The sequence below is a fragment of the Niallia sp. Sow4_A1 genome (assembly GCF_052116745.1).
In the GTDB taxonomy this organism is placed as follows: domain Bacteria; phylum Bacillota; class Bacilli; order Bacillales; family Cytobacillaceae; genus Niallia; species Niallia hominis.
The window spans coordinates 1-45734 of the sequence record NZ_JBQKKM010000040.1 but is presented as its reverse complement, the minus strand read 5'-3'; the positions used below and the strand labels follow the sequence as shown (position 1 = coordinate 45734).

Here is a 45734-nt window from a genome sequence, read left to right as displayed (position 1 = left end):
ACGCCGCCAGCGTTCGTCCTGAGCCAGGATCAAACTCTCCAATAAAGAGTTGATTAGCTCATTGCTAAACTCTAGCTTTTTATTACTTGTTGTCATTCTATAACATTCGTTGTAAAACGATTATTGTTGACGTTTGTTTGTTCAGTTTTCAAAGAGCAATCTCACAAGAGACAACTTTCAAATAATAACACATTTTCACTTATTTAGTCAATATGTTTTTTAAAAGTTTTTTCAATGTTCTCTTGCTGACTTGTATTATTATAGCAACGTTTATACATGTATGCAATAGTTTTTTAAAAAGTTTTTCAAAAAGATTACGTATTTCTTTCTAATAGATTCTTTTTCACTTTGTCCATTTGTTCTATCGTATCATTTACCTACATTAATAGACATCCCTTTCTTAAGGGAATATCTATTTTCTCTATAAATTGCAAGGTGACTAATTCTCTGTTTTCTAATCTTTTTATCAATACTCTAAAATCTCTTCTATGAATAGATGTCTATTTTTTTCTAAATCAAGAATCAAATCATTTTGTAATGTTTTAACAAGCGGTCTTGTCGGAGTACTACTTATAAATAAAATTTCTGCTTTTTCTCCATTGGATAATCTAATTTTGCTTCCTGTAGTAAATTGAGTAATAGCATTGCTTAGTGATTGTAATATAGTTAAATCAAATTTTCCAAAATGATCCTGATGCATTTGTTCCATTACACGAAAAGGAGATTGCTTCTTCCGATATAATCTCTCCGATGTCATTGCATGAAATGTATCAGCTACAGCTATAATCTTGGCAAAGGCATGTATCTTATTATCTGCATTCCCCATTGGATATCCGCTTCCATCAATTCTTTCATGATGCTGATAAATTGCAAGGCGCGTTTCATTTTTTAATAAAGTATGTTCAGGAATCATTTCTAAACTATATCTTGTATGTTTTTTCACTTCATTAAATTCTTCTTCTGTTAAAGGTTCTATCTTATTTAATAATCGTTGATTAATCTTAGCCATTCCAGCATCGCTTAAACAACCTGCTAGAGCAACTTGAATCATATCTCTATAGCTATAGTTCATTTTTTGCGCTATAAGTGCACTAATAACGGAAACTGCAATAGAGTGCTGATACAAATATTCCTTTTTGTTTGATAAGTGATAAAGAGAAAAAATTTCTTTTGAAACAGTTTCTAGTTCTTCTAATAATGGTAAAAGGATCGTTCTAACATTTGCTATATTCACTGGTAATCCAGATTGCCAAGAAATAAATTCCTTTTTATATAATTGAACCGTCTGCAAAAATAGAGACAAAAAATCATTTTTCTCTTCTTCTCTAGTTTGATTGTGAATAGATGGCGTAGATTCGATCATAATCGTACCATCTATTTGCGTATTTTCGATGGCAACTTCCTTTACTAAGAAAGCTTTTAATATCTTTATGTGTTCACCCGCTAATACCGTTCTCGCAGTAATTATTGGTCTATTTGTTCGTACATATATATCTTCTGCTAAAATACTTCCTGGATTTAACTCTTCCACATTTATAATCATTTGAAACCACCTTATAATAACGGACTTTTTTACTATTTTAATGTATTTTTTTTGAAATACAACCCCATTCAAATAAGACTATACACCTAAAATGATTTATAAATGATTTTTTTATAGCAATGCACGATGTTTTACGTAAATCCTAAAATATTTATTTACCTCTAAAGAACATAAAAAAATGCCTTAAGGTTTCCCCTAAGACATTCAAAGTATATTACTCGTTTGAATCCGCATCATTTTCTAAAGACTCTTGTTGCGTTTCTTCAGAAAGTTCATCCGCTTCCTCTATTTCATCTTCTTTTTCTACAATAGCAACAGTAGCAACAAATTCATTCTCATTTTCATTTAATTTAATCAATCGAACACCTTGTGTGCTTCTGCCCATAGTTGAGATATCACTTACAGCCATTCTGATTAAAACGCCACCTGTTGTGATAATCATTAAATCTTCTTCCCCGTTCACTACTTTCATTGAAACAAGGGTTCCATTCTTATCGGTGATATTACATGTTTTGATCCCTTTTCCGCCTCTACCTTGAACTCTATATTCATTGATTGGCGTTCTTTTTCCGTATCCATATTTAGTTACAACTAGAATTTCGGAATTTTCTTCAAGTACTTCCATTCCTACCACTTCATCATCAGATGATAAAGTAATACCTTTTACCCCTGTTGCCGTTCTACCCATGGAACGTACATCTGTTTCTGGGAATCGAATAAGCAAACCATTTTTCGTTCCAATAATCATTTCCTTTGATCCATCTGTTAAGCGTACAGAGATTAACTCATCGCCCTCTCTTAAATTAACAGCGATTAGACCATTATTTCTTATATTAGCAAACGAAGATAATGGAGAACGTTTAGAGATTCCTTCTTTTGTGGTAAAGAATAGGTACCAATCATCTACAAATTCGGAAACAGGAATAATCGCATTTACCCACTCGTCTTTTTCCACACCTAAAAGGTTAATAATTGGGATACCTTTGGCTGTACGGCTGAATTCTGGAATTTCATACCCTTTCAAACGGTATACTTTCCCTTTATTCGTAAAGAATAGGATAGTATCATGGGTCGATGTGGAGCTTAGCTGTTCAACAAAGTCATCCTCATTTGTTCCCATTCCCTGAATTCCGCGTCCACCACGTCTTTGCGCTCGGTAAGTAGAAGCTGGTAGTCTCTTAATATAACCATTGTGAGTTAACGTAATGATAATATTTTCTTCCGGAATTAGATCTTCATCTTCTATTGTTTCAATTCCGCCAGCAACAATTTCTGTACGACGAATATCGTTAAAGCGCTCTTTTACTTCTAAAAGCTCTTCGCGGATAATTTCTAAGATTTTTTCTTCATCTGCTAGAATTGCTTTTAATTCAGCAATTAACTTCACTAATTCTCGATATTCATCCTCGATTTTCTCTCTTTCCAAGCCAGTTAATCTTTGTAGACGCATATCTAGAATTGCTTGTGCTTGTTTTTCAGAAAGATTAAAATTCGTCATTAATCCTTCACGAGCAATATCTGTTGTACGAGAACTACGAATCAAGCTAATCACTTCATCTAAATGATCAAGCGCAATCCGCAAACCTTCTAAGATATGCGCTCTTGCTTCTGCTTTTCTTAATTCAAATTCTGTTCTTCTACGTATAATTACCTTTTGATGATCTAGATAATAAGCTAGACATTGTTTTAAGTTAAGTACCTTTGGTTGTCCATCTACTAGTGCAAGTAAATTGATACCAAAGCTTGTCTGCATAGCTGTATGCTTGTATAGGTTATTTAATAATACATTTGCATTTGCGTCTTTTCGAACTTCAATAACAATACGCATTCCAGTTCGGTCAGATTCGTCTCGTAAATCCGTGATGCCGTCAATTTTCTTATCACGTACTAGTTCTGCAATGCGTTCTACTAGTCTCGCTTTATTGACTTGATAAGGAATTTCTTTCACAATAATAACTTCCTTACCACTAGGCTTCACTTCAATTTCTACTCTAGCACGTAAAATAATAGAGCCTCTACCAGTTTCATACGCTTTTCTAATTCCACTTCTACCAACAATCATCCCATATGTAGGGAAGTCTGGTCCTGGTATGATTTCCATTAATTCAGGAATAGTGATATCTGGATTTTTACTAACTTCAAGAACACCGTCAATAATTTCTCCCAATTGATGTGGAGGAATATTGGTAGCCATTCCAACAGCTATCCCACTCGTACCATTTACAAGTAAATTGGGGAAACGAGAAGGTAATACTACTGGTTCTTTCTCTTCTCCATCAAAGTTTGGCTTATAATCAATTGTGTCTTTATTAATATCTCGCAATAACTCCATCGCTATTTTAGACATTCTAGCTTCTGTATAACGCATTGCCGCAGCTGAATCACCATCTACGGAACCAAAGTTTCCATGTCCATCAACGAGCATATAACGATAGTTGAAATCTTGTGCCATACGCACCATTGTTTCATAAACAGCACTATCACCATGTGGATGATACTTCCCGATTACTTCTCCAACAATACGTGCAGATTTCTTGAACGGTTTATCTGAGTGCATTCCAAGATCATGCATTGCATATAAAATACGTCGATGCACGGGCTTTAAGCCATCTCGTACATCTGGAAGTGCACGAGAAACAATAACACTCATCGCATAATCTAAAAAGGAATCACGCATTTCTTTACTTATATTTCTATCTTTAATTTGAGAATTTGGCATATCAGCCATGGAAAGGAACCTCCTTAAGAAAACATTAGATTTTCTGCCTCATCTTAACGAATAGACGTAAGAGAAAAAGTCAAGTCTAATCGAATTCCTCATAATTAATAGGAATAACTAACGTCTAAAGAAATACACAAGGTGCCAATTAAATCAGCACCAAATTTCTTTCCCTATCTTTTAAACATCTAGATTTTTAACATAAGTTGCATTTTCTTCGATAAAGTTTCTCCGTGGCTCTACTTTATCACCCATAAGCATTTCGAATGTTTCATCTGCTTCAATCACATCATCTAAGCTTACCTGTAAAAGTACCCTTTTCTCAGGATCCATTGTTGTATCCCATAATTGCTCTGCATTCATTTCCCCTAATCCTTTATAACGTTGAATATTCGGCTTAGGATTAGCTGGCAAGTTGCTTAAAACTTGTTGCAATTGCGGATCACTATAGGCATATTCAAGCTTTTTCCCTTGTTTAATACTATATAAAGGTGGCTGTGCAATATAGATGTAGCCAGCTTCAACTATTTTTCTCATATAACGATAGAAGAAGGTTAACAATAGTGTTCGAATATGTGCTCCATCGACATCGGCATCTGTCATAATGACAATTTTATGATATCTTGCTTTCGATATATCATAATCATCACCAATTCCAGTACCAATTGCAGTAATCATGGAACGAACTTCATTATTGGACAAAATCCGATCTAATCTCGCCTTTTCTACGTTAAGGATTTTCCCTCTTAAAGGAAGTATCGCTTGGAAATGACGATCTCTCCCTGATTTTGCGGAACCACCTGCAGAGTCACCCTCTACAATGAATAGTTCGCTAATTTTGGGATCTCTTGAGGAGCAATCTGCCAATTTACCAGGTAAACTCGAAACTTCCAGTGCACTTTTTCGACGTGTTAATTCTCTTGCCTTCTTTGCTGCTATTCTTGCTCGTAAAGCCATTTGACCTTTATCGACAATTTTGCGAGCTACTGTGGGATTTTCTAAAAGGAATTTCTCCAGATGTTCTGAAAATACAGTATCTGTAATGGCACGGACTTCTGAATTTCCTAATTTCGTTTTTGTTTGTCCTTCAAATTGTGGGTCTGGATGCTTAACGGAAACAATTGCAACGATTCCTTCCCTAACATCCTCTCCAGAAAGATTTACATCCGATTCCTTTAATAGGCTGTTTTTTCTTGCATAATCATTAATCACACGAGTAAGTGCTGTTTTGAAACCAGACTCATGCGTTCCACCTTCATGTGTATTAATATTGTTAGCAAATGAAAAAATATTTCCTGTATATCCATCATTATATTGGAAAGAGATTTCAATGTTTATACCGTCTTTTTCTCCTTCAATATAAATTGGTTCCTCGAAAAGCACCTCTTTATTTCGATTTAAATGCTCTACATAAGATTTTATACCACCCTCATAATGGTATTCTTTCCTTTTTTCCATTCCTTCACGCGCATCTTCAATGGTAATCCGAATATCGCGATTTAAGAAAGCAAGTTCTCTGATACGGTTGGCCAATATTTCAAAATCATACTCTAACGTTTCTTTAAAAATATCACCATCTGGCTTAAAACGAGTAGTTGTACCAGTACGGTCTGTTTCACCGATAATTTTTAAATCAGCAACAGGAACACCCTTTTGATATTTTTGGTAATAGACATTTCCATCACGATGAACAAAAACCTCTAATTCAGTTGAAAGAGCATTTACAACAGAAGCACCAACACCATGAAGTCCTCCAGAAACTTTATAGCCTCCACCGCCAAATTTTCCTCCGGCATGAAGAACAGTCATGATTACTTCTACAGCAGGTCTTCCCATTTTCTCCTGAATACCAACAGGAATTCCGCGCCCATTATCTTTAACAGTAATACTATTATCCTTTTCAATGATGACATTAATCTCATTACAAAAACCAGCTAATGCCTCATCGATACTGTTGTCGACAATTTCCCAAACTAAATGGTGCAGACCTCGACTACTTGTTGACCCAATATACATTCCTGGTCTTTTTCTAACAGCCTCTAGGCCCTCTAAAACCTGTATCTGACTTTCATCATAAGATTGTTGTTCAACTGGATTTTGTTCCGTTGACATATTGATCACCTAACTTTCCATTAACATCGAAAAATTTTAACATTATTTTTTTGCATCCATTAGTACTCTTGAACAGTTAACTGGACTGTTCGCTTTTTTAACGTATTAGAAGCAATCGGTGAAAAATAGATAGTATTCTTCGTAATTACAATAGATTTATAAGATGAACCTTTCCCATTAGTCATTGCTTTTTGTCTATCTAAAAATTCTTTTGAAATAGGAGATGACTCTACCGTTTGTTTATCTAGTATAGTAATAATTTCTGAAGTTCGCACAAGAATATTTTCTCCAATATGAACGTACACTTTTTCACCTCAAAGCTATTGAATCTTTTTAATCGTTCCTGATTCAACCTGAAAAGTTGCTGCTTCTTTTAAAGTATGATGGTCTATACCATCAACACTGGTTGTTGTAACAAAGGTCTGAACCTTTCCTTGAATGGTATTTAACAAATGAGATTGACGATAATCATCTAATTCAGAAAGCACATCATCTAAAAGTAGAATGGGATATTCTCGTATTTCTGAATAAATTAGTTCAATCTCTGCCATTTTAATGGATAACGCAGTTGTTCTTTGCTGTCCTTGTGAACCAAAAGTTTGCACATCTCTATTATTCACATAAAACAGCATATCATCACGATGAGGTCCAAATAAGGATATCCCTCGATCAATTTCTCTTTTTTTTAGACTTTGGAATTTTTCTTCGTATACACTCTTCATTTTCGACAAATCCTGATCTTCTGATACATCAACAGACGGTTTATAGCGAATTTCCAGTGTTTCTAGCCCCCGAGATATACCCTTATGAATCGGAACTGCCCACTTTTCCAGTAAGTGCAGGAATTCAAAACGCTTCGCTACCACTTTAACTGCCATATCTATAAATTGCTCTGTTAAAATCTCAAGCATTGTATGATCGGTTTGTTTATTTGTTTGTAGTTGTTTTAAGTAGGTATTTCGCTGGTGTAAAATTTTTTGATATTGTCCCATATCATGCAAATATATTGGTGATATTTGCCCTATTTCCATATCAATAAATCTTCTTCTAATTTGTGGGCTGCCTTTTACTAAGTTTAAATCTTCAGGTGCGAACATAACTACGTTCATATTGCCAATATATTGACTCAATTTCCGCTGCTCTATATGATTAAATTTTGCTTTTTTCCCTTTTTTGGCCACAACTAACTGCATGGGTACTTTCCCATGTGCTTTGACTAATCTACCTTCTATTTTAGCATACTCTTTGTCCCAATAAATAAGTTCTTTATCATTTGAGGTCCGATGAGATTTTGCCATTGCTAGAACATAGATAGATTCCATCACATTGGTTTTCCCTTGTGCATTTTCTCCTAGTATTACATTTACCTTATTCTCGAAAGAAATATCCAGTTCCTCATAATTCCGGTAATTTCTTAAAAGCAACTCATCAATATACATTTGGGTTCACCCTTTTTTATAAAACAGTGTACTTGCCAAATGAAGGAATATTAATTTCATCACCACTTCTTAACTTTCTGCCTCTGCGCTGATCCTGTTCCCCATTAACAAATACCTCATATTCCCCTAGGAACCATTTTGCCATTCCACCTGATTGTATTAACTCTGCTACTTTTAAAAATTGACCCAATGTAATGTAATCCGTATCAATCTTAATTTGATTATCCATTTTTTCACTCTCTCAACTTTAGTCGTATCTATCTATTCTACTAAATAATTAATTGATACACAAAGAAAAGTGTAATATTTCTATAAATAGATAGGTAATATTCTAAATAGTGGGGGGAAAACAGTTTAAATAACACTTATTCCCTCTAGTGCATATTCATACATCTGCTAAATATAAAGGAAATTGGGTGTTCATTAAAAAGAACACCCAATACTTTTAATAAGTTCTAACCGGTAATATAAGCTGTAAAGTGGAGTCATCATTTGTTGGATGAATAACAAACGGTCTCATCGCTCCAGTAAAACTAATTTTAACTTCAGATCCTTCAAGAACTTTTAATGCATCCATCATAAATTTCGCACTGAATGATATCTTTAACTCTTCCCCGCTAACAGATTCACTTACTAATTCTTCAATAACTTTCCCTATCTCAGGTGTAAAAGAAGAAATTTCTATTACATTTTCACCCATTGTCGAAAATTTAACGACATTATTTCGACCTTCACGCGCTAACAAAGAAGCACGATCAATTGATTGAAGAAATTCCTTAGAGTTTACAATGATATCTGTTTTACTTTCGGTTGGAATCAATCGATTTGTATCAGGGTAATTTCCTTCTAACAAACGAGAGAAGAAAAGAATATGCTTTGTTTTAAATAATATTTGATTTTCTGTTACTAGAATTTCAACTGGTTCATCATGGTCATCCAAAATACGATTGAGCTCATTTAAACTTTTTCCTGGAATAACAATATTAAAAGTTTGCTCTGTTTCTGTTTCTATTTTTGCCTTTCTTAAAGCAAGGCGATGACTATCTGTTGCAATACAGATCAGGTCGTTATTTTCAATTTTCCAGTTTACTCCTGTCAACACTGGTCGTGTTTCTGAGGTGGACACTGCAAAAACAGTTTGTTTAATAATATTTTTTAATAAATCTGTTGGGACTTTTATCGAATTTTGTTCCGCGATTTGAGGTAAATGCGGATATTCTTCTGAATCGAGCCCATTTAGATTAAATTCTGATTTTCCTGAACGGATAGTAGTTTGCAAATTATCAACGACAATTTCAACTTGGTTGGTAGGAAGCTTTTTTACAATCTCACTAAAGAACTTTGCTTGCAATACGATGGAACCGGCTTGTTGGATCTCCACAATTTCTTGTTCATCTTCTTCTTTAGGAATGAAAGATTCAATCGAAATATCGGAGTCACTTCCAGTTAATGTTACTCCTTCTTCACTTGCGACAATTTTGATACCAGTAAGAATAGGAATGGTTGTTCTACTAGTGATTGCTTTCATAACATCTTGCACACTTTGAACAAGATTCTCTTTTTGGATGATGAATTTCATTAATTAATCCTCCGATTTAAATAATTTTTAAATGCAGTTCTAACTGCTTTTTTTAATAATATATTGTTTTAAAAAATAGTAGTAAAAGTAGTAGGTCCTGTTAGTATGTGGATAACTAGGTTCAAGCAAGGAAACACAGTCTATCCACATGTTGATAGACTGTGTCTAAAGTAAGGTAAGTTATACACACTATCCTATCTAAACTTTTAAGAGTTCATTTATTTCTTTTAATTGCTTTTGAAGAAGTGAATCAGTTAAAAGCATTTTTGATATCTTTTCATGGGCATGAATAACAGTAGTATGATCTCGACCGCCAAACTCTTCACCGATTTTTGGTAAGGAGAAATCGGTTAATTCTCTTGATAGATACATAGCGATTTGTCTTGGAAATGCAATGGATTTTGTGCGTTTTTTTGCTTTAAAGTCCTCTAATTTAATATTAAACTGCTCTCCAACTATCTTTTGAATATCATGAATGGTTATTACTCGAGGTTTAGAGCTTGGAACAATATCCTTTAATGCTTCAGCTGCTAAATCAGCATTAATATCTTTATTAATTAAAGAAGAATAAGCAACAACGCGAATAAGTGCACCTTCTAACTCACGAATATTAGTATCAATTTGATTAGCAATATAAAGCATCACTTCATTTGGAATATCTAGTCCGTCGGCTTTAGCTTTTTTTCTCAAAATAGCAATCCGTGTCTCTAAGTCTGGTGGTGTAATATCTGTGATAAGACCCCATTCAAAGCGCGAGCGTAAGCGATCCTCTAGTGTTGGAATCTCTTTTGGAGGGCGGTCACTAGAGATGATAATTTGTTTGCTTTCCTCATGTAATGTGTTAAAAGTATGGAAAAATTCTTCTTGTGTTGATTCTTTTCCAGCAAGAAATTGAATATCATCTATTAAAAGTACATCTACATTTCGATATTTATCACGAAATTCGGCACCTTTGTTGTCACGGATACTATTAATAAATTCATTTGTGAATTTTTCAGAAGATAAATATACAACTTTAGCAGATGGATTATGATCTAAAACATAATGACCGATTGCATGCATTAAGTGCGTTTTTCCAAGTCCAACTCCTCCATAAATAAATAGAGGATTGTAGGCTTTTGCAGGCGCTTCGGCAACAGCAAGGGAAGCAGCGTGAGCAAAACGATTGCCAGATCCAATTACAAAAGTATCAAAAGTATACTTTGAATTTAAGATTGTTTGCTCAGTAACTTCCTCTTCCTTTTTCTTATGCTTTACAGAAATTTGCTGATCAAACTCCTCTTCTTTTTGATTCTGAGGAATAATAAATTTTACCAGAAGTTCTTCACCGGTAATTTCATATAGTATTTCAGCAATAAGCTGAGAATATCTTTCTTCTAACCAATCTCGTGCAAACTCATTAGGTGCTGTAACAACTAGTAAATCTCCCTGCAAAGAATGTGCTTTTGTTGGTTTAAGCCATGTATCAAAACTGGGTTTGCTGATCTTTGTTTCAATCGTATTCAATGCATTATTCCAAAGATCTGTTATATTGTTCAAGTTATCCTCGCCTCCTTTACCTAAAGTTAAACGTTATTAGCCTTATTATTCTACTAACGAGCAGATCTATCTTAAACATGCAGAAAAAGACATATTTTCATGTCGAATTTGTTTAAAAAACTTCGTGATTACTTCAAAAAAGATCAAAAAACAAAAAAAGAGCCTTAAAGCCTTAAGATAAAACTTCTAAAAAAACAAAAAAATAGACCAATCGATGCAATAATCGCTTATAGGATTTTATTTGTTCGATGGCTAACCAACTTAAATAATTTTTTACAAAAGACCATATTTCTTTATCCAAATTGTCCAATTCCTACAAAATAGGAATCATAAAAAAAAGATTTTAGACAAAATAGTGCTGCCTTGTGCATGCCAATATGCAAGATTACAAGGAGCTTGTCCTTTTCATATGTGGAAAAATATATTATAAGGAAGATTAGTGGTATTTCGACAGTATCCACGGATTGTGGACAACTCCGTTCAGACACATAGAATAAGATGTCCACAGTTTATCCACAGATTGTGGATAATATAGTTATGCACAGATTTTATTCAGATGTGAAAACAAAACTATAATATCAAAAATTCATAAGAACTGCAATGCTTTTTAATATCTTATCCACAAGATAACTAGGTTGTTAGTAATAAATGTCCACAAGGTATTAGTTTGTTGAAAAGTTGTAAATAACGATTGTGGAAAAAATAATCCCGTCGAAAATTATCCACAATCGTCGAAAAGATAGGAAAAACGACATAATAATAACTTGGTTTGTTTGAAAATATAATCAGAGCGAAGAGCTAGTTTTTCATTTTGAATTTTTATATCGTTTTTTTTACATAAAAATTGAAAGAAGAATTTTTGTAGAATAACCTAAATGATAAAAAATATTCGTTGGAAAATAGAATAGTTGGGAAGGATATGAAGTAGAATAGAAAATTATGTGGTATACTATTTTAATGACCTTAGAAATAGAAAGGGAAAGATCACTGAAGTTAACGTGATCTATAAATAATGAAAATAAAAATGAATAGTTGACAATTAATTATCTATGTTTATATAATTGTAAGGACTGTCTATAACAGCTATTCCTCAGGGAGGTGTCATATACAATGAAAAGAACTTATCAACCAAATAAACGTAAAAGAAGTAAAGTTCACGGATTCCGTAGCCGCATGAGCAGCTCAAATGGACGTAATGTCTTAGCTCGCCGTCGACGCAAAGGAAGAAAAGTATTATCAGCTTAGGCCACTGAAACGTCAGTGGTCTTTTTTCAATTAAAAGGGAAGGGAATGCTTTTAATAGAAGGACAGTCCTTCCTTTTTTTACAATATACTCATTTACTTACGTTATTATGCCTGTCTAATTTTCTTTCAAGGCTGTTTTTTTAAAATTGGTATTTTTCAATTGGGAAAAATTTATTAAAATAACTAGCAGTTGAGTTACGAAGACGCTAGGGGGAGCAGGGAGACCTAAAATTGGTTTTACCGAGGTGCTAAAGTCTACCCCTATGATAACCGGTGATAGGAAGGCTGCTGGTCACTGGCAACAAACTTTACGAAAAAGCCTCTTTTACAAAGAGAAGAATGTTAACTTGAAGGAATTGAAGGAGTTATAAACGTTGAGAAAAGAATTCAGAATAAAAAAAAATAAAGAATTTCAGTCGGTTTTTAAAAAAGGACAATCCTTTGCTAATCGGCAGTTTGTTATTTATAAATTGGAAAAAGTGGATCAAGAGCATTTCCGAATCGGCCTTTCTGTCAGCAAAAAGATTGGAAACGCAGTTAAGCGAAATCAGATAAAACGCTATATTAGACAAGCGTTCCTTGAATTTGAAGATAAGTTGGAAAATAAGTATGATTATGTCATAATTGTAAGAAAGCCTGTTGCTGATATGGGTTTTGAAGAAGTAAAAAAGAGTCTTATCCATATTTTAAAAATAGCAAGGGTTCTATCCAAAAAGAATTAAGAGGAAAATCGCAGTTAAGCGTTTCCTATGATTCGTTTATCGGTTACAATACTTAATAAGTTAGATTTGAAAATCATGTTAAACAGGAGGATTTGCAGCTTGAATAAGAAATTTTTATTGATAGTTGGTCTGCTTTTTTTAATGACCATTTTAACAGGATGTACAGAGTTTAATCAACCGATAACTTCTGAAAGTGATGGAATCTGGAATGAGTTCATCGTATATCCACTATCTCAACTGATAATAAAGACAGCAGCCTTTGCTGGAGGTAGTTATGGTATTTCCATTATTATCGTAACTATATTAGTTAGACTAGTTATATTGCCGCTTATGATTAAACAAACGAAAAATAGTAAAGCAATGCAAGCAATTCAGCCGCAGATGAAAGAACTGCAACAAAAATATAGCTCTAAAGATCAAAAGACACAACAAAAGCTCCAAGAAGAAACGATGAAGCTTTTCCAAGAAAATAAAGTAAACCCATTGTCAGGATGCTTCCCTCTAATAGTACAAATGCCGATACTGATTGGGTTTTATCATGCTATTTCTCGTACAAGAGAAATTGCTTCTCATGATTTCTTATGGTTCAGTCTAGGGCAGCCAGATCCAATTTACTTATTGCCAATCTTAGCTGGTGTAACGACATTTTTCCAAACAAAATTATCGATGGCTGGAGCACCGCCAAATCCGCAAATGCAAATGATGGTTTGGATAATGCCAGTTATGATTTTAGTATTTGCTATTAATTTCCCTGCTGCATTATCACTTTACTGGGTAGTAGGTAATATCTTTACCATTATACAAACGTATTTTATTAAAGGTCCTGAAATTAAAAATGCTGGTCAAACTAGCAAAGCAGGAGGAGCGAAGAAGTGAAAGAAATTACTGCCGTAGGACAAACAGTCGACGCAGCAGTGGAGTCAGCTTTAGCTCAGCTTAAGACAACAAAGAATCAGGTTGAAGTCATTGTTGTTGATGAAGGAAGAAAAGGATTTCTCGGTTTTGGTTCTAGATCTGCGAAAGTAATAGTAAAGAAAAAGGTAGATCCAGTTGAATCCGTAAAAAATTTTTTAAAAGATGTTAGTGAAAAAATGGGCGTTCCTATTGAAATTCGAGTGAAGCAAAATGGAAAAAATATTCTATATGAATTATCTGGTGAAAAAATTGCTTTGCTGATAGGAAAAAGAGGACAAACTCTTAATTCTATTCAATATTTAGCACAATTGGTAATTAATAGAGAATCTACAGGATATTTTAAAGTGATATTAGATGCGGAAGGTTATCGAGAACGTAGAAAACAAGCTTTAATTCATTTAGCCGAAAGAATAGCCTATAAAGCGGTGAAGATTGGAAAAGAAATCCCGCTTGAACCGATGCCTGCAGATGAAAGAAAAACGATTCATACTGCGCTGGTTTCCTTTAAAGGTGTAAAAACGTATTCCTCAGGAGAGGATGCGAAGCGACATATTATTGTTGCGCCAATAAGGGGAAAAAAATAGTTTTAAAAAAAGATCGTCTTTCCAAATGGGAAACGATCTTTTTTTTGTATAAAAATCTCCTCATCTTGTCTGCCTCTGCATGGCAATGTAATATTTTTTCAAAAAATTTTAAGCCTCCTAATGCATATATTCTAGCGAAATATTATGTTCGAATAATATTCTATTTAAATAAAAATGAATAAGAAAAAAAGCATGCTCTTTGTTTCTCATTTTAGCTGTTAGGTAGATTGCTGAAGAACAGGATAATGGAAATAACACAAAAAAAGTGAAGTCCTTCGGTTTTGTAATTTTATTTTTCGTTTTATTGTTATTCACATGTGGATAAGATAGAATGGTATATAACGATAAAAGAGAATGTGGATAAGTGTGCGGATTTTTTTCTTTTTTTACATTTGTGGATATGTTAATCTAATCTAATGTAATCATGTCAAAGGTGAATACAATCATTTTATATAGATATTTTTTTTTGAATTGAGGTGAAAAAGATGGAATTGGATACAATTGCTGCGATATCGACTCCAATGGGTGAGGGAGCGATCGCAATTGTTCGAATGAGTGGTCCAGATTCAATTAAAATTGCAGACAAGCTCTTCAAAAGTATAGGTAATAAAAAGTTAATGGAGGTAGCAAGTCATACAATCAATTATGGGCATATTATAGATCCAGCAACAGACGAGGTTGTGGAAGAAGTAATGGTATCGTTGATGAGAGGACCGAAAACTTTTACCAAAGAGGATGTTATTGAAATTAACTGTCATGGCGGATTAGCTTCTGTAAATCGATTATTGCAATTGACAACTTCTTATGGTGCTAGAATTGCAGAACCTGGGGAATTTACCAAAAGGGCTTTTTTAAATGGACGAATCGATCTTTCTCAAGCAGAAGCGGTAATGGATTTAATAAGAGCTAAAACAGATCGTGCGATGAATGTTGCGCTTGGTCAAATGGAAGGAAGGTTATCAAAATTAATTAGACATTTGCGCCAAGAAATCTTAGAAACATTAGCACAAGTAGAGGTTAATATTGATTATCCAGAATACGATGATGTAGAAGAAATGACACAAAAAGTCATGATTGAAAAATCGGCGTATATCAAAACAGAGATTGAAAAGCTATTACAGACCTCTCAACAAGGTAAGATTCTCCGCGAAGGACTGGCAACCGTTATTGTTGGCAGACCGAATGTTGGAAAATCCTCTTTATTGAACAGTTTAGTACAAGAAAATAAAGCAATCGTAACAGACATTCCAGGTACAACGAGAGATGTAATTGAAGAATATGTGAATGTACGCGGAGTTCCACTTCGTTTGCTAGATACAGCAGGAATTCGGGAAACAGAAGATATCGTAGAACGAATTGGCGTCGAAAAGTCACGAAAAGTGTTAAGAGAAGCGGATTTAATTTTACTTGTCCTAAATTATGCAGATGAATTAACCGAAGAGGATAAGAATATCTTCAAGGCTACAGAAGGCATGGATTATATAGTAATCGTCAATAAAACAGATTTACCTCAAAAAATTGATTTGGAGAAAGTAAGAGAACTTGCGGGAAATCGCAAAGTTATCACAACATCTTTAGTAGAAGAAAACGGAGTCGACTTATTAGAGGAAGCGATATCTAGTCTATTTTTTGCAGGCTCTATTGAAGCAAGTGATATGACTTATGTTTCTAATTCAAGACATATTTCCTTATTAAGCCAAGCGATGCGGGCGATAAGCGATGCAATTGAAGGAGCAGAAAATGGCACACCTATAGATATTGTACAAATTGATTTAACAAGAACCTGGGAGATACTTGGTGAAATTATTGGTGAGAGTGTGCACGAAAGTTTAATCAATCAGTTGTTTTCTCAGTTCTGTTTAGGGAAATAAGTGATTTTAATGAGAACACTGAAAAAGTAAGTTTCTCCAAATTAAATACGGATTTATGTATTTGAAAAAAGAAATACCTAAATTTAAAAGTTGGCCACCGACATTATGATTAAATGGCAGTTTTTCAGTGGCCTCTATGGAAATGAAGCAGAGTCTTGAGAAATAGAATACCAGCTAATTTAGCCATCAATAAAAGTAACTAAAAACGTATTTCTTAAAAGAAAGTTTAGAAAGAAGGAGGCATCATGATGCAGTACGAAGCTGGAAATTATGATGTGATTGTCATTGGTGCAGGTCATGCTGGCTGTGAGGCTGGCCTTGCAGCAGCTAGAATAGGTGCCAAAACATTAATGTTAACGATAAATTTAGATATGGTCGCATTTATGCCATGTAATCCATCTGTCGGAGGACCCGCAAAAGGGATTGTTGTAAGGGAAATTGACGCACTTGGCGGCGAGATGGGGAAAAATATAGATAAAACATATATTCAAATGAGAATGCTAAACACAGGAAAAGGTCCTGCTGTACGTGCCTTAAGAGCTCAGGCAGATAAATATATGTATCAACATGAAATGAAGAAGACGTTAGAAAATGAACCAAATCTAACGTTGATTCAAGGAATGGTAGAAGAACTAATCGTTGAGGATCAAGTTGTCAAAGGAGTTATTACGAAAACAGGTGCTACGTATCGAGCAAAAACGATTGTCGTAACTACTGGTACGTACCTTCGTGGAGAAATTATTTTAGGAGAGCTTAAATACTCCAGCGGTCCGAATAATCAACAGCCTTCCATCCGTTTATCGGAGCACTTAGAAGCACTAGGATTTGATTTAGTGCGTTTTAAAACCGGAACACCACCTCGTGTAAATAGTCATTCTATTGACTACTCTAAGACTGAAATACAGCCTGGTGATGATGTTCCAAGAGCCTTTTCTTATGAAACAACCAAATTTATTACAGATCAGCTTCCTTGTTGGTTAACATATACCAATGAAAAGACACATCAAATTATTGATTCGAATTTACATCGTTCCCCAATGTATTCAGGAATGATCAAAGGGACAGGACCACGCTATTGTCCATCAATTGAAGATAAAGTGGTCCGATTCAATGATAAACCAAGACATCAAATTTTCTTAGAGCCAGAGGGGAAAAATACACAAGAAGTTTATGTTCAAGGATTATCGACAAGCTTACCTGAAGATGTTCAACAGGAAATATTAAGAACAATCCCAGGTTTAGAAAATGTCCAAATGATGCGAGCGGGATATGCAATTGAATATGATGCCATTGTTCCTACACAATTATGGCCAACATTAGAAACGAAGAAGATTAAAAATCTATATACTGCTGGTCAAATTAATGGAACTTCAGGATATGAAGAAGCTGCAGGCCAAGGTTTAATGGCTGGTATTAATGCTGGTTTAAATGCAATAGGAAAAGAGGAAGTTATCTTAAGCCGCTCTGATGCATACATCGGTGTTTTAATTGATGACTTAGTAACAAAAGGCACAAACGAGCCATATCGACTCTTAACATCAAGAGCAGAATACCGCTTACTACTTCGTCATGATAACGCAGATTTACGTTTAACAGATATTGGATATAAAATTGGTCTTATATCTGAAGAGCGCTTTATGAAATTCTCTGATAAAAAGCAATTAATCGAACAAGAGAAGCAACGTTTAAGCGAAGTAATGCTAAAGCCAAATGAGCAAGTTCAAAATCTGATTAAAGAGCAAGGTGGAAGCGAATTAAAAGATGGTATAAGAGCAGGAGATTTATTAAAACGCCCTGAAATGAATTATAGCCATATTGAACAGCTTGCACCAAGCGAAATAGATTTAACAGAAGATATCAAAGAACAAGTAGAAATTCAAATTAAATATGAAGGATATATCGAGAAATCCTTACAGCAAGTGGAAAGACTAAAGAAAATGGAAAACAAGAAAATTCCTGAGAATATTGATTATGATGCGATCTCTAGTCTTGCAACGGAAGCGGTACAGAAATTAAAAAAAGTTCGTCCATTATCCATTGCACAGGCATCGAGAATTTCTGGTGTAAACCCAGCAGATATATCTATTTTATTAGTTTATTTAGAACAAGGAAAAATAGCTCGTGTTTAATCTCTGAATAGAAAGGGTTCATGCATGAAAACGGAAGATTTTATTCAAATGTTGTCTGATAAAGGAATTACTTTATCAGACCATCAAATAAAACAGTTTGAGCTCTACTTTGAAACATTGGTAGAGTGGAATGAAAAAATGAATTTAACAGCAATTACAGAAAAATCGGATGTTTATTTAAAGCATTTCTATGATTCCATCACTGCTGGATTTTACTATAATGGGTTTCACGATGCTGTACATGTATGCGACGTTGGTGCAGGGGCAGGTTTTCCAAGCATCCCTTTAAAAATTGTTTTTCCTGATTTAAAGGTGACGATTGTCGATTCTTTGAAAAAAAGAATTCATTTTCTTGAACACTTAGCATCTCAACTAGAGCTGAAAGAGGTTAACTTTATTCATGACCGAGCAGAAACATTTGGCCAAAATAAAGCATATCGTGAATCCTTTGATATTGTAACTGCACGAGCAGTAGCACGACTCTCTGTTTTAAGTGAACTTTGTTTGCCACTAGCAAAGGTTGGAGGTACTTTTGTTGCAATGAAAGCAGCAAGTGCCAAAGAGGAAATCGAAGCGGGGAAAAAGGCTGTAAGTCTATTAGGAGGAAAGATTCAAACAACACACTCCTTTTTATTGCCAGTTGAAGAAAGTGAAAGAAATATTATCATAATTGAAAAAGAAAAGCCAACACCTAAAAAGTATCCAAGAAAACCTGGAACTCCTAATAAAGAACCAATTGAATAGGTGAAAGCACAGATTTATGTCTGATAATTTAGTTTCTGAAGTTATCCGATTCTTTATATGATATTCTTCCATCCCTTCCTGCGTGAAGTAGGGATGGGAGCTTATTAATAAGACGGGAAAAATAATTATTTTATATTAGGTTGTTTTCAAAAAGATTGATTTTCATTCATAAAAGATATAATTATAGAGAAAATTAAGGAGCAGGCTCATGGTAAGAGTCTGGTAATAGCAACAACTTTATGAAAACAGCTATAAGTTATTACGAAAGAAATAAGAGAATGATATAATCATTCATAAGATTAGAACTATATCAACTATCATATCTACTATATAATATACCTATAATTGTCATATTCTATGAAATTTCGAGAAGTTTCTACTTTAAGTTAGATGACTTTGCAGGGATTAATGTTTCATATAGAGAATAACTAATAGGGAGTTTTGTAAAGGTGGTGCAGGGTGATGAAGCCTTCTTTCTCACGATTTTTTGGACTAGGCGAAAAAGGAGAGCAAATAGAAGATGCTAGTCAAATAAGTGCAGATGCTGCTCAAGAGGAGATCGAGAGTATGGGAAGTAATGAAGAAGTTAGACGAATCCCAATTAATCAGATTGTTCCTAACCGTTTTCAACCAAGAACGGTATTTGATGATGAAAAAATTGAAGAATTAGCTCGTACAATCCATACACATGGTATTATACAACCCATCGTATTAAGAGAATATGAAGAAGATAAATTTGAAATCATTGCTGGAGAACGAAGATGGAGAGCAATGAAAAAACTTGGTTGGGAAGAAGCGCCAGCAATTATAAAAAACATGAGCGACACAGAAACTGCTTCTGTTGCACTTATAGAGAATCTTCAAAGGGAAGAGCTTTCTCCAATTGAAGAAGCGATTGCCTATGGCAAATTATTAGAGCTCCACAATCTTACCCAAGAGGCACTTGCCCAAAGATTAGGCAAAGGGCAGTCGACTGTAGCAAATAAATTAAGACTTCTTAAATTGCCAGAAGAAATTCAAGAAGCATTATTAAATAAAGAGATTTCTGAGCGTCATGCTCGTTCCATGATTCCTTTAAAAGAACGGGAAAAACAAATCCAGCTATTACAAGAAATCATGGAAAAGAGCTTAAATGTAAAGCAAACAGAAGAGCGTGTCGTGAAAATGCTTGAACAATCAAAGCAGAAACCGAAGCCAAAAAGAAAGGCATTTAGCAAAGATATGCGGATTGCAGTAAATACCATTCGTCAGTCGCTGAATATGGTTTCTGATAGTGGAATTAATTTAAATGCCGAAGAAGAAGAGTTTGAAGATTTTTATCAATTTACGATAAAAATTCCGAAAAAGAAATAATACTTAAATAGCTTCTTATCTAGAATTATAATTTGTACTTATTTATAGATTTTGGGCTCTGTTAAATCCAACTCCATAAAAGATAGTAAAAATACTTATTTAACAGAGCATATTTTTTTGTGAGAATAATAGCCATTTATGCTGGTTCTCACTTTTTTATATGATTTTATTCCTCAAAGGATAACCACAAGTATAAAATGAAACCTCCATTTCTGATTTTAATAGGATTTTTTCTAAGCGAAATAACTAGTTGAATCCTTGTTAAATGCTTGAAATAATAGGCTTTATAACTTCTTTCATACTATTAATATATTTATATTTTCCTCCACTAATTCAGATTAACAGAAAAAGTGACGATATTTAGAAGTTTTCATGATAAAATAATATACGTGATTACAATAGGCATGGAATTGGCCATGTTGTAATCTATTCATGTTTTTTAACCAATAAATTGTCTTATAGTTTAAAAGGCTATAAACGATTCAATCTTTTTATATTAAGCAGCCATCTTGCGTCGATTATATATTTCGTAGCTCGTATGGAATTAAAGGTAGGTGACATCATGGGTAAAATTATTACTGTTGCTAACCAAAAGGGCGGAGTTGGAAAAACAACTACATCGGTTAATCTTGGCTCTTGTTTAGCATATATCGGAAAAAGAGTGCTATTAGTAGATATTGATCCACAAGGAAATGCTACTAGTGGTGTAGGCATTGAAAAAGCTGATGTTGATCATTGTATCTATGATGTGTTAGTGGATGATCTAGAGGCAAGAATGGTGATAAAACAGACAAATGTGGAGAATTTGGATGTTATACCTGCAACGATTCAATTAGCTGGAGCGGAAATAGAGCTTGTTTCTACTATTTCCAGAGAAGTAAGATTGAAAAGAGCTTTAGACGAGGTCAAACACAATTATGATTATATTTTAATAGATTGTCCTCCTTCTTTAGGATTATTAACGATTAATGCGTTGACTGCATCGGACGCAGTATTGATACCTGTTCAATGTGAATATTACGCTTTAGAAGGATTAAGTCAGCTATTAAATACGGTTCGACTTGTTCAAAAGCATTTAAATCATGACTTGGCAATTGAGGGTGTGTTGCTAACAATGCTAGATGCTAGAACAAATCTAGGTTTACAAGTTATTGAGGAAGTTAAAAAGTATTTCCAAGATAAAGTCTATAAAACAATTATTCCGAGAAATATTCGATTATCAGAAGCGCCGAGTCATGGGGAACCAATAATCATTTATGATCCAAAATCACGTGGCGCTGAAGTATATTTGGATCTTGCGAAGGAAGTGGTTACTAGTGGCTAAAGGACTTGGAAAAGGGTTAGATGCATTCTTTCCTAAATTAGATGCCGAGAAGGAAGAAATTGTGCAGGAAATAAGCATCAATGAATTGCGACCTAATCCTTATCAGCCTAGAAAATTCTTCGATGAGGAAGCAATTGAGGAATTGAGGCTTTCTATTCTAGAACATGGGATTCTTCAACCAATTATTGTTCGAAAAAGCATCAAAGGCTATGAAATAGTTGTTGGGGAACGCAGATATCGTGCTGCTAAAGAGGCTAAACTAGCGACTATCCCTGCAGTTGTTCGGCAACTATCGGAACAGCAAATGATGGAATTAGCAGTACTCGAGAACCTTCAAAGAGAAGATTTATCACCAATTGAAGAAGGTCATGCCTATCAGACATTGATGAAAAAATTAAAGCTGACACAAGAAGAGCTAGCAAAACGTTTAGGGAAAAGCAGACCACATATTGCCAATCATGTTCGTTTACTATCACTTCCAAAAGCTGTTCAAAATTATATTTCTGACGGTAAAATATCAATGGGACATGGAAGAACTTTATTAGGCTTGAAAAATAAAGATAAGCTTCCAGCAATAGTTGATAAAGTTATTAAAGAGGGATTAAATGTACGCCAGTTGGAACAATTAATTCAGCTTTTAAATGAGAATGTTTCACGTGAAACAAAAAAAGAAAAACCCGCACAGAAAAATATTTTTATTAAAGAGCAGGAGTCCTTTCTTCGTGAAAGATTTGGAACAACCGTTCATATTAAGCAAAAGAAAAATAAAGGGAAAATTGAAATTGAATTTTTCTCAGAAGAGGATTTGGCACGCATTCTCCATTTGTTTGAATTAGAAAATGAAAATTAAAAAAAGCCTCTAAAAAAAGATATGTTACAATCGGCAAGCTGTAACAACGATCTTTTTTTAGAGGCTTTTTATTGTATACCATAAGATTGGAATTAGTTATACAGGTTCTTCTTTGATTTCGTATTCCTCTAATTTTGCAGAATGCATATATCGAAGACTGGTATGATAAATACCCTTTGAAATGATTTTTGCCATATTCAATACTAGGCTTAATCTAGTATTCTGAAGAACTAGAAATTCCATAAATCCGCTTATATTAACAATTCCCGTAATATGAATATTTCCAACAGGAGGAAGCTCTTTTTTTACGCCGCTTCCTGGTTTAACAGGTCCATCTCCTATTTGAATTACACCAACGCTTTTCATTCTGCCTAGACAGGCATCTATTCCGATAATATAAGGATTATGATGTTTTTCATGTATTTCCTTTAATTTATCCTCTAAATTAAGTGCATGAATTGGTTCGTCTAATGTTCCATAGACATGAAAAGGAGATATATTCTTTTCACTTAATAGAGTTCCAATAAGCGGACCTAATGAATCTCCAGTAGAACGATCGGTTCCAATACAAACAAAGACAATTGGTCGAGTAACAGAAACAGATGGTAAATGTTTAGATAATGAATCGGCAATTTTAAAAGCTGCTAACTGTTCATCATGTGCTATTCTAATGGGAAGTTCGTTTTTTTCGAAAAGGCTGGAATATAAGGTCATTGAATCTACTCCTTTATCATTTAAGATTCGATAAAATCTATAAAGAAAGCAATTATCGTGATCAGTTAGATTCTGTTAAGTACCTATCAATTAAGAGGAAATCTATCGAACCATGAGATATTTTTATGCAGAATAATTGTAGTATTCAGTATATGGAAAAGAGACAAATTCTATACATATACATAAAAATAAAGGAAAAAAGAGTGATACAGTAAGCGGATAATCCATTATAATAAGGGCAAAAGTCCTGCATTTATTAGGGTGCTTACTACTACAAAGCATGTAGAAAAACTGTTAAAATAAACTTACCCAATATGAAGGCTGTTAAAGAGTAAAATAGAAAAATAGTTAGCATTATTTTCATTCCATAAAACATAGAGCATTAATACGTAAATTATGTTGTATGAACAGAGAAAAAAAGGAAGATAATTTAGTAGAAGTTTATATTTAGAGGTGTCTAGATGGATGAGAGTATAAAAGAAGGTATAGATAATCTCATGAATGAGAATTTTTGGAGTAGTCTTGGGTTTGGGGCATTAAAGATTGTACTTATATTTCTAATTAGTGGAATGATTATTAGAATTGGAAAAGCAGCGGTACGAAATATATTTAAAGTAAGAACTCATTCTTCCTTACGCGTATCAGAGAGAAGAGAAGCAACATTAATTAAACTTTTGGAAAATACAATTACTTATGTCGTTTATTTTATGGCAATCATGATGGCGTTATCTGTTTTTAATATTGACGTTAAGGCCTTGTTAGCAGGAGCGGGAATTGTTGGCCTTGCGGTAGGTTTTGGTGCCCAAAGCCTTGTTAAAGACATTATTACAGGATTCTTTATTATCTTTGAAGATCAATTTTCTGTCGGAGACCAAGTACGTATTGGGACATACGAGGGAGTAGTAGAAGAGATTGGATTAAGGACAACAAAAATCAAAGGCTTTACAGGAGAAGTGAATATTATTCCTAATGGAAGCATTATAGAAGTAACTAATTTTTCTATAAACAATAGTAAAGCAATTGTAGATGTAAGTATTGCCTATCAAGGTGATATCAATCGGGCAGAAAAGGTTATACAGGAATTGATTGAAAAACTACCAGAGCAATATGAGGATATTGTCGGTGTTCCAGAATTATTAGGTGTACAAAATATCCAAGCATCAGAGGTTATTATTCGTATAGTTGCAGAAACTTTGCCAATGAAGCACCATGCCATCGCAAGGATTTTAAGAAAAGAAATAAAGAATGTTCTAGATGAAAATGGTATTGAGAGTCCTTTCCCAAAATTAGTCATGTATTCACAACCACAATAGTTTGTTCAAGGAGGAAATATGGAACAGAAAGAGTTTGGTCTAAATGATGTAGTTGAGATGAAAAAAGCCCATCCTTGCGGTACAAATCGCTGGAAAATAATTCGGTTAGGGATGGATATCCGAATTAAATGTGAAGGATGCGAACATAGTGTTCTCATTCCAAGAAGAGAGTTTGCAAGGAAAATGAAAAAAGTTTTAGTAAAGCATGAAGAATAGTACTTTTTATCGGAAAGGCAGCAAATAAAGATAGTTGTTGTCTTTTTTGGTTCGAGGAAAAGGAACACTACTTGTCTTTTTCCCTCGTTAAAACTATAATTGTTAAAGGTTTAGAATAATAATGAAATTACTTTCTATTTTGTACGATGGAGATAGATAGTTTATATAAGGGAGTGGCATAATGGCGTTAACTGCTGGAATAGTTGGTTTGCCTAACGTTGGTAAATCTACATTGTTTAATGCAATTACACAAGCAGGTGCAGAATCAGCGAACTATCCGTTCTGTACAATTGATCCAAACGTTGGAATTGTAGAAGTACCAGATCAACGTTTAACAAAATTAACAGAATTAGTACAACCGAAAAAAACAGTACCTACAACTTTTGAATTTACAGATATTGCCGGAATTGTAAAAGGGGCAAGTAAAGGGGAAGGTCTTGGCAATAAGTTTTTATCTCATATTCGTGAAGTAGATGCTATCTGCCAAGTAGTACGTTGTTTTGCAGATGATAACATTACCCATGTATCAGGAAAAGTAGACCCCATTTCTGATATAGAAACAATCAACTTAGAATTAATTCTTGCTGATTTAGAATCAGTAGAGAAAAGAATTGGCCGAGTTGGAAAAATGGCGAAGCAAAAAGATAAAGAAGCTGTTGCTGAATTAGAAGTATTAGAATTACTTAAGGCTGCTTTTGAAGAAGAAAAACCAGCAAGAACGGTTGAGTTTACAGAAGAACAGGCGAAAATTGCTAAAGGACTACATCTTTTAACAATTAAGCCTGTATTATATGTTGCGAATGTAGGCGAGGATGAAATCGTAGATGCAGCGAATAATGAATATGTAAAACGTGTAAAGGATTTTGCAGCAAATGAAGGTGCTGAAGTAATTGTCATCTGTGCGAAAATTGAAGAAGAGATTGCAGAGCTTGAAGGAGAAGAAAAGGAAATGTTCCTGCAAGAGCTTGGAATCGAAGAATCTGGTTTAGATCAGTTAATTCGTGCAGCATACCATCTTCTTGGATTAGCTACTTACTTTACAGCAGGCGTTCAAGAAGTTCGTGCATGGACATTTGTACAAGGGATGAAAGCACCACAATGTGCAGGAATTATTCATTCTGATTTTGAAAGAGGCTTTATCCGTGCGGAAACTGTTTCATATGATGATTTATTAGCAAGTGGCAATATGGTTGCTGCAAAAGAAGCTGGTAAAGTTCGTTTAGAAGGTAAAGAATATATAGTTAGAGACGGCGATATTATCCATTTCCGTTTTAACGTATAAGGAAAAATTAAGGCGCTGTGAATTGTAGCAACAAACTTTACGAAAACAGCCCCATGAATTAGAACAACACGCATAAAAAAGATTACTTTAGTACATTTATGGTGCTAATAAATCTTTTAATGCGTGTTTTTTTGTAAATAATAATGTACACTCTTTTTACAATTCTTTAAAACTATCCAAGCATGGCAATGATAAGCTAGGAATAGCTATAACTAACTTGATAAAAAGGGAGTGGAGTTTTTGAAAATTGCCATTTTCACAGACACTTATTTTCCTCAAGTGAATGGTGTTGCACAGACGTTGAAGAGGCTTAGTAACCATTTGGAAAAAAAGCAAATTTCCTATCAAGTATATTCTCCAGAATATAAATCTTCTACTACATCCCCAAATATCAACCAATTTCCTAGCCTTCCATTTTTTGTTTATCCAGAGTGCCGGACAGTTATTACGAACCCAAGAAAGATAGAAAATAATCTAAAACAGTTTAAACCAGATCTAATTCATCTGGCTACACCTTATATGATGGGACTGTATGGATTATTCGCTGCCAAAAAATTAAATATCCCAGTTGTTTCTTCTTATCACACTAATTTCGATCAATATCTTAAATATTATCATGCTTCCTTACTAGAGCCATTTTTATGGAAATATTTAAAATGGTTCCATCAATCAACAGAAAGAATTTTTGTTCCCAGTAACGAAACCCAAAGAAAATTAGAGTCATTGGATTTTCGAGAATTAAAAGTTTGGGGAAGAGGGATTGATTCTAAACTTTTCACGCCAAACATCGATGCGAAAGAACAAATTAGAAGGAAGTACCATATCAGAGAAAACCATATTTTATTGTATGTAGGGAGATTAGCTCCAGAGAAAGATTTGGCTACATTAAATGATATCGTGGATAAATTGCCCTCGAATATAAAGGAATCAGTCCATTGGCTAATAGTTGGAGATGGACCAAATAAGGAGGCTTGGAGAGAAAAGGAAAAGTCACAACAAAATATTACATTGACTGGTTATATAAAAGGGGATGACTTGGCAAGGATATATGCAGGAGCCGACCTTTTCGTTTTCCCATCCTATACAGAAACCTTTGGAAATGTTGTATTAGAAGCAATGGCTTGTGGAACTCCAGCAATTGTTGCTAATGAGGGTGGCGTAAAAGACTTTGTCATAGATCATATCAATGGCAGAATATGCAAAAAACAAAATGCTGAAAGCTTTCTTCAAGCTATTAGCGAATTGTTATTTGATGAAAAGATGAGAGTGAGCATGGGGAGAGAAGCTAGAATCTATGCGTTAACGCAATCATGGGACACAATTTTTGATGGATTGTTATGCGAGTATTGTGAAGTACTTCAAACCCGACAAGGATTAAATAAAAAGTATGCATAAAAGTCTAATTAAACGAAGATAAAATAGTAATAACTTATGTTATTTTTAGTACATTGCTATTTGAAACGAAGTATGCTATACTTTTACCTTGTGAGTAATGTATAGTTGCTCCTTGCCCAACTATGGGCCGTCTAGACCAAAAGGAGGTGAAAGTGATGAAAAAGTACGAAATTATGTACATCATCCGTCCAAATATTGAAGATGAGGCTAAGAAAACACTTGTTGAGCGTTTCAACGCTATTCTTACAGATAATGGAGCGGAATTAGCAGAATCAAAAGAGTGGGGTAAACGTCGCCTTGCATATGAAATCAATGATTTCCGCGATGGTTACTATCAATTAGTAAAAGTTAACGCTGCACCAGTAGCGGTTGAAGAATTCTCTCGTTTAGCTAAGATCAACGAAGATATCATTCGCCACATCGTAGTTAAAGATGAAGCAAAATAATATATAAACAATGTTTCACGTGAAACATTTTAGATGGAAGGGAGTTGAAACTGATGATGAATCGGGTAGTTCTTGTTGGCCGTTTAACTAAGGATCCGGAGTTGCGCTATACACCAAGTGGAGTTGCCGTTGCAACGTTCACACTTGCTGTTAACCGTACCTTTACAAATCAGCAAGGTGAAAGAGAAGCAGACTTCATTAACTGTGTTATTTGGAGAAAACCAGCAGAAAACGTTGCTAACTACTTGAAAAAAGGAAGTTTAGCGGGTGTCGATGGTCGTATTCAAACGCGTAGCTATGATGGACAAGACGGAAAACGTGTATATGTAACCGAAGTATTAGCAGAAAGTGTTCAGTTCTTAGAACCTAGAAACAGCTCTGCTAATAATAGAAGTGACAACATGAATTATGGTGCCCCAAGAGAACAAGATAATCCTTTTGGAGGATCAAATAATTATCAGAATCAGCGACCTCAAACAAATAGAAATAATCAGGATTATACGAAAGTGGATGAAGATCCATTTGCAAATAGCGGTCAAATCGATATTTCAGATGATGATTTACCATTCTAATATAATTTTGATGATCAAAAAAGGAGGTTAATCTCATGGCAATGGGTGGACGCAGAGGTGGCCGTGCTAAACGTCGTAAAGTATGTTACTTTACAGCTAACGGCATCACTAAAATCGATTATAAAGATGTAGATTTACTAAAAAAATTCATCTCAGAACGCGGTAAAATTTTACCTCGTCGTGTAACAGGTACAAGCGCTAAATACCAACGTAAATTAACGATTGCTATTAAACGTGCACGTACTATGGCTTTACTACCATACGTTAGTGGAGAATAATTAGCCTATAAAAAACCCTATTAGACTTTTGTTTAATAGGGTTTTTGTATTATTTTGGGAAAATGAACCACTCTGTCGCATTTTTTTCTGTCCAATACAATACCTACATCATTATTTGGAAAAGCTTCTTTTTTTGTACTGCTTATGTCCTAAAGATGTCTGCTTTATTTTTATTCTAGTATTTCTTCTGAGTAACTTCGTTGAAGAAGAATCAGAATGATAGTAAAATATTAAGTGATGATGCAAACCCTTTCTGGTTATGTATATCCTATATCCTATATCCTCTATTATTTGGATAACCGGAGAGGGATAGACCTTTTTATATTTTAATTTAGTTTAATGGGGTATAATAGTATCAGGTATAAAGAATACATAGCAAGGATTATGTGAAATCTCACGAGTTTTAGGAGGAGAAAAATTGCCTACTTTTTTAGAGAAAGGATCCATACGGTATCCATTAATATGTTTAATCGGTATTACCATTATCATGCTTGGAATCCTCTCTTTTTATAACTGGGTATTTTCCTTAATTGGGTTAGTCCTTTTTGTTACCCCTTTTTATTTCATCTTACGAATAGAAAGTCGTCAAAGAAAGGAAACGGAAGAGTATATAACGACTCTTTCCTACCGAGTCAAAAAGGTGGGGGAAGAGGCCCTAATGGAAATGCCGATAGGAATCATGCTTATAAATGATGACTATTATATTGAATGGACCAATCCCTTTTTGGCATCTTGTTTTGCAGAGGATACACTTGTTGGAAGGTCATTATATGATGTTTCACCATCGATTATCCCCTTAATTAAACAAGAGGTCGAAACAGAAATCATTACATTGCATGAAAGGAAATTTCGAGTTATTCATAAAGTGGAAGAGCGCCTTTTATATTTTTTCGATGTTACAGAGCAAACGCAAATTGAGAAGCTTTATGAAGATGAACGTACTGCAATTGCGATTATCTTTTTAGATAACTATGATGATTTAACACAAGGGATGGATGACCAGACGAGAAGTAGCATCAATAATACTGTTACTGCCATTTTAAATAAATGGGCTACAGATAATGGAGTATTATTAAAACGAATATCTTCTGATCGCTTCATTGCTATTTTTAATGAACATATTTTACAAAGCTTGGAGAAAGGGAAATTCACCATATTAGATGATGTTAGAGAATTAACAACAAAGCAGAATGTTCCTTTAACACTCAGTATTGGGGTAGGATCAGGCGTATCCTCCTTGCCAGAGCTAGGGAATATTGCGCAATCTAGCCTTGATTTAGCCCTAGGAAGAGGCGGAGATCAGGTTGCAATTAAACAGCCGAATGGTAAAGTGAAATTCTATGGTGGAAAAACTAATCCAGTAGAAAAACGAACAAGAGTTAGAGCCAGAGTTATTTCCCATGCTTTAAAAGAATTAGTCTTAGATAGTGACAAAGTTATTATAATGGGACATAAAAATCCTGACATGGATGCTATTGGCGCAGCAATTGGAATTCATAAAGTTGCTCAAATGAATCAAAAAGATGCATTTATCGTCATTAATTTTCAGGAAATAGATACAGCTGTTAGAAGGCTGCTAGAAGAAATTAAAAAGCAAGAGTCTCTATTTATGAAATTTATTACACCTGATCAAGCTTTAGAGATGGCAACAGGGGATACTTTGCTAGTAGTTGTTGATACACATAAGCCTTCTCTAGTGATAGAAGAGCATTTATTGAATAAAATAGAAGATGTAGTAGTAATTGACCATCATCGACGAGGTGAGGAATTTATTGAGAATCCACTTCTTGTCTATATGGAACCATATGCTTCTTCAACTGCTGAACTTGTTACTGAATTATTAGAATATCAACCAAAAAGTGTTAAAATTGAAATGCTAGAAGCAACAGCTCTGTTAGCAGGAATTATTGTTGATACGAAAAGCTTTACCTTAAGAACAGGAGCTCGAACCTTTGATGCAGCGTCCTATTTAAGAGGACAAGGAGCAGATACAGTTCTTGTTCAGAAGTTTCTCAAAGAGGACATTGAAAACTATGTGAAAAGAGCGAAAATAATTGAAAATGTTCAATTTTATAAAGAGGGTATTGCAATAGCCACTGCCAAAGAAGGCGAAGTAGTGGATAGTGTTCTGATTGCACAAACAGCAGATACTTTATTAACAATGGATGGAATCATTGCCTCGTTTGTAATAGCTCCTAGAGGAGAAACAATGATGGGTATAAGTGCTCGCTCTTTAGGAGAAATCAATGTCCAAATTATTATGGAAAGCTTACATGGTGGAGGCCATTTAACCAATGCAGCTACCCAGCTTTCAAATATGCCAATGGAAGAAGTAGAAGCAAGACTAAAGCTAGCAATAGATGAGTATTTCGAAGGGAGAAGAAAAGAATGAAAGTAATTTTTCTAAAAGATGTAAAAGGTAAAGGGAAAAAAGGCGAAGTGAAAAACGTTGCAGATGGTTATGCACATAACTTTCTTTTAAAACAGGGATTGGCTGTCGAAGCAAATGCATCAGCAGTTAGTACGCTAAATGCTCAAAAGAAAAAAGAAGAGAAACAAGCGATGGAAGAACTAGAAAAAGCAAAAGAATTAAAAGAAAAGCTGGAAAAAGTAACAGTTGAGCTGCATGCCAAATCAGGTGAAGGCGGCAGATTGTTTGGATCTATTACAAGTAAGCAAATTGCAGATGAATTAAATAAAAAGCATCAAATTAAAATCGATAAAAGAAAAATTGAATTAAATGATGCTATTCGTTCTCTAGGCGTGACAAAGGTTCCCGTAAAGCTTCACCATGAGGTTTCAGCAACTTTAAATGTACATGTTAAGGAATTAAGCTAATATTGGAAGTTCCATTTATCTCTAAACATGTTAAAATAGAATAAGCTTAAGAAAATGTGATACAGGTTTAGCTGGTCACATTTTTTGTTTGACTGATTTTTAACAAAAAATGTAGATGAATATTAGAGCTTTATAAAAAGATATATCATTTTAATAGGTAATTGGAAAGAAGAGAAAAAGGAACAGCTGTTACAAAAATACCTTTCTTTAGCAGGAAGGATGCTCTTTTTGTAAAATAGATTGTTGCTTTTTTTAATCTAGGCTATGTTTTTTATCATATCCTCTCATTTTAAGGAGGTTTTATAGATTGAGTGAAGTTTTAAATGATCGAATGCCCCCACAGAATATTGAGGCAGAACAAGCTGTACTCGGGGCCATTTTCCTTGAACCACAAAGTTTAACATTAGCTTCTGAGATCCTTATACCAGAAGATTTTTATAGAGGCGCACATCAAAGAATATATACGACAATGCTGAAATTAAATGACGAAGGAAAAGCAGTCGATTTAATTACAGTGACATCAGAGTTAGCAGCAACCAATAATTTGGAGGATACAGGTGGAGTCAGCTATTTAAGTGAGTTGGCTGCTTCGGTACCTACTGCTGCAAATATAGAATATTATGCAAAAATTGTGGAAGAAAAGTCATTGTTGCGCCGCTTAATTCGAACAGCAACGAATATTGCCCAAGATGGGTATTCACGTGAAGATGAAGTAGAAGCTTTATTAAGTGAAGCAGAAAAGAATATTTTAGAAGTAGCACAGCGGAAAAACGCTGGGGCGTTTCATAATATCAAAGATGTTCTTGTTCGAACATACGATAATATTGAAGAAATGCATAATCGCAAAGGCGATATTACAGGGATAGCAACAGGGTTTGCTGAACTTGATAAAATGACGGCAGGATTTCAGCGAAATGACTTAATTATCGTTGGAGCAAGACCATCTGTTGGTAAAACGGCCTTTGCCTTAAATATCGCTCAGAATGTTGCTGTAAAAACAGGTGAAAATGTAGCCATTTTTAGTTTGGAGATGGGAGCAGAGCAGCTTGTCATGCGTATGCTATGTGCAGAAGGGAATATAGATGCCCAGCGTCTACGTACAGGATCGTTAACAGATGAGGACTGGGGAAAGCTAACGATGGCAATGGGAAGCTTGTCCAATGCAGGTATTTTCATTGATGATACACCAGGGGTAAAGATTACAGATATAAGAGCAAAATGCCGTCGTCTAAAGCAAGAACACGGCTTAGGAATGATATTAATTGATTACTTACAGCTAATCTTGGGAAGTGGCCGTGCTGGTGAAAATAGACAGCAAGAGGTATCGGAAATTTCTCGTTCCTTAAAACAGCTTGCACGTGAACTTCAAGTGCCTGTCATTGCCTTATCTCAGTTATCACGGGGTGTAGAGCAAAGACAAGATAAGCGTCCGATGATGTCCGATATCAGGGAATCAGGAAGTATTGAGCAGGATGCGGATATTGTAGCCTTCTTATATCGTGATGATTACTATGATAAAGAATCAGAAAGCAAGAATATTATCGAAATCATTATTGCGAAACAGCGTAATGGTCCGACTGGAACCGTACAGCTAGCCTTTGTAAAAGAATACAATAAATTCGTTAATCTAGAACGGCGTTTTGAGGATGGTGCGATGCCGACAGGGGCCTAATAAAAAAGATTAGTAGTTTTAAAGCTACTAATCTTTTTTTATGCTTTTTTTAGATGAATAAATGCATCAATAGGAGCAAATACTACAAAATTAACTATCTTTATTTATCAGTTTTTACGAACATAACTTTAATTGATTAAAAAGATTGTTCGTGTTTTGTTGACTTTTATGTTAAAAAGTTGGTAAAATAGGAATGTTTGATTAAGGATATAATAAAAAGATATAGAAACCTGTGGAGGTGCTCTAGGATATGTCATCAGTAGTGGTGGTAGGAACGCAGTGGGGAGACGAAGGAAAAGGTAAAATTACCGATTTTCTATCTGAAAATGCAGAAGTGATTGCACGTTATCAAGGTGGTAACAATGCAGGACATACAATTAAGTTTAATGGCGAAACGTATAAATTACACTTAATTCCATCTGGGATATTTTATAATGAAAAAATTAGTGTTGTTGGAAACGGTATGGTAGTGGATCCAAAAGCAATTATTGCGGAGTTAAAGTACTTACATGACCGTAATGTTACAACAGATAACTTACGAATTAGCAATCGTGCACATGTTATTCTTCCTTATCATCTGAAATTAGATGAAGTGGAAGAAGAAAGCAAAGGTGCTAACAAAATTGGAACAACGAAAAAAGGCATTGGACCAGCTTATATGGATAAAGCTGCACGTATTGGTATCCGTATTGCTGATTTATTAGATAGAGAAGTATTTGAAGAAAAACTTGCAAGAAACTTAGTGGAAAAAAATCGTCTGTTAGAGCGCATCTATGAAACAGAAGGCTTTAAATTAGAGGATATTTTAAATGAATATTATGAATATGGTCAACAAATTAAGCAATATGTTTGTGACACTTCTGTTGTATTAAATGATGCATTAGATGATGGTCGCAGAGTTCTTTTTGAAGGTGCTCAAGGGGTAATGCTTGATATTGACCAAGGTACTTATCCATTTGTCACTTCTTCTAATCCAGTAGCTGGAGGCGTAACAATTGGTTCAGGTGTTGGGCCAACTAAAATTAAACATGTTGTAGGTGTATCAAAGGCCTATACATCAAGAGTTGGAGACGGACCTTTCCCAACAGAATTAAATGATGAAATTGGAAACCAAATTAGAGAAGTTGGTCGTGAATATGGAACAACAACTGGTAGACCACGTCGTGTTGGCTGGTTTGATAGTGTAGTAGTTCGACATGCTCGTCGTGTTAGTGGTATTACAGATCTTTCTCTAAATTCCATTGACGTTTTAACAGGAATTGAAACGTTAAAAATTTGTGTTGCTTATAAATACAAAGGGGAAGTAATGGAAGAGTTCCCAGCAAGCCTAAAAGTATTAGCAGAATGTGAGCCAGTATATGAAGAGCTACCAGGCTGGACAGAAGACATTACTAGCTGTAAAACACTAAGCGATCTTCCGGCAAATGCTCGTCATTATTTAGAAAGAGTATCACAGTTAACTGGGATTCCATTATCTATGTTCTCTGTTGGCCCAGATCGTACACAAACAAATATTATACACAGCCCTTGGAGACAAATCTAAACATGAAAACAAAGGTCGTTCTAAATTTTGAACGACCTTTGTTTTTCCAAGTAGATAGATGGGTATGAGAGAATACAGACTACTTTGTTTGAAATAAAGAGACGATTAACTTATTCTTAATGGTTGTTGGCTAGCATTTGAATTTGCGATAATGGTAAGGTTGTGGATTTATAAACAAACGCTAAAAAATACATTAATCTTAAAAGGAAATGTAGCTTAGAGCAAAATAAAAAATATTTTTAAAAAAGTTTTGAGAAAAGTATTGCTTTTTATTTTGATAATATGCTAATATAAAAAGCGTCGCAAATGACAAAAAAAGAGACAAGCTCATAATAGGAGCCATTAGCTCAGTCGGTAGAGCATCTGACTTTTAATCAGAGGGTCGGAGGTTCGAATCCTCCATGGCTCACCATTTATAGATATCAATCATGGCCCATTGGTCAAGCGGTTAAGACACCGCCCTTTCACGGCGGTAACACGGGTTCGAATCCCGTATGGGTCATAATATCTTTTAGAGATATTATGCAAAAAATGGTCCGGTAGTTCAGTTGGTTAGAATGCCTGCCTGTCACGCAGGAGGTCGCGGGTTCGAGTCCCGTCCGGACCGCCATATTTTCTTCCTATGCATTTGCATATTTTATATACATTTATCTTATACATAATGAAGACAAGTAAATAACGACCTTTGCTTAAATGTTAGAGCTAAGCATTTGTCACCATAGTTTGGCTCAGTAGCTCAGTCGGTAGAGCAAAGGACTGAAAATCCTTGTGTCGGCGGTTCGATTCCGTCCTGAGCCACCTTGATTTTGTATTCACAACGAATGTTCGTTGTTTTTTTTATGCCCAAATTATTTCCCTGTAAATAAACCGCGAAAGATCCTTTCTATTACAAATCTCTGCATAACATGATAATAATACAACAATTTCATTACAATATAATAGCAAAACATTATTTCCTTTAAATATATGCTAAAGTAAATGTATATGCCTTCTTCGTAATAATCTTTATATATAAAGTGAATTACTAGCAGGGAGGGGAATTATTTTACTGTCTAGTGAAGAATAAGTAGAGGCTATAATAGATAAAAAAAGGACAAGGAAATCCATTCTAGGAAAGGATTTCCTTGCCAAAATTAAGGGAAAATGAAACTCATATATATAGACGATTATCTAGTATAAAAGGTTTCAATAATTTAGCTATCTTCATTTGTATTTTTTTCTTATAGTAAAATGAGGCTCTTTCTATTGCTATAGTATGAATTGAGGGCATATACAATAGCCTAAAAAGGATGTTTCGATAATGAATGATGCAGGGAGATTTCCCATGCATTGGAATGAAGTAGAATAATCGGAAATGGTAACCCTCTCTTATAGAGGGATTTTTTAATCCTCAATGGATGAAAGATTCAGTGGGCTTATAGAGAAAGCTTCACTGTCTTTTTTATTTGTGGCTATTTAGAGGATAAAGCAATGATGAGAAAGTAGTCATCAAGCGATCTAAACAAAGAGGGTAAAGCTAACGTATCACTAAACTTATAATAGAAAAAAAGTGATTATATAAATTTAAAATGGTAAAGTAGACAGTAGAAGTAAACAATAAAAGTATGGAAGTTACGATAGATAAACTTTGATAGAAGGAGAATACCTGAATGAATAAAAAGATTTTAGTTGTAGATGATGAAAAACCAATTGCAGATATTCTGCAATTTAATTTAAAGAAAGAAGGCTTCGAAGTGTATTGTGCTTATGATGGCAATGAAGCCCTAGAGAAAGTGGAAGAAATCCAGCCAGATTTAGTATTGCTTGATATTATGCTTCCGCAAAGAGATGGCATGGAAGTATGTCGTGAAGTCAGAAAGAAATATGAAATGCCCATCATTATGTTAACGGCAAAGGATTCAGAAATAGATAAGGTTTTAGGGCTAGAATTAGGTGCAGATGACTATGTGACAAAGCCTTTTAGTACAAGAGAGTTAATTGCACGTGTAAAGGCAAATCTTAGACGACATCAGCAAGTTTCATCTGCTGCAGAAGAAGAAAAAGAAACGAATGAAATTGAAGTTGGTTCCCTTATTATTCATCCAGATGCTTACATCGTTTCAAAAAGAGGCGAAATGATCGAGCTAACGCATCGTGAGTTTGAATTACTTTATTATTTAGCAAAACATATAGGACAAGTTATGACTAGAGAGCACTTGCTTCAAACAGTATGGGGCTATGACTACTATGGTGATGTACGAACAGTCGATGTAACGGTAAGAAGATTAAGAGAAAAGATTGAAGATAATCCCAGTCATCCGACTTGGATCGTGACAAGAAGAGGCGTTGGCTACTATTTAAGAAATCCTGAGCAGGAGTAAATTTATTAATGAAAAAAGTAAGTTTTTTTCGTTCTATTCATTTGAAGCTTGTATTAGTTATTGTTTTGCTTATTCTTATTTCTATTCAGATAATTGGGGTTTATTTTGTAAAAACCCTACAAACAACGCTATTAGACAGTTTTAAAATATCGATTCAAGAGAAAGTAAATATTTTATCTATCTATTTAGAAGAGCAGCTCGTAAAGGAACGATTTGTTGAAAACGGTGATTCAACATTAGAGGAAGATATCAAAAGAATTTTAAGTGATAATAATTCATCTGATATTAAAGAAATCAGAGTTGTTAATAGTAATGGCATTATCGTTGGAACCTCTGATCCGGAAAACCAACATTTGGTCGGCCAGAAAATGGTTGATGTTTCGGTAAGGAGAGTTCTCTCAAACTCATCTCAACCGGATAATCCAATTAAGCAGAAAAACGGTGAGAAAATCTATGAGCTGATTACGCCTATAAAAACAAATGGGGATGAAATAGTCGGAGCCATTTATTTAGAGGGCAAGATTGAGAATGTCTATAAACAAATTGATAAGATCAATCAAATCTTTCAAAAAGGAACGATTATCACTTTATTTGTAACGGCAATATTAGGAGTCTTATTAGCAAGAACGATTACAAAGCCTATTTCAGATATGCAAAAGCATGCCTTTGCTTTATCGAAGGGGAATTTCTCCAGAAAGGTTAAAGTATATGGTTTTGATGAGATTGGACAATTAGCAATCACGTTTAATAATTTAACAAAGAAGCTTCAAGAATCACAGGCAACAACAGAAAGTGAGCGGCGAAAATTATCATCTGTTTTAGCCTATATGACAGATGGAGTAATTGCAACAGATCGAAAAGGGCGAATTATTCTTATAAATGAGCCAGCTGCAAAGATGCTAGATGTTTCACGTGAAACAGTACTCTCGGAGCCAATTATTAATCTCCTTGATCTTAATGGGAAATATACATTTGAGGAGCTATTGGAGGAAAGAGAATCGGTTATTTTGGATTATAGTACTCATTATGAGCCATATATTTTACGGGCTAATTTTTCGGTTATACAAAAAGAGACAGGGTTTGTTAATGGTTTGATTACGGTCCTCCATGATATTACGGAGCAGGAAAAAATTGATATGGAAAGAAAAGAATTTGTAGCGAATGTTTCCCATGAATTGCGTACCCCGTTAACTACGATGCGCAGTTATGTAGAAGCTTTATATGATGGAGCTTGGAAAGATGAAGAATTGGCTCCAAAATTCTTAAATGTCACCCAAAATGAGACCGAGAGAATGATACGCTTAGTAAATGACTTATTGCAGCTTTCTAAATTAGATAGCCGTGATTATCAGTTAAATAAAGAACTTGTTGATTTTATCGTTTTTTATAATCGAATTATTGACCGTTTTGAATTGACGAAACAACAAAATGTTAGCTTCATAAGAAAATTGCCAAAGAAAGCAGCATTTGTTGAAATTGATGAAGATAAATTAACACAAGTACTAGATAATATAATTTCCAATGCAATGAAGTACTCTCCTGAAGGTGGAAACATTACCTTCTCCATTAAGGAACAGGAACAGCAAATAATCGTAAGTGTATCAGATAATGGTGTTGGTATACCGAAAGAAAATATTGATAAAATATTTGATCGTTTCTATCGTGTTGATAAAGCGAGAACACGAAAGCTCGGTGGAACTGGACTTGGCCTTGCAATCGCAAAAGAAATGGTAGAAGCACATGGGGGAAGAATTTGGGCATCCAGTAAAGAAGGCAAAGGAACAAAAATATCTTTCACCCTACCGTATATTCAATCTGAAGAGGATGATTGGGGATGAAATATGAGAGTGTAAAAAGCGGTATTTTAATCTTTCTCGTAGCTTTAAGTGTGTTATTATATTATCTCCTTTGGACAGATCAGGGTGGGGAATTTGATTCAATTGGTAGTGGGTCAACTACTGCTCTGGAGGAATTAGGAGAAACAAAGGAAGTAAGTGAAGTTGTAAAGCCAGACGGAATTTACCAACACATAGATGGGAATCATTATGGTACAATTTCAAGGGAAGAAATAGATTCTATTATCCAGAAGCTTAAAGAATTTGAGTATGGAGATTTTCGTAATATAACTTCAAAAGTAGAAAGTGTAGCAAGCTTTTTAGAAGAGCAGGATAATAGTTTGGAAATAAGATTTCCAGGACAAGTTCCTTTTCGAATTTACAAAGATATTTTAAGAGTAGATCAGGATAATTCCTTTGATTTTGATACGATTTTGTTTTCATATAAGGATGGAAAGGTTTATTTTCTGTCTAAAGAAACGGGGAAAGTATATGAAACATCGGTACGATCGAAATATGTTGAGGAACTGAATCAATTTAAAGATAGTGTCTTTAATGAAAAAACAGTGTATTCTACCTATTTTTCGTATAAACCAAATGATCAGTATTTAATTTACTTACCTAGTGAGAAAAGGGAAGTCAATAAATACAAATATTTTACGAGACAAATCGAATCTATTCGATTGAAAAGAGCATTATTTACTAATCCTAGTATCGCCCAAAAAGAAATTTTAACAAATTGGGAAGAGTATACAGACGATTCGGGTTTACTTAGAATATATAAAGATACCCATATTGTCAGCTTCTTTAAACCTTCTGGCATTTCGAACGAAACGATTCAGAAGCATATCATTAATAATAGTATCGATCTAATCAATCAGAGAGGTGGCTGGATTAATGACTATTTATATGTGGGACGAGATGAAGACAGAAAGATAACCTTTCGTTTATACAACACAAATGGAATGCCTGTGTTTAATTTGAAAACAGAACTATCTGATATTCGTTTGTTCTGGGAAAATAATAAGGCGAAGCGCCTTTTAACTAGTAATTTAATTATTATTAATACAACTACTCCGTTTGATTTTTCAAAAGAGACGGTTTCATCAGGAGAAGAGGTTTTACAATATCTCCAAAATAATAAAAAGTTAAAGACAGAAAAACTCCAGAATATTGTGATGGGATATGATATGCAGGTCGATTCGCAAAATATCGTTTCCTTAGAACCAACCTGGTTTTACCAATATGATAATAAATGGTATACCTTATATTCGGAAGGAACAGGAGGCAACTTAGATGGACTGGAGTAAGATAAAGACCATATTTATTATTGCCTTCTTAATATTGGATGTATATCTAATTTATGAATATATAAAGATTAAAGAATACCAACGGGCGGATGACTATACAACAGAGCCAACGACCAATACGCTTTCACGGTTAGGAATTAAATATGATAAAGAAAAGCTTCCAGTCAATAACCAAAAGGATCAATATTTATCAGCGAAGTCGAAGAAATTCACGGATGATGAGATCAAAAAGATGGAAAAAGGGCTATTAAGTGGTCAAGAAATTACCGTAAGAGATAGCATATATCTTCAAGCAGTGTTAGTGGAGCCAATTAGTATTAAAGAAGATTTTGACCCAGAGGAGTTAACTGAATTTCTGTTTAATCAAGTGCTTAACGGTTCAGAGTATCGCTTTTGGGAAAAGAGTGGGAATACCATTACGTATTATCAACAGCATGCTGGAAAGACATTATATCGAAATCCAAAGGGTGAAATTACCTTTAATGTAAATGAAGAGAACAAAATCGTTTCCTATAACCAGACGTATTTGGAAAAAATTCAAGAAATGGATGAAAAAGAAAACATTATTCAGCCGTTGGATGTTATTCTGAACTTATTTACAAATAACTTCATAGAAAGTGATTCGTATGTAAGCTATGTAGAATTAGGCTATTATACACAGCTTGATACATCTGCACAATTGCTTGCTCCAACTTGGAAAGTAACAGTGGATGAAGAAGACTTTTATGTAAATGCTTTGGACGGGGCAGTTATTCAACCAGAAACAGAGGAAATGAAATTGGAGTGAGAGAAAAATGCGGTTTAGTGTTCTCGCAAGTGGCAGTACAGGAAATGCCATCTTTGTTGAAACAGAAGATCATTCCTTTTTAGTTGATGCTGGATTAAGCGGAAAGCAAATGGAAGGCTTATTTCAAGGCATTGAACGGAAAATGAGTGATTTAAAAGGGATATTAGTGACACATGAGCATAGTGACCATATTAAAGGGGTAGGAATTGTTGCAAGAAAATATAAATTACCTATCTATGCAAATGAAAAAACGTGGAAAGCAATGGATCCCTTAATCGGCGAAATTCCCACAGAGCAGAAATTTCAATTTGATATGGAAACCGTTAAGACATTTGGCAATTTATCCATTGAATCCTTTGGCGTATCCCATGATGCGGCAGAGCCAATGTTTTATGTATTCCATGAAGGAGAGAAAAAGCTCGTACTAATCACAGATACAGGTTATGTTAGTGATCGAATGAAAGGAATCATTTCCAATGCAGATTCCTATGTGTTTGAAAGCAACCATGATGTGCAGATGCTGAGGATGGGAAAATATCCATGGAATATTAAAAGACGTATTTTAAGCGATGTAGGGCATGTCTGTAATGAAGATGCAGCAATTGCAATGAGCGAGGTAATTGGAGATCGCACAAAGCATATTTATCTTGCTCACCTAAGCTTAGATAATAATATGAAGGATTTAGCCAGAATGTCAGTTGGACAGACATTGGAAAGCCGTGGAGTCGGGTTAGGGGAACAGGTTACTTTATTTGATACAGATCCTAGAATACCGACAAAAATGATGGCAATATAAGTGGATAAAAAAAGCGGATACTTGGTTATTCGCTTTTTTTTATGGAAAAATGGAAGTATGCTATCAACGCTTTTGGGTATCATATGGTGAAAACATCTCTAAGTAGTTCGTTTGTTTTTTTAAAAAAAAGGAAAAATAATAAAGAATATGTTAGAAAAGTATTTAGATAATGTCTGTAGAAAGGAATGAAGCTTGTGGAATATGATTATGGTAATCGGGGAGATGGACCAAAGAGAGGCTCAAGAAAGGGATATTTCTTCTCTGGATTTATTGGTGCAATTATTGGTGCAGTACTTGTTTTATTAATTAGCCCACGGTTAACAGATTTAGCGATTCTTCCGAATAAGGAAGAAAGCGGGAGTGTGATAAGCAATTCGGAAGGGGTAAAAACGCAGAATGTCTCATTGAATGTCGAAACAGATGTCACAAAGGCAGTTGATAAAGCAGCTGATTCAGTTGTTGGAATTACCAATCTGCAGTCCTCTAATTTCTGGGCAGATGAAACGACGGCAGAAGAGGCTGGTACAGGTTCAGGTGTTATATATAAAAAAAGTGATGGCAAGGCATATATTGTCACAAATAATCATGTCGTGCAAGGTGCGACAGAGCTAGAGGTTACTTTATCAAACGGAAAGAAAATTAGTGCGGAACTAATTGGTGCTGATATTTGGACAGATTTAGCAGTAGTCGAAGTAGATGCAAGCGAAATAACAAAGATAGCGGAATTTGGTAATTCAGATACGCTGAAAGCAGGTGAACCTGTCATTGCAATTGGTAATCCATTAGGGTTAACCTTTTCTGGATCGGTTACACAAGGAATTGTTTCCGGATTAGAAAGAACGATTCCAGTTGATATTAATGAGGACGGGACACCAGATTGGCAATCAGAGGTTATTCAAACAGATACTGCTATTAACCCAGGAAATAGTGGTGGAGCCCTTGTTAATATTGAAGGTCAACTTATCGGTATCAATAGTATGAAAATTGCCGAATCTGCTGTAGAAGGGATTGGGCTTGCGATACCAATTAATTTAGCGATACCAATTATTGAAGATTTAGAAGAACATGGAGAAGTACAAAGACCCTACATGGGAGTTGAGTTGCAATCTGTTAGCGATATTCCGGGCTACTATCAGCAGGAAGCATTAAAGTTACCAGAGGATGTCACTACAGGTGTAGCAATTAAAGATGTTTCACCAAATTCACCAGCTCAAAAAGCAGGATTAAAAGAGCTAGATGTTATTGTGGAACTAGATGGCAAAGAAATAGTGGACTTAATTGATTTAAGAAAGCATTTATATAATGAAAAGAAAATTGGCGATTCCATGGAAGTAAAATATTATCGCAATGGAAAGTTAGAAACAGCAGAGCTAACGTTATCGGAAGATCAAATGTAAAAAAGAAAAGTAGAGCAAAACTGACAAAAGTTTTGCTCTACTTTTTTATTAAAAGAGAATAAGGAGAAATATTTTTTTCCAAAAATAATGAAGTTGTTTGTGGATAAGGTCTTATCGTGAAAAGTAAATGAATTTTGTTAGAGTGGTTGCAGTTTTTGGGTAGAATGATAAGATGGAATGTGGATAACTAATAATTGGATTAGAAAAAATGATTATCCACAATTATTTTTAGAAAAATGAAAAAAGCAATCGCTAAAAGGAGAAGGAAAAATGATTTATAGTTGTGCTGAACACGTTGATATAGCAATAGATTCTGTAGTAAATGAGTTTGAAACATTTCCGATTTTGGAACAAATTTCAGATAAAGAAAAGTTATCAACAACCTGTGAATATTGTAAAAATAACGCCATATATATGGTGGCGAACAAGTGATTCCATACTATATGTGGATTAAAAATGTGGATATGTGGATAACTTATGTGGATATCTTGTTTGTAAAGTGAGGAAAGCATGTGAATATCTCAATTGTTACAGTTGGAAAATTAAAAGAAAAATACTTAAAGCTTGGAATCGAAGAATATACAAAAAGACTTTCAAGCTATTCTAAAATAGAAATCATTGAAGTTCCAGACGAAAAAGCACCAGAAATCTTAAGTGATGCAGAAATGCTGCAAGTAAAGAAAAAAGAAGGCGAACGAATCCTTGCCAAAGTCCCAGCTGATGCACATGTTATCGCACTAGCTATAGAAGGTAAGCAAAAGTCTTCAGAGGAGCTAGCCGATACCATTGATAAGCTAGGGACATATGGAAAAAGCAAGGTTACTTTTATTATTGGTGGATCTTTGGGGCTTAGTGATGAGGTGCTAAAGAGAGCAGATGATAAGCTTTCGTTTAGTAGGATGACGTTTCCTCATCAGTTGATGCGGTTGATTTTGGTGGAGCAGGTTTATCGGGCTTTTCGGATTAATAGGGGTGAACCGTACCACAAATAGTGGTAAAATAGAGAGTGGAAATTGTACTTGATAATCAGTGGTTAGATAAGTTATTTACTAACATAAAATGAGGAATAAGAGAAGATTAAAAATTGAAAAAGCCTCTGGTATACACCAAAGGCTTTTATCATCTTTTAAGTTAGTTTATTGCATTAACGAGTGCTTTTCCAAATTCTTCAGCGCCATCTGGGCCGTCACCTGTGATAATGTCACTATGTGCAATAACATGTTTCTCAACATACTTTACATTATTTGCTTTCAGTTGGTCTTTTTGTACGTCAACAGGGTAGCAAGTTGCTTCTCTACCTTCAAGTAAGCCAGTTTGCACGACAGAAACTGAACCAGCACAAATTCCAGTAACAAGAATTTTATCATTATGTGCTTTCTTTAAATACGTGGATAATTCTCCATTATTCCAGAGATGATCATTTGTGCCAGAACCACCAATAACAGAAATAACGTCAAAATCGGTTGCTGTAGTATCGGTAAAGACCTTTTCGGATATTGCCTTACCTTCAAAATCGCCAATAATTTCGCCAGTTTTTGTGCTTGCAATTGTTACATCTATTCCTGCTTTTTCAAGTGCCTCTTTTGGTTTAAATAATTCATCTTCATTAAATCTTTCGGGTGGTATAATTAAAAGTGCTTTTTTACTCATAATTGTTATTCCTCCTAAAATAGTTTGTCTTTAACTCACAAATATATATTACAACCTGTTTGTTATTCTGGGAAGAATGCACTTTTTTGTAACAGGGTAACCTTAAAGTAACAATTGAAAGCGGAGGCAGAAAATATGTCGGATACACTTAGAGATGAAATTAAAGAGAAGATAATAAATGGTGATTACAACTGTGAAAAAGAACTTACTTTATCGATTATCAGTGGTAAGTGGAAAGTTGTGATTTTATGGCATTTAGGTGTTGAAGGTCCGCACCGCTTTAGTGAATTACAAAGATTATTTCCAAAAATATCCCATAAAATTTTAACGAATCAATTAAAGGAATTGGTGGAAGACGGCATTGTTCATCGAGAGGTTTATCCAGAAGTTCCGCCTAAAGTGGAATACTCAATGACTGGATTGGGTATGACGTTACTTCCAATTGTGGAAATGATGTATGATTGGGGGAAAAAACGAATAGAAGAAATCAAAAGAGAAATAGGGGAATCAAATTAAAAGTAATAGAGTGTTTAATTAAAAAAGTAATGGTATGAATCAATTTCATAAATTTAACGCTTAGAGCCTTAAGGTCTCAGAGACACAAAAAAAGGAGTACCTCCCCAAAATGTCGAATTTAGTAAGCACCACACAAACTAATAAGA

The 45734-nt window shown here is 34.6% G+C and carries 40 protein-coding genes and 4 tRNA genes; 34 read left to right on the top strand and 10 right to left on the bottom strand.

Translation table 11 applies throughout. From position 1 onward, the window contains the following. Positions 1–466 precede the first annotated feature (466 nt). The 8 genes from ACTQ5K_RS19030 to dnaA all read right to left on the bottom strand — a co-directional run bounded on the left by ACTQ5K_RS19030 (position 467) and on the right by dnaA (position 10931). On the bottom strand, positions 467–1543 hold the full coding sequence (locus tag ACTQ5K_RS19030) for an HD-GYP domain-containing protein (RefSeq protein WP_031535632.1): 1077 nt from the start codon (positions 1541–1543) through the stop codon (positions 467–469). A gap of 214 nt (positions 1544–1757) precedes the next feature. Then, positions 1758–4271 (bottom strand): DNA gyrase subunit A, encoded by a 2514-nt coding sequence (gene gyrA / locus ACTQ5K_RS19025; protein ID WP_031535629.1) that lies wholly within the window; start codon positions 4269–4271, stop codon positions 1758–1760. A 171-nt stretch (positions 4272–4442) separates the two neighbouring features. Continuing rightward, positions 4443–6374, bottom strand: a complete 1932-nt coding sequence (gyrB, locus tag ACTQ5K_RS19020) for a DNA topoisomerase (ATP-hydrolyzing) subunit B (protein ID WP_031535627.1) — start codon at positions 6372–6374, stop codon at positions 4443–4445. A gap of 59 nt (positions 6375–6433) precedes the next feature. Next, the gene (gene remB / locus ACTQ5K_RS19015) at positions 6434–6679 is read right to left on the bottom strand and encodes an extracellular matrix regulator RemB (RefSeq protein ID WP_031535625.1); all 246 of its coding nucleotides are present in this window, start codon (positions 6677–6679) and stop codon (positions 6434–6436) included. A 15-nt stretch (positions 6680–6694) separates the two neighbouring features. Next, on the bottom strand, positions 6695–7813 hold the full coding sequence (recF, locus tag ACTQ5K_RS19010; RefSeq protein ID WP_031535623.1) for a DNA replication/repair protein RecF: 1119 nt from the start codon (positions 7811–7813) through the stop codon (positions 6695–6697). Positions 7814–7829: 16 nt separating this feature from the next. Beyond that, the gene (gene yaaA / locus ACTQ5K_RS19005; protein ID WP_031535621.1) at positions 7830–8042 is read right to left on the bottom strand and encodes a S4 domain-containing protein YaaA; all 213 of its coding nucleotides are present in this window, start codon (positions 8040–8042) and stop codon (positions 7830–7832) included. 216 nt (positions 8043–8258) lie between these two features. After that, on the bottom strand, positions 8259–9392 hold the full coding sequence (dnaN, locus tag ACTQ5K_RS19000; RefSeq protein WP_031535619.1) for a DNA polymerase III subunit beta: 1134 nt from the start codon (positions 9390–9392) through the stop codon (positions 8259–8261). 198 nt (positions 9393–9590) lie between these two features. Then, the gene (gene dnaA, locus ACTQ5K_RS18995; RefSeq protein ID WP_031535617.1) at positions 9591–10931 is read right to left on the bottom strand and encodes a chromosomal replication initiator protein DnaA; all 1341 of its coding nucleotides are present in this window, start codon (positions 10929–10931) and stop codon (positions 9591–9593) included. Positions 10932–12041: 1110 nt separating this feature from the next. On the opposite strand from dnaA, the gene rpmH reads away from it, so the two are divergent. From rpmH to ACTQ5K_RS18945, 10 genes are all read left to right on the top strand, one after another. Next, the gene (gene rpmH / locus ACTQ5K_RS18990) at positions 12042–12176 is read left to right on the top strand and encodes a 50S ribosomal protein L34 (protein WP_016201470.1); all 135 of its coding nucleotides are present in this window, start codon (positions 12042–12044) and stop codon (positions 12174–12176) included. Between the two features lie 374 nt (positions 12177–12550). Next, positions 12551–12898, top strand: coding sequence for a ribonuclease P protein component (gene rnpA / locus ACTQ5K_RS18985; RefSeq protein ID WP_048718118.1), 348 nt, complete (start codon positions 12551–12553; stop codon positions 12896–12898). Between the two features lie 141 nt (positions 12899–13039). Continuing rightward, positions 13040–13774, top strand: coding sequence for a YidC family membrane integrase SpoIIIJ (gene spoIIIJ / locus ACTQ5K_RS18980; RefSeq protein ID WP_396953903.1), 735 nt, complete (start codon positions 13040–13042; stop codon positions 13772–13774). Then, positions 13771–14397: an RNA-binding cell elongation regulator Jag/EloR gene (gene jag, locus ACTQ5K_RS18975; protein WP_048718119.1), complete on the top strand. Its 627-nt coding sequence runs from the start codon at positions 13771–13773 to the stop codon at positions 14395–14397. Before spoIIIJ ends, jag begins: the two co-directional genes overlap by 4 nt. Positions 14398–14882: 485 nt before the next feature. Further along, positions 14883–16268, top strand: a complete 1386-nt coding sequence (gene mnmE / locus ACTQ5K_RS18970) for a tRNA uridine-5-carboxymethylaminomethyl(34) synthesis GTPase MnmE (RefSeq protein ID WP_441131615.1) — start codon at positions 14883–14885, stop codon at positions 16266–16268. Between the two features lie 248 nt (positions 16269–16516). Beyond that, complete coding sequence (gene mnmG / locus ACTQ5K_RS18965) at positions 16517–18397, top strand: tRNA uridine-5-carboxymethylaminomethyl(34) synthesis enzyme MnmG (RefSeq protein ID WP_031535604.1); 1881 nt, start codon at positions 16517–16519, stop codon at positions 18395–18397. A gap of 24 nt (positions 18398–18421) precedes the next feature. Continuing rightward, the gene (gene rsmG, locus ACTQ5K_RS18960) at positions 18422–19141 is read left to right on the top strand and encodes a 16S rRNA (guanine(527)-N(7))-methyltransferase RsmG (protein WP_048718123.1); all 720 of its coding nucleotides are present in this window, start codon (positions 18422–18424) and stop codon (positions 19139–19141) included. Between the two features lie 462 nt (positions 19142–19603). After that, entirely contained in the window at positions 19604–20494 is an 891-nt protein-coding gene (noc, locus tag ACTQ5K_RS18955) for a nucleoid occlusion protein (protein ID WP_048718125.1), read from the top strand. 562 nt (positions 20495–21056) lie between these two features. Continuing rightward, positions 21057–21818, top strand: coding sequence for a ParA family protein (locus tag ACTQ5K_RS18950; protein ID WP_031535598.1), 762 nt, complete (start codon positions 21057–21059; stop codon positions 21816–21818). Further along, positions 21811–22668: a ParB/RepB/Spo0J family partition protein gene (locus ACTQ5K_RS18945; protein ID WP_048718127.1), complete on the top strand. Its 858-nt coding sequence runs from the start codon at positions 21811–21813 to the stop codon at positions 22666–22668. Before ACTQ5K_RS18950 ends, ACTQ5K_RS18945 begins: the two co-directional genes overlap by 8 nt. Before the next feature lie 96 nt (positions 22669–22764). Here the strand turns inward: ACTQ5K_RS18945 and yyaC are convergent, their stop codons facing one another. Next, complete coding sequence (yyaC, locus tag ACTQ5K_RS18940) at positions 22765–23382, bottom strand: spore protease YyaC (protein ID WP_035416036.1); 618 nt, start codon at positions 23380–23382, stop codon at positions 22765–22767. A 461-nt stretch (positions 23383–23843) separates the two neighbouring features. On the opposite strand from yyaC, the gene ACTQ5K_RS18935 reads away from it, so the two are divergent. The 23 genes from ACTQ5K_RS18935 to rlmH all read left to right on the top strand — a co-directional run bounded on the left by ACTQ5K_RS18935 (position 23844) and on the right by rlmH (position 44414). After that, positions 23844–24695: a mechanosensitive ion channel family protein gene (locus tag ACTQ5K_RS18935; protein WP_048718130.1), complete on the top strand. Its 852-nt coding sequence runs from the start codon at positions 23844–23846 to the stop codon at positions 24693–24695. Between the two features lie 18 nt (positions 24696–24713). Further along, positions 24714–24911 carry a DUF951 domain-containing protein gene (locus tag ACTQ5K_RS18930; RefSeq protein ID WP_031535589.1) on the top strand — a complete coding sequence of 66 codons (198 nt, stop codon included), beginning with the start codon at positions 24714–24716 and terminating at the stop codon, positions 24909–24911. Between the two features lie 181 nt (positions 24912–25092). Continuing rightward, on the top strand, positions 25093–26193 hold the full coding sequence (gene ychF, locus ACTQ5K_RS18925; RefSeq protein WP_109768483.1) for a redox-regulated ATPase YchF: 1101 nt from the start codon (positions 25093–25095) through the stop codon (positions 26191–26193). A 240-nt stretch (positions 26194–26433) separates the two neighbouring features. Further along, entirely contained in the window at positions 26434–27588 is a 1155-nt protein-coding gene (locus tag ACTQ5K_RS18920) for a glycosyltransferase family 4 protein (protein WP_154708544.1), read from the top strand. A gap of 155 nt (positions 27589–27743) precedes the next feature. Then, positions 27744–28034: a 30S ribosomal protein S6 gene (gene rpsF, locus ACTQ5K_RS18915; RefSeq protein ID WP_031535583.1), complete on the top strand. Its 291-nt coding sequence runs from the start codon at positions 27744–27746 to the stop codon at positions 28032–28034. 53 nt (positions 28035–28087) lie between these two features. Then, entirely contained in the window at positions 28088–28606 is a 519-nt protein-coding gene (ssb, locus tag ACTQ5K_RS18910; protein ID WP_109768485.1) for a single-stranded DNA-binding protein, read from the top strand. 41 nt (positions 28607–28647) lie between these two features. Next, complete coding sequence (gene rpsR, locus ACTQ5K_RS18905) at positions 28648–28884, top strand: 30S ribosomal protein S18 (protein WP_031535579.1); 237 nt, start codon at positions 28648–28650, stop codon at positions 28882–28884. 418 nt (positions 28885–29302) lie between these two features. Next, positions 29303–31276, top strand: a complete 1974-nt coding sequence (locus ACTQ5K_RS18900) for a DHH family phosphoesterase (RefSeq protein WP_048718139.1) — start codon at positions 29303–29305, stop codon at positions 31274–31276. Further along, positions 31273–31722, top strand: a complete 450-nt coding sequence (gene rplI / locus ACTQ5K_RS18895) for a 50S ribosomal protein L9 (protein ID WP_154708543.1) — start codon at positions 31273–31275, stop codon at positions 31720–31722. Before ACTQ5K_RS18900 ends, rplI begins: the two co-directional genes overlap by 4 nt. A gap of 307 nt (positions 31723–32029) precedes the next feature. After that, positions 32030–33394 (top strand): replicative DNA helicase, encoded by a 1365-nt coding sequence (dnaB, locus tag ACTQ5K_RS18890; RefSeq protein WP_031535572.1) that lies wholly within the window; start codon positions 32030–32032, stop codon positions 33392–33394. Between the two features lie 250 nt (positions 33395–33644). Next, entirely contained in the window at positions 33645–34937 is a 1293-nt protein-coding gene (locus ACTQ5K_RS18885; RefSeq protein WP_441994201.1) for an adenylosuccinate synthase, read from the top strand. Positions 34938–35273: 336 nt separating this feature from the next. Then, positions 35274–35349: transfer RNA gene (locus tag ACTQ5K_RS18880), tRNA-Lys, on the top strand. An 18-nt stretch (positions 35350–35367) separates the two neighbouring features. Then, positions 35368–35439, top strand: a tRNA-Glu gene (locus tag ACTQ5K_RS18875). Between the two features lie 31 nt (positions 35440–35470). After that, positions 35471–35547, top strand: a tRNA-Asp gene (locus tag ACTQ5K_RS18870). A 115-nt stretch (positions 35548–35662) separates the two neighbouring features. Further along, a tRNA-Phe gene (locus tag ACTQ5K_RS18865) sits at positions 35663–35735 on the top strand. 851 nt (positions 35736–36586) lie between these two features. Next, entirely contained in the window at positions 36587–37297 is a 711-nt protein-coding gene (gene yycF, locus ACTQ5K_RS18860) for a response regulator YycF (protein WP_048718265.1), read from the top strand. 8 nt (positions 37298–37305) lie between these two features. Further along, entirely contained in the window at positions 37306–39135 is a 1830-nt protein-coding gene (gene walK, locus ACTQ5K_RS18855) for a cell wall metabolism sensor histidine kinase WalK (RefSeq protein WP_048718267.1), read from the top strand. Continuing rightward, a complete protein-coding gene (locus ACTQ5K_RS18850) occupies positions 39132–40442 on the top strand; it encodes a YycH family regulatory protein (RefSeq protein ID WP_154708542.1) in 1311 nt (436 codons plus the stop codon). The genes walK and ACTQ5K_RS18850 overlap by 4 nt, the downstream gene beginning before the upstream one ends. Then, positions 40429–41229 (top strand): two-component system regulatory protein YycI, encoded by an 801-nt coding sequence (locus ACTQ5K_RS18845; RefSeq protein WP_031535564.1) that lies wholly within the window; start codon positions 40429–40431, stop codon positions 41227–41229. Before ACTQ5K_RS18850 ends, ACTQ5K_RS18845 begins: the two co-directional genes overlap by 14 nt. Before the next feature lie 7 nt (positions 41230–41236). Further along, a complete protein-coding gene (locus tag ACTQ5K_RS18840) occupies positions 41237–42025 on the top strand; it encodes an MBL fold metallo-hydrolase (RefSeq protein ID WP_031535561.1) in 789 nt (262 codons plus the stop codon). A 185-nt stretch (positions 42026–42210) separates the two neighbouring features. Beyond that, positions 42211–43422 carry a S1C family serine protease gene (locus tag ACTQ5K_RS18835; RefSeq protein ID WP_441994200.1) on the top strand — a complete coding sequence of 404 codons (1212 nt, stop codon included), beginning with the start codon at positions 42211–42213 and terminating at the stop codon, positions 43420–43422. 270 nt (positions 43423–43692) lie between these two features. After that, positions 43693–43854 (top strand): CxxH/CxxC protein, encoded by a 162-nt coding sequence (locus ACTQ5K_RS18830; protein WP_065429117.1) that lies wholly within the window; start codon positions 43693–43695, stop codon positions 43852–43854. An 80-nt stretch (positions 43855–43934) separates the two neighbouring features. Next, positions 43935–44414 carry a 23S rRNA (pseudouridine(1915)-N(3))-methyltransferase RlmH gene (rlmH, locus tag ACTQ5K_RS18825; protein WP_082169280.1) on the top strand — a complete coding sequence of 160 codons (480 nt, stop codon included), beginning with the start codon at positions 43935–43937 and terminating at the stop codon, positions 44412–44414. Positions 44415–44553: 139 nt separating this feature from the next. Here rlmH and ACTQ5K_RS18820 read toward each other — a convergent pair whose 3' ends face one another. Then, positions 44554–45072: a DJ-1/PfpI family protein gene (locus ACTQ5K_RS18820; RefSeq protein WP_235251872.1), complete on the bottom strand. Its 519-nt coding sequence runs from the start codon at positions 45070–45072 to the stop codon at positions 44554–44556. A gap of 135 nt (positions 45073–45207) precedes the next feature. Between ACTQ5K_RS18820 and ACTQ5K_RS18815 the strand changes: the two genes are divergently transcribed. After that, the gene (locus tag ACTQ5K_RS18815) at positions 45208–45588 is read left to right on the top strand and encodes a winged helix-turn-helix transcriptional regulator (protein WP_031535550.1); all 381 of its coding nucleotides are present in this window, start codon (positions 45208–45210) and stop codon (positions 45586–45588) included. Positions 45589–45734: the final 146 nt, after the last annotated feature.

What these genes read in the sequence shown, in the direction of transcription:
- ACTQ5K_RS19030 (WP_031535632.1), bottom strand. Translation starts at nt 1,543, where the DNA reads ATGATTATAAATGTGGAAGAGTTAAATCCAGGAAGTATTTTAGCAGAA.
- gyrA (WP_031535629.1), bottom strand. Translation starts at nt 4,271, where the DNA reads ATGGCTGATATGCCAAATTCTCAAATTAAAGATAGAAATATAAGTAAA.
- gyrB (WP_031535627.1), bottom strand. Translation starts at nt 6,374, where the DNA reads ATGTCAACGGAACAAAATCCAGTTGAACAACAATCTTATGATGAAAGT.
- recF (WP_031535623.1), bottom strand. Translation starts at nt 7,813, where the DNA reads ATGTATATTGATGAGTTGCTTTTAAGAAATTACCGGAATTATGAGGAA.
- yaaA (WP_031535621.1), bottom strand. Translation starts at nt 8,042, where the DNA reads ATGGATAATCAAATTAAGATTGATACGGATTACATTACATTGGGTCAA.
- dnaN (WP_031535619.1), bottom strand. Translation starts at nt 9,392, where the DNA reads ATGAAATTCATCATCCAAAAAGAGAATCTTGTTCAAAGTGTGCAAGAT.
- rpmH (WP_016201470.1), top strand. Translation starts at nt 12,042, where the DNA reads ATGAAAAGAACTTATCAACCAAATAAACGTAAAAGAAGTAAAGTTCAC.
- spoIIIJ (WP_396953903.1), top strand. Translation starts at nt 13,040, where the DNA reads ATGACCATTTTAACAGGATGTACAGAGTTTAATCAACCGATAACTTCT.
- mnmE (WP_441131615.1), top strand. Translation starts at nt 14,883, where the DNA reads ATGGAATTGGATACAATTGCTGCGATATCGACTCCAATGGGTGAGGGA.
- mnmG (WP_031535604.1), top strand. Translation starts at nt 16,517, where the DNA reads ATGCAGTACGAAGCTGGAAATTATGATGTGATTGTCATTGGTGCAGGT.
- rsmG (WP_048718123.1), top strand. Translation starts at nt 18,422, where the DNA reads ATGAAAACGGAAGATTTTATTCAAATGTTGTCTGATAAAGGAATTACT.
- noc (WP_048718125.1), top strand. Translation starts at nt 19,604, where the DNA reads ATGAAGCCTTCTTTCTCACGATTTTTTGGACTAGGCGAAAAAGGAGAG.
- ACTQ5K_RS18950 (WP_031535598.1), top strand. Translation starts at nt 21,057, where the DNA reads ATGGGTAAAATTATTACTGTTGCTAACCAAAAGGGCGGAGTTGGAAAA.
- yyaC (WP_035416036.1), bottom strand. Translation starts at nt 23,382, where the DNA reads ATGACCTTATATTCCAGCCTTTTCGAAAAAAACGAACTTCCCATTAGA.
- ACTQ5K_RS18935 (WP_048718130.1), top strand. Translation starts at nt 23,844, where the DNA reads ATGGATGAGAGTATAAAAGAAGGTATAGATAATCTCATGAATGAGAAT.
- ACTQ5K_RS18930 (WP_031535589.1), top strand. Translation starts at nt 24,714, where the DNA reads ATGGAACAGAAAGAGTTTGGTCTAAATGATGTAGTTGAGATGAAAAAA.
- ychF (WP_109768483.1), top strand. Translation starts at nt 25,093, where the DNA reads ATGGCGTTAACTGCTGGAATAGTTGGTTTGCCTAACGTTGGTAAATCT.
- rpsF (WP_031535583.1), top strand. Translation starts at nt 27,744, where the DNA reads ATGAAAAAGTACGAAATTATGTACATCATCCGTCCAAATATTGAAGAT.
- ssb (WP_109768485.1), top strand. Translation starts at nt 28,088, where the DNA reads ATGATGAATCGGGTAGTTCTTGTTGGCCGTTTAACTAAGGATCCGGAG.
- rpsR (WP_031535579.1), top strand. Translation starts at nt 28,648, where the DNA reads ATGGGTGGACGCAGAGGTGGCCGTGCTAAACGTCGTAAAGTATGTTAC.
- rplI (WP_154708543.1), top strand. Translation starts at nt 31,273, where the DNA reads ATGAAAGTAATTTTTCTAAAAGATGTAAAAGGTAAAGGGAAAAAAGGC.
- ACTQ5K_RS18885 (WP_441994201.1), top strand. Translation starts at nt 33,645, where the DNA reads ATGTCATCAGTAGTGGTGGTAGGAACGCAGTGGGGAGACGAAGGAAAA.
- yycF (WP_048718265.1), top strand. Translation starts at nt 36,587, where the DNA reads ATGAATAAAAAGATTTTAGTTGTAGATGATGAAAAACCAATTGCAGAT.
- walK (WP_048718267.1), top strand. Translation starts at nt 37,306, where the DNA reads ATGAAAAAAGTAAGTTTTTTTCGTTCTATTCATTTGAAGCTTGTATTA.
- ACTQ5K_RS18850 (WP_154708542.1), top strand. Translation starts at nt 39,132, where the DNA reads ATGAAATATGAGAGTGTAAAAAGCGGTATTTTAATCTTTCTCGTAGCT.
- ACTQ5K_RS18845 (WP_031535564.1), top strand. Translation starts at nt 40,429, where the DNA reads ATGGACTGGAGTAAGATAAAGACCATATTTATTATTGCCTTCTTAATA.
- ACTQ5K_RS18840 (WP_031535561.1), top strand. Translation starts at nt 41,237, where the DNA reads ATGCGGTTTAGTGTTCTCGCAAGTGGCAGTACAGGAAATGCCATCTTT.
- ACTQ5K_RS18835 (WP_441994200.1), top strand. Translation starts at nt 42,211, where the DNA reads ATGAAGCTTGTGGAATATGATTATGGTAATCGGGGAGATGGACCAAAG.
- ACTQ5K_RS18830 (WP_065429117.1), top strand. Translation starts at nt 43,693, where the DNA reads ATGATTTATAGTTGTGCTGAACACGTTGATATAGCAATAGATTCTGTA.
- ACTQ5K_RS18820 (WP_235251872.1), bottom strand. Translation starts at nt 45,072, where the DNA reads ATGAGTAAAAAAGCACTTTTAATTATACCACCCGAAAGATTTAATGAA.
- ACTQ5K_RS18815 (WP_031535550.1), top strand. Translation starts at nt 45,208, where the DNA reads ATGTCGGATACACTTAGAGATGAAATTAAAGAGAAGATAATAAATGGT.